The sequence below is a fragment of the Microbacterium sp. Z12_35 genome, assembly GCF_058310475.1.
Genome location: NZ_JBZEGJ010000001.1, coordinates 2,089,596 through 2,145,850, shown reverse-complemented (window position 1 = coordinate 2,145,850; position 56,255 = coordinate 2,089,596). Strand labels below are relative to the sequence as shown.

The window sequence follows — 56,255 nt, the reverse complement described above, 5'->3', positions numbered from 1 at the left end:
GAGGGTCGCCCAGGCCACGTCAAGTTGCCGCCGCCTTGTCCGTCTCGGTCGGCACCGTCTCAGGCCTCGAGGGCAAGGACCTCTCCTCGCAAGTCCAGCTCAACAAGGCCCTCGCGCTCTACGACGAGGCGCGCGTGGACTACACGAACAAGACCACAGCCTTCGCGCGAACGATGGGACGGGCCTTCCACGGGGCGCCCTGGATGGGGCGAAAGGTGCGCGACTTCAGCTTCGATCACACACGGATCCCGAACAAGCAGATCAGCAAGGCGTGTACCGAGGACGCTCGGCTCCTGCTGAAGTCGATCCTCGCCGCCGACCGGGTGTCGTGACGTCGCCGCGGCGAACGCTTCGCGTTGGCACCTTGCGGGGCAGTGTGTGGCTAGGAGACGGCGATCGCAAAAGCTGCGAGCGGTGCTAGCTACGAGTTCGACGCCGAAGGAGCCGCGATGACGCACCGCGGCGGCCGAAACTCTTGGGCAAGCGCGTGAGCAAGATTGAGACGGCTTCGAGCCGTGCGTCGTCGTGATACGAAATGTCGCTCACGAGGTGCTCCGCGACCGCCCCGGCCTAATGGGCCCCTGCCGCTCCAGGCGGCCGCGTGAAATCGGATCAGACGTGGCGCGCCTGTACCGTTCCCCGTCCGGCCGCCACCGCCCGCCGAATGACCTCCACGCATCTCTCGGGCCAGTCGCGAAGTCGCGCCTCGCCGCCGATGTAACTCGCGTAGTAGTACCCGAGCATCATGTTCAACAGCAGATCCACATCGGTGTCTGCGGGCAGCGATCCTGAGGAGATCGCCTGCTCGAACACCGTCCTGATTCGTCCGCGACGCAGTGCGACCACGTCCTCTCGATAGCGCGCGATCAGCTGCGGCTCCTGCTCCTCCAAGGCCAGCATGTTCCCGATGATGCTGATCCCATGGCCGCGCTCGAAGGCGGCGGCCACTAGCTCCATCTCGAAGACGAGCGCGCGCCACACGTCGGTCTCGGGGTTCGGCGGATCTTCCGACACCATCGTGGCAATACTTGAGGTGGCGAGATCCAGTTTGGTCGGCCAGCGGCGGTAGATGGTCGGCTTGCTGACGCCGGCGCGATCGGCCACCGCATCCATCGACATGCCCGCGTAGCCCGACACCGACATCTCGGTCAGCGCCGCGTGCAGGATGCGGGCATCGACCTGCTTGTCGCGGGGGCGTCCCCGTGACCGCTTGCCCCGAGTCGCAGAACCCTCTTCGTCGAATCCTGCGCTTGACGTCGTGTCGCGCATGGCCCTATCGTAGCGATAATCATTTCGATACCGTACTGTAAACAAATTGAGGTTCAGATGCTCAGAGTCGAGCACATCTCGCTCGCTTTTCGGGGCTTGAAAGCGCTTCGCGACGTCAGCATGGAGGCGCGCGGCGGCGAGGTGACGGCGCTGATCGGGCCCAACGGCGCGGGCAAGACAACGCTGTTCAACTGCATCAACCGCATCCTCGATCCCGACACCGGCTCGATCTGGCTGGGCGACGAGGATGTCACGAGACTGCGGCCCGCCGCGCTCGCCGCCCGTGGAGTGGCTCGGACATTCCAGCACGCAGCACTGTTCCCTTCCCTCTCCGTCCTAGACAACGTGCGGGTCGGATCCGACCTCGCGCACCAAGGGGGTCGCGCCGCGACCGCGAGCTCGGCCGAGGATGTGCTCGATCTGCTGGGCCTGGCCAGCATCGCCGCTTCTGATGTTGACAGTCTCCCGCTGGGGACGAAGAAGCGTGTCGAGATTGCACGGGCCATCGCATCCGCGCCCAGCGTCCTACTGCTTGATGAGCCGGCGGGCGGGCTGACGCACCAGGAGGTGGCGGAGATGCGCGACATGCTCCTCGAGGCCAAGCGCGAACTCGGACTGACCCTGCTTCTCGTGGAGCACCACGTGGACATGGTGATGTCCATGAGCGACGTCATCGTGGTCCTGTCGTCGGGCGAGGTCATCGCGAAGGGCGCACCTCGTGAGGTCCAGACGAACCCCGCCGTCATCGAGGCCTACCTCGGTGGTGCCGCATGACCCGGCGGGAGAGCGCCGCGTTGCTCGAAGTGGTCGGGCTCCGCGCGGGATACGGGCAGGCGCAGGTGCTGCACGACGTCGACTTAGAAGTGCGGGACGGTGAGACAGTCGTCCTCCTCGGCGCGAACGGCGCCGGCAAGAGCACGCTTCTGAAGGCCTTGAGCGGTATCACCGGGCGCACCGGCTTGATCGGTTTCGCCGGCGCTGACATCAGCCGACTCGCCTCGGCCGACATCGTGCGACGCGGACTCGGCCAGGTGCCCGAGGGGCGCGGCACGTTCTCCGATCTCACAGTGGAGGAGAATCTGCGACTCGGCGCCTACCCCACATCACTCGTGAAGGCGCAGGTGCATGCCGACATCGCCGAGATGGCGGCCCTGTTCCCGGTTCTCGGCGAGCGCTCGTTGCAGCGCGCCGGGCTGCTCAGCGGGGGCGAGCAGCAGATGCTCGCGATCGCTCGGGCCCTGATGGGCAGGCCACGCCTACTGCTCCTGGATGAACCGTCGCTCGGGTTGGCTCCAACGATCACCGCGCGGGTGTTCGACTCGTTGGCCGAACTCAACCGTTCTCGTGGGATCAGTCTTCTGATCGTCGAACAGAACGCTCAGATCAGCCTGGGCATCGCTGACTACGCCTATGTCCTCGAAGCCGGCTCGATCCGTGTACACGGACCCGCCGCCACCATCCGCGACGACGCCAGCCTGCGTCACGCCTATCTGGGCTATTGAGGTTTCGCATGCTCGTTCTGCAACTCATCGTCGACGGGCTCGGCAAAGGCGCGATCTATGCCGCCCTTGCCCTGGCCATCGTCATGTGCCATCGCAGCACCGGTCTCATTAACTTCGCGCAGGGCGAATTCGCCACGCTCTCGACCATGTTCACGGCGGTCCTCACCATGTCGGGCATCCCGGTGTGGGCGTCGCTGGGCATCGCGGTGGTCGTCTCCTTCATTGCGGCCGCCGGGGTGCAATGGCTCATCGTCCGCCCGACGATGGTGAAGGCTCACGTCCTGCAGGTGATGATCACGGTCGGCTTGTTCATCGTCGCCAACGCAGTCGGCCAGATCACGTTCGGCCCGACTCCCCGTCCACTCACGCCACTCTTCCCGACCGGTGGGCTGAACGTCGACGGCCTACGCATCTCGTGGGACCTCATTGGGGTCATCCTCCTCCAGGCGGTCGTGATCGTCGGCCTCACCCTGTTCTTCCGGGGGACGAAGGCGGGGCTCGGGTTCCGAGCCGTCGCGACGGCTCCCGCTCAGAGTCGCGTCGTGGGTATCCGCGTCGAGAGGATGCACATGGTCGGGTGGGGTATCGCGGGCGCCATCGGATGCGTCGCCGGCGTCAGCCTCACGAACCTCGGCGTCTACGTCGAACCGGCAATGATGACGCCGGTGCTCGTGTTCTCACTAGCCGCAGTCACCATCGGGGGCTTCGATTCGGCGGTCGGTGCCGTCGTCGGCGGAATGGTCATGGGTGTCGCCGAGACGCTGGTAACCAGCCTCATCCCGGGTCTGACGGGCGAGGTCGGCATGGTCGTGTCGCTCGTGGTCATCGTGGGGGTGCTGCTCGCGATGCCGGCAGGAATCTTTGGCAGGAGGCGAGCGATCCGTGTTTGAGCGCCGTGTGCGTCGAGGCCTCATTCGTTTGAGCCCCGCCACCTTCATCTGCAACGCGGTGGCAATTGTCGCGCTGCTCGCGATCCCCTTTGTCTTCGAGCCCTTCCGGGTGACGCAGATCACCCAGATCCTGGTGGTCACGATCGCGGTGATGGGCCTGAACCTGCTCACCGGCTTCACCGGCCAGATCTCGGTCGGCCACGCCGCATTCTTCGGCTTCGGCGCCTACACGACGGGCATCCTCCTGGCCCGCGCCGAACTTCCCCTGCCCGTCGCCGTCATGCTGGGGCCGGTCGTCGGCGCCCTCGTCGGAGCGGTGATCGGTCTGCCCTCGCTGCGGATCACCGGCACCGCGCTCGCCATCGTCACCCTTGTCTTCGGCGCAGCCTTCCCCGCGGTCGTCAACGTGCTCACCGATCTCACCGGCGGTACGCAGGGGCTGCGCGTGGAGAAGATCGTGGTGCCGCCGGAGTTCTTGCTGGCGCTCGACCAGGCCCGCTATCTAGTCGTCCTTATTGCGCTCCTGGTCACGGCTGCGGCCGTGCTGTGGCTCGATCGCAGCCGCACCGGCCGCCGGCTCCATGCCCTCGGCGACAACGAGATCGCCGCCGCAACGTTCGGGATCCGTGCTCCGCGCCTGCGTATCGGCGTCTTCACGGCCAGCGCAGCAATCACGGCTCTTGCCGGTTCGCTCTTTGCGGTGACTACCGGGTTCATCTCGTCGACGACGAGCTTCGTCACTGTGCCCGGCTCGATCATGCTGCTGACGGCGCTCGTGATTGGAGGACGCGCGATCCTCCTCGGCCCGCTCCTGGGCACCGGCCTCGCGGAGCTGCTGCCTTCGCAGATCGGCCAGTTCTCTCCGGAGTGGGCATACCTCGCCTACGGCGCCATCCTCATCGTGATCCTCCTGTTCGCCCCCGCCGGAATCACAGGCCTCCCATATCGACGGTGGGGGCGCACGCTCCTTCGCCGAAGCACCAGACCAGCAGTCACCAGAAAGGAACCGACATCATGACAACGAAAACCTCGCGCGCAGCCAAAGGCGGCCTCCGTGCCGGATCCGTCGTCCTCACCGTCGCAGCGCTCGTCCTCGCCGGTTGTTCCGCGCGCGGCGGAGGCGCGGAGGAATCCGGCGGCGATTCGGGCAGCGAACTCGCCGCGGAGTGCGCGGCCTACGAGCCCACCGTCGGAATCACCGAGGACACCATCAAGGTGGGTACCAGCCTCCCGGTCACGGGTGCGCTCGCGACAGGCGGCACGGTGCGCTACGGCGCGCAGGCCTACTTCGAGAAGCTGAACGCCGAGGGCGGTATCGACGGACGGGAGATCGAATACATCGTCCGGGACGACGTGTACGACCCGTCGAAGACCACGACGAACCTGAACGAGCTGCTGAATCAGGACGGCGTCTTCGGCACGCTCGGCCTGTTCGGAACCGCCAACATCATGGCCGTCGGGCCCGATCTACAGGAAGGCTGCGTGCCGAACTTCCTCCCCCTCTCCGGCGCACCGGCGATCGCGACGGCCGAGCAGACATGGACCGTGGGCTTCTTCCCGTCCTACACCTTGGAGGCGCGCTCACTAGCGCAGGCGGCCATCGCCTCAGGCGCGAACACGATCTCGGTCGTGTCGCAGAACGATGACTTCGGACGCGCCTACGTCGCGGGGCTGGAGGCGGGACTCGAGGGATCCGGCGTCGAGATCACCCGTGCGCTCACGTACGACGTTGGAGCGGCCACCGTCGACGCCCAGGTGACTCAGCTCGCCGCCGACGGCGCGGATGCCGTCTTCATCGCCGCGCTGGGAACCAAATGCCCGCAGATCTTGAACAGCATCAACAGTTCGGGCTGGACTCCGCAGCTCATCGTCGGTCCGCTGTGCACTAGCAAGGGCCTCATGTCGCTCCTGGAGCCAGGCGCCGGAGACGGGCTGATCACGACGGCTTGGTACAAGAGCCCGAGCGACCCCACGTGGGCTGATGACCCAGGCATGCAGGAGTATCGCGAAGCCGTCGAGCAGTACACTCCCGACGCCGACCCGAACGAAGACTTCGTGCTCAATGGCTGGCTGATGGCCCAGATATTCACCAACATGCTCGAGGCGTCTCCCGAGCTCACCCGGGCAGCCGTCATGGAGACGGCCCACAACAGCCGGATTGAGGTCGACTCCTTGATTCCCGGTATCGAGTTCGTCACCTCTGCGACGCAGACCGAGCCGATCTCACAGCTCCAGCTGCAGCGCTACGACGCCGCCGCGGCCGCGATGGTCTTCATTGACCCGGAGACCGTCGAAGCACTGCCGAAGGGCGAGGTCGCGCTCACCGAGGTGGCCGAATGACCGAGGCGCGCAAGCCGCTCGTGCTGAGCGGAGGACTGATCGTTGATCCCGGGATGCACGGTGAACCCGCGGTCGCGGACGTGGTCATCGGTGCGGATGGCGTCATCCTCGACATCGCTCTTGCTGCGCCCCGCCCGCCCGGGTGCGAGGTCATCGACGCAACGGGGTGCCTCGTGCTCCCCGGCTTCGTCGACGCGCATCGACATGCGTGGATGCCGGCAATCCGAGGGGTCAACGGCGACGACAGTCTCGCCGGCTATGTCCGCAAGACCCGCAACCTCGTCATGCCCCACTACACGCCCGACGACGTCTACGTCGGGACCCTCATCGGGTACTGGGACGCGCTGGATGCCGGGGTCACTAGCATCGTCGACTTCTCGCATTGCATGAACAGCGCGGAACACGTGACCGCCGGCCTCCAGGCTGTGTGCGACGCACCCGCGCGCGTACAGTTCGCCGCCGGGTTGAACGACGTCCCGACCAAGACCGGCGGGTTCTCGTCGTTGAAGGAGCGGATCTCCGACATCCGCGCTCGGATGCAAGGAACCGATCTTCCCGATCGAGCCAGGCTATGGGTGAGTCTGTCCGACACCACCCAGGCAGGCCCGCAACGGCTGATCGACGAGGTACGAGCGGTGCGCGAGCTAGGCCTGCCGATGACCCTGCACGGCCGCACCAAGATGTTGCAGCGACAGCGGTCCGAAGTGGCGGCGCTCGCCGACGAGGGCCTCCTCGGCGACGACCTGTTGTGGGCGCACCTGACCCAGGCCACCGCCGACGAGCTGCAGCAGATCGCCGACAGCGGCGGGCGGTTCGTGGCCGCGCCCGAGGACGAGTTGCAAATGGGGATGGGGTGGCCCAAGATCCGCGAGTGGGAGGCGCTCGGTGGCCATCCCGGTCTCGGGGTGTCGGTTGTCACGGCGTCGTCGGGAGACCTCTTCGGCGCGATGCGTCTGGCGTTGCAGTCGATGCGTGCGCTTGATCACGAGGAGGAGATGGCTCGCACGGGTTCGTGGCCGCAGTCGGTGCGCCTGCGGGCCGAGGATGCCGTGAGGTGGGCGACTGCCGACGGCGCTCACGCGGCACTTCTGGGGAACGTCGTCGGGTCACTTACACCGGGCAGGCGAGGCGACGTGGTCGTGTTGCAGCCGGGATTCTCGGCGCAGCCGGTGAACAACCCGTGGACCACCGTCGTCGTACAGAGTTCGCGCGGCGATGTGCGGGATGTGGTGGTGGACGGCGTCGTCGTCAAACGTGATGGCCGATTGCTCGCTGACACGGAGCAGATGCTGTCCCGTCTGCGCGAATCGCACGAGCGTATCCTCGCCGGAGTTGGGGCCGCCGGTGGATGGGATCGAGAAGTTGAGCTGCCGCGATGAGCCCTCCGATCGCCTACGGGTCCGTCCTCTGCCCCGACGGCGCGGCGTTGAGTGCGCTCGTTCCCGCATCTCCCGAAGTGGTGCTGGATCTGGGCGCGCTCGCGCGCGAACGGGCCGATGAACTCGTCGATCTGCTGGACAGACCTAACCTGGACGCGCTGCTTGCGGCTGGACCCGGGCGCTGGCGTCGTGTGCACGAGGTCGTCACCGGTTGGGCCGATGACCCCCGAACGCTGAGCCATTACGGGCGGCCCGCGGCGTCGGCGACCACGCAGATGCCGTTCACCGTCGCCGACTACGTCGACTTCTTCAGTTCGCGCGAACACGCGGAAAACCTCGGCCGCATTCTGCGCCCCGGCCAGCCGGCGCTTCAGCCGAACTGGCTGAGCCTTCCGGTGGGTTACCACGGGCGCGCGGGCACAGTCGTCGCCTCGGGCACCCCGGTAATTAGGCCTTCTGGGCAACTTCCCGCCGGCGACTCGTCGGTGTTCGGGCCGACTCGCAAGCTCGACGTCGAGGTGGAGGTGGGCTTCGTCGTGGGCGGCGAGCACGCTCCCGGCATCCCGTTGCCGACGTCTTCGTTCGAAGAGGCCGTGTTCGGAGTGGTTCTCATCAACGACTGGTCCGCCCGCGACATCCAGGCATTCGAGTACGTGCCGCTCGGGCCAATGTTAGCGAAGTCTTTCGCCACGTCGATTTCGGCGTGGGTGTACCCGCTGGCCGCTTTCGTCGCCGCGCGTGTCACGCCGCCGGCACGGGAGCGCCCCCTTCACGCGTATCTCGACTCGAGCGAGCCGTGGGGACTCGATATCGACCTGCAGCTCTCCCTTAACGGCACCGCCGTCTCGGAGCCGCGATTCCGCGACATGTACTGGACGCCGGACCAGCAACTCGCCCACATGACTGTGAATGGCGCGCGTGCCCGTGCCGGGGACCTCTTCGGCTCTGGCACGGTGTCGTCGTCCGACCCGGGCGGCTACGGATCTCTGATCGAGCTGACCCACAACGGCCAGGACCCCCTCGCCCTCGACGACGGATCGATTCGCACTTTCCTCGAGGACGGCGACGAGGTCGTCATCAGCGCTACCGCGCCCGCCGTGGGTGGCGGCCGCTTCACCCTGGGCGAAGTGCGCGGTGTCGTGCTGCCCGCTAGAGAGACCGTGGAGGAGCAGTCGTGAACGTCGAACCCGTCCGCGTGATCGTCACCGCAAATGATGACGGGGGGCGCTCGTTCGTCCTCCGCGATCAGGCGGCCGGTAGCCCGCACATCCAGCCCGGCCGGCCCACGGCGCTAACCGACATTTGGCACATGATCGATGTGCCAACCGATCCGACCGGTGAGGGCAAGAGGCCCGCGGACCGGCCCTTTACCCTCGCGCCTCCGGCCGGCGGCGTTTCCTTTCGCGTCGTCCAGTTCGATCCCATGACGAGCGAGCAGTATGCACAGCTCGACGGCGGCGAGGTGTTCGCCTCGATGAACGCAGGGACGGAACACGTGCGCAGCCAGGCGAGTCCGCTCATGCACCGCACGAGCACCGTCGACTTTGGCCTCGTATTGAGAGGCACCATCACCATGGTGCTGGACGACGGACCGGTCGACGTCTCGCAGGGGGACGTGATCGTGCAGCGCGCGACGAATCATGCTTGGGAGAACCGAGGCGACGGCCCGGCGATTGTTGCTTTCATCCTCGTCGACGCTCAGGACGGATCGAATGACTGAGCACCGCGACGACGGACTTACCTCCCTCATCACCGCGTGCGCGAATTGGGGGCGGTGGGGCCCGGATGACGAGGCCGGCGCCGTCAACCTCATCACCGCGGACGCCGTGCTCCGCGCCGCCGCCGAGGTGCGAAGCGGACGAATTGTCTCTCTCGCACTGCCTCTCGACGCGACGGGCCCACAATCGGGTGGCCGGCGTTACAACCCGCGGCTCACGATGACGGCGACCGGAACTGACCACCTCGCACAAGTGCAGCGCACGGGGAGGGGCGAACCGCTCACGTCATTCGGGTACGGCGACGACAACCTCGACATGCCGACCCAGGCTGGCACGCACATCGACGCACTCAGCCACGTGTTCTTCGACGGCCGGATGTACAACGGCTACTCGGCGCAGGAAGTCACCGCGTCCGGCGCCGCGCGCAACGGCATCACCTCCATCGCCTCGCGCCTGGTGACCCGCGGAATCCTGCTCGACGTTGCCCGACACCTAGGCGTCGCCGCGCTCGAGCCTGGCTTCGAGATCACCACCGCGCTCCTGGCTGAAGTCGGCGAGGCTCAGCAGAGCCCGATCGCGCCCGGCGACGCGCTACTGGTCCACACCGGGTTCCTCGCGCACAGGCGCGCGAACTGGGGCGATTACGCGGGAGGTGACGCGCCCGGCCTCGGCCTCGACGCAGCCCGATTCCTGCGCGCCCAGGAAGTTTCCCTGGTGGCATCCGACACGTGGGGCCTCGAGGTCCGACCGAACCGGGCGGATGCCTATCAGCCCCTGCACCTCGTCTCGTTGGTTCACTCCGGCATCCCCTTCGGCGAGAACTTCGTCCTCGACGAACTCGCCACCGTCTGCGCGCAGGAGAGCCGCTGGTCGTTCCTCCTCGTCGCCGCCTGCCTTCCAATCACGGGCGCGTCCGGCTCACCCGTGAACCCCCTCGCGATCCTCTAGGAGCACACATGTCCTCTGTCTTCCGCATGCCCCTCGGCTATGGCCCCGCACCCGGACCGCGTCAGACCGCCGACGGTGCTCCATATCGCTCTCCCGATGTGGAGACGTTGACCGCGGCGGTATGGGCCACCGTCCCCGAGCGTCGCCTGGCGGCGATCCTCCCCGACCCGTTCGTCCTCGCCGGCGACGAGATCATCGTCGAGGTGCACAGGCTGCGCAACATCGGATGGCTTGCGGGCCGCGGGTACAACATTGTCGACGTGAAAATCCCCGCCTGCATCCGCACGGCAGCCGACGGCGAGCTCGAAGGCGACTACATGTCGGTGCTGTGGGAGAACCTCGCCGACCCGATCATCACGGGGCGCGAGGAGCTCGGTTTCGCGAAAATCTTCGCCGACATCGACGCCCTCCCCGAGCCCGAAGACGGCAGCACGCGCGCCGCGGCCTCATGGGACGACTTCACCTTTTTTGATCTATCCGTGGCGAACCTGCAGGAGTCGACGGATTTGCGCGCCGGCCGACTGCGCTTCCACCACAAGTACGTCCCGGCAACCGGTGCTCGGGGGCAGTCAGATGCGTCGTACCCCGTGCTGACCCCGGCAGAGGACCCCTACCGCGCCCGCGTGTCTTCCTGGGTGGGGGAAGGGGAATTCGGGTTCCGCCAGGCGACCTTCGAGCAACTCCCGACCATGCAGCACATCGTCAACCGCCTGGCCGCGTTGGAACCCAGCTCGTTCGGTCACGCGCAGCTCGTTCTCACAAGCGGAGCGAAGAATCTCGACGACCAGACGCGGATCCACATATGACCCGCGTCGCGTCGCTGAACCCCGCGACAGAGGATGGCGTCAAATCGTTTCCGCTGCACGGGCCGGCCGAGATCGACGGGATCCTGGAAGCGGCAGCAGGCGCGCAACGCGTGTGGCGGCGGACCGAAATAGCGGAGCGCGCCGCTCTCTTGACGCGCATCGCGGTGGCGCTTCGAGCCGACGCGGAAACCTACGCGCGTCTGATCACGGCCGAGATGGGCAAGCCCATCACCGAGGCGCGTGCTGAGATCGAGAAATGCGCGGTGACACTCGACCACTACGCCGCAGATGGTGCACGGATCCTGGCCGACGAGATCGTCGGTTCGAATGCGACCGAGAGCAGGATCACCTACGAGCCGCTGGGGGTAGTGCTGGCGGTGATGCCTTGGAACTACCCGTTCTGGCAATTCTTCCGCTTCGCCGCCCCAGCGCTCGTCGCAGGCAACGGAACGATCTTGAAGCACGCCAACAACGTCCCGAGGTGCGCGCTTGCCGTCGCGGAAGTCATACGCCGTTCCGGAGCCCCGGAGGGACTCTGCGGCACCGTATTCGTAGAGACCCCCCAGGTGGCGGACCTGATCGGCGACGATCGAATCGCAGCAGTCACCTTCACAGGATCGACCGCCGTCGGCCGAGCCATCGCCGCCCAGGCCGGCGCGGCGCTCAAGAAGCACGTGCTCGAACTCGGAGGATCCGACCCCTTCATCGTGCTCGCCGACGCGGACGTCGCCGTAGCGGCGTCGACCGCCGTCCGAGCGCGTTTCATCAACGCGGGGCAGAGCTGCGTCAACGCCAAGAGGTTTATCGTCGAGGACGCCGTCGCCGAGGAGTTCGTAGAGGCCTTTCTCGAACACGTGCGGACCCTGCGCGTGGGCGACCCCGAGCTCGATGACACCGATCTCGGCCCCCTCGCCCGCGCCGACCTGCGCGACCACCTCCACTCCCAGGTCGTACGCACCTTGCGCGGCACCGGCGCCCAGCTGAGGCACGGGGGAGAGCCCTTGCCGGGCCGCGGCTTCTTCTATGCCCCCACGGTGATCGACCGCGTCAGCCCGGGCGACGCCGCGTTCGCGGAGGAGACCTTTGGCCCGCTCGCCGCGATCGCGCGCGCCCGCGACAGCGAGCACGCCATCACCCTCGCCAACAACACGCCTTTCGGACTCGGTGCCAGCGTGTGGACGGGAGATCCAGACCGTGCTGAGGAGATCGTGCGCCGACTCGACGCCGGCGCCGTATTCGTGAACGGAATGGTCGCCTCAGACGCACGCCTCCCCTTCGGTGGCATCAAGGCTTCGGGGTACGGCCGCGAGCTGGGAGATGTCGGCCTACGCGAGTTCGTGAACATCAAAACCGTTTGGATCGGGCCGGCCCTATGAGCCGCACGTGGAGAAACGACGATCGGGTGAGCGACGGCACCATCGCAGTGATCGCGGGTGACGGGATCGGCAAGGAGGTCATGCCTGCGGCCATCGCCTGCATCGATGCCGCTCTCGCGCCGTACGGCAGGGCCTTAATTTGGAATCATCTGCCGTGGGGATCAGACCACTACTTCGATACCGGTGCGATGATGCCTCCCGACGGGATGGCACAACTCGCCCTCTCCGACGCGATCTTCCTCGGCGCGGTGGGGCACCCCGACATCTCAGATGTCGAGACCCTGTGGGGACTGCTGATCCCGATTCGTCGTGAGTTCGAGCAATACGTGAACCTCCGGCCCATTCGCTCGCTGCCGGGCGTCGAGAGCCGGGTGCGCGGCGGCGACGACATCGACATCGTCATCGTCCGGGAGAACAGCGAGGGGGAGTACTCGGAGATCGGCGGTCGTATCTCGCGCGGTCTGCCCGAGGAGGCGGCCGTGCAGGAGAGCGTCTTCACACGCAAGGCGATCGCTCGCGTGGCGACGTACGCCGCGAACCTCGCCGCCGATCGAGCCGGCCTGCTGACCTCGGCGACGAAGTCGAACGGCATCATCCACACGATGCCGTTCTGGGACGAGATCGTGGACGAGGTACTCGTCGCGCATCCGCGAGTGCGCGGTGAGAAGGTGCTCATCGACGCTCTCGCCGCCAAGCTCGTTCTCGCCCCCGGCGCGTTCGATGTGATCGTCGCATCCAACCTGTTCGGCGATATCCTCTCAGACCTCGCCGGGGCCGTCGCGGGGTCGATCGGCGTGGCGCCGAGTGCCAACCTCAACCCCGAGCGCGAGCACCCCTCGCTCTTCGAACCGGTGCACGGGTCGGCCCCCGACATCGCGGGACTGAACATCGCGAACCCCATTGGTCAGATTTGGTCGGGCGCCTTGATGCTGGACCACCTCGGTCACGATCGGGCGGCGGCCGATCTCGTCAGCGCCTTCGAATCGGCCTTGCGCGACGGGGTAAAGACCCGCGACCTCGGCGGCACCGCGAGCACTCATGAGGTGCGCGACGCCGTCATCGAGCGCCTGAAGCGACCGAACGCCCGTGAACAGATCCGTGGGCAACACCAGTGAAGGATCGGAGGCGTTGAGGTGCGACGCCGAAAGCTCGCGGGCTGCGCAATGACAGCGGTTAGGCACAGAGGATATCCACGAAATTGAATCCGATAAGGGTTCAAGCCCGCCGTCACCGTCACCGTCACCGAATGTCCGAGTCGGCGAATCCCGCGGTCTCCGGGAGCGTGGTTCGAACGCCGCCTCTCCCTCCTCAGTCACTGGTGGTGAAGGTTGTGCACGAGCGTCCTGGAGACCCCGTGCCGACGGGCGACTTGCTCATAAGACAGCCTCTGAACGGTGACGGGCTTGGATGAAGCGCGAGCAACTACATCTGCACTTCTGGAAGATCCGGAAGTTTCTTGCGCTCGACGGACGCGCTTGGCGCTCTCGCGAGCGGCTCGTCTGAGCGTTTGAACGAGCTCGTGAGTGCCATTCAGTCCTTCGATTTCGGGCCGAGCAGCGCGCTCTCCGCGGAGCAGACCGAGGCGGTGCTAGCGGTTCTTCTCTCCGCGGACCCCCGACACCTTGCCTTTCGAATCTGACGGACTAGTTGCCTCGCATGTTGGCGGATTCAAGCCAGCCGACTGCCTCTACGAGGATGTCGTCGTCGCCCATGTTGCCGGGCACGATGACAACGGGCACCTCACGGCCGGCAGCTGCCGAGACACGCCACAGGCTCACCCCGGGGTGAAGCTGTCCAAGCACACGTGCGCGCTGCGCGCCCAGGCCGCGTGACATCACCTCGGCGGCAGTGATGCCCCCCTTCGTCACGACCGCATCGGTGTCACCAGCAAGCAGGCGCGTGGCCGTAGTGAGCGCGTTCATGACCGCGGCGCCATCGGAGAGGGTGGCGTGGGCATCGGAGCGGGTGCGCTCTGTCGCGACGAAGCGCACGCGCGACGGGCGCTGGCGTCGCACTTCTTCGGCCGCAACACGAGCTCCTTCGACCGCGGGATCAGCCAGGGCTGCGATCGTGGATACTTCAGTGGGCTCGCCCACGTCCTCCGCCAGTCGGGCAATCTGCGTGCGGGCGATGTCAGTGTGCGAGCCGCACACGACGAGCACCGAGTGGGCTCCGGCGAGGATACTAGGGTGCAGAAGACCCCCGCTCGGCACGCCCGCCAGCTCTGCCGCGAGGGGCGCGGCCGAACGCACGACGAGAGGGCGCCAGCCCCAGACCGACTGCGCGGCGCGGGCGATCGCAGCGATGTCGCTGGACTCGACGGCGTCGGGAAGTACGACGGCGCCGGCGGGTGCTTCTCGAAGTACGTCAGCGAGCCCGCCCGAGCGCACGGCGACGAGCGGAACGGTGATGGTCGGAGCATCCGTGCGTTCGGCCACGAAGTCCGCAAGAGCGCTCGAAGCGAACCCGAAGACAGGGTCGCGGGAGAACTCGGTTTCTCCAACGGGCAGCAACGAATTCCGTTGCCGCACGTAGTGGACACCATCGCGCGTCACGCGCCCACCCTCTGGGAACGCGGGGACGAAGATCATCACCGCGTCATCCTGGGCGAAGACGGCGGACTCGGCGAAGACGTGTCCGCGAAGAGTCGAGTCACCGCGGAGGACGAAACGGATATCGACGCCGAGCCGACGGCCTGCCTCCTCCGCCGACGCGCGGATGCTCCTCGCGAGACAGACCGCCTCGGACTCCACGAGCGCGCGGCTGTTCATCTGCACGTAGACGCTGCGGTCGGTCGAGAGCACATCCACCAGCGCCTGTACGTCGTGGTCGAGGAGCACGGTTACATCGGCCGCGGCCTGCGTGCCGGTTGGGTCGTCGTCGAGAACGACGACGCGCGTGGGACCGAGCATCACTGGAGGTTCGTGACCAGGCGGCGCGCGAGCCGGTAGGCGTTGCGGGTGGAGTCGAGACTCGCCTTCGCCTTCCCGACGATGTCGAACGCCGTGCCGTGGGCGGGCGTGCAGATGGGGATGCCGAGGCCGGCCTCGAGTGTCACTCCGCCGTCGAATGCTCTCGTCTTCAGCGCGATCTGACCCTGGTCGTGGTACATCGTAATGATGCCGTCGAAGGTGCCGTCGAAGCCGCGGCGGAAGAGCGTGTCGCAGGGGAACGGGCCGGATGCGTCGACCCCGCGGTCTCGTGCCAGTTCGACGCCGGGCGCGATCGCGGTGATCTCCTCGTCGCCGAAGAGCCCGTTCTCTCCCGCGTGTGGGTTGAGGGCGCAGACCGCGATGCGCGGAGCATTCAGGCCGGATGCGACGAGAAGGTTGTGGAGAAGCGCGGTAGTGTCGCGCACAGACGCGGGCGTGACGAGGTCGGCCACCTCGCGCAGCGCGACGTGCGACGTCACCCGGGCGGTCCAGAACGTCGTGCTGACGTTCACCTCCGAGACGGTGCGGTCTCCTCCGACCTGTCCTTCGAACCAGCGCATCTCGTCGGGTTCCGTCATCCCGGCCTGGTGCAGGGACGTCTTGTTGAGCGGTCCGAACTGGATGCCGGCGACCTCGCCGCTGGCATACAGCTCGAGGCTGCGCTCCAATGCCGCGAGAGCCCAGCGCCCCGCTTCGGCGCTGACGTCACCCGCGCCTGACGGCAGGGTGGAGTCGAGGTCGGCGAGGGTGAAGTGCGGGGTCGCGAGTAGCTGGTCGAGTCCCACGTCGATCCCGCTTCGGTCCAGCCCCCGCCACAGTTCCTCCCGTGACGACACGATCACCACCGGCTCGTCCGGCAGCGCCCGCAACTCGGCGAGCAGGCGCACGAGGAGTTCCGGACCGACGCCGGCCGGATCGCCGGCTGTGACCGCGATCGGACGCGCCGTGGACGCTCCAGCGACCGTCATCGCGCGATCGCCGGGGGCAGCTTCACACCGACGATGGGCACCACCGTGGGAAGCTCAGCGAGCCGGATGCGTGCACACCCGTACGGCACCAGATCGAAGGAATTGATCCACCGCGCCGGTGCAGGCCCATCTGGAGGGTTGCTCGCGTTACCGCCTTCCCGCATCCACTCCGGAAGCGCGCGACTACCGGCCGCATGAATACGCACGGGAACATCGACACGCCCGAACGGCACATCGCTCACGGGCTCCCTCGAGACGCCCCACTCTTCGAGGGGCACGGGCGCATCGGCGTAGAGCGACATGTTCCAGCTGCGTTCCGGGAATACCTCCCACTCGCCCAGGCCGCGGGCATCCGGGATCGGACGCCACCGCTCACCGGGTGTAGCGACCATGACGAGCGCTCCGAGTCGCACTCCCACGGCCTGCCGCTCGCGCTTGATGCGGCGCGGCGACATCGGGAGGTGCAGCACTACCTCGTCCCCCTCCGCCCATCGGCGGGCGACCGACAGATAGCGGCTCGCGTCGGCGACCGCGTCCGTCGATTCTCCGTTGACCGTGAGAGACGTCTCGGTCGCCCACTCGGGCACGCGCAGCAGTAGCGCGACCTCACGGGATGCGGTGGCCGATGCCACGCGGAAAGTGATCGTCTCGGTGAACGGGTAGTCGGTAACCTCGTCGATCACCAACTCGCCACCGCCCACCTCGGCGCGCACCCGACTCGGGCCGTACGCGGTCACGGCCAGCGCATCGTTCCCGGTCATCCAGAGCGACGCCACGAGCTTCGGCCAGCCCTGGTGGTAGTTGGCGGTGCAGCAGCCGAAGTGCGGCTCGAGACCGAACACGTTTGCACTGTTGGTGCTGTAGGACCAGTTCCGGTCGGCCGTGGACGCCTCGATCTGGTTCGCCTGTTGGTGGTACTGGTGCGCTCGCATGAGCGGGTCGGATGAGGCGGGCAGGAGGTTGTACGCGGCGTTCTCCAGCAGATCCGAGTAGATCCCGTCGCCGGTCACGCGCGCGGCGATCTCCATCGTGAACATGTACTCCACGACCTGGCACGTCTCGACACCCCGGTTGGCCTCGCGGCCGGCGAGCCACTCGTCGCCGGAGAACATGCCGTGAACCTGTCCGTGCCAGCGGTCGAGGTGCGCGAGAGCCCGCTGCGTCGCGGCGTGCGCGTCGCCCTCACCGACCATGAGCGAGCGCACGGCAGGGTTCTTCAGCGCCATCGCGACGTTCGGGCCGTGGGTGCGGTGGTCGAACGACATCGCCTTGCCGGTGATGAGCCCCTCGCCGAGTGCCTCGTCCCAGTCGAGACCCTGTTCAAAGAGCAGGTGAGCGAGCTCCCGCCACTCGTCTCGCGGTTTACGCTCGTGCACCCAGGCGAGGGCGAGCACGTTCTCCGCCGCCCGCGCGGCCGCCCAGCCCTCCAATGGGCGGTCGCGCAGCTCGCGTAGCTGGAACGCGAAGTACCGCTCGAGGAAAGGAAGCACTCGGTCGTCGCCGGTGGCCTCGGCATGCTGCTGCAGCACCTTGGCGGCCACCATGCGGGGCCACCAATCGTCGTTGGTAGCGGGACCGAACTGCCCGCTCTCGTCCTGGCTCGACAGCATCCATTCGATCCACTTGCCGGCGCGAGCGATGAGCGCCTCGTCCTGCAGGGCGTGCGCGAGCGGGACGAGACCGTCGAGGTAGTAGGGGCCGCGTTCCCAGCTTTCCCCGGTACCACCCAGCCATCCGGAGTTCGATCCGAGGTCGTCCCACAACTCCTCGATAGAGCCAGAAAGACCGTTGGCCTGGATCTCGAGTTGCCGGCGCAGCCAGCCTGACGGGGTGATCGCTCCGAGAGGAAGGGAGGAGAAGGCGGAATGCACAGACATAGGGAGGTTCCTCACTGGGATGGGGTCAGCCGCGCAGCGCGCCCTCGGTGAGGCCACCGATGTAGAAGCGCTGAAGGACGAGGTAGAGGACAAGACAGGGAAGGATGGCGATCGTCGTTCCCGCTTGAAGCAGGCCCCAGTCGATGGAGCCGTACGCGCCAGTGCGGATATTGACGAGCATGAGCGACAGCGTGAAGTTGCCACCATCGTTGAGCATGAGTAGGGGTACGAGGAACTCGTTCCACGACACCAGGAACGCGAACAGTGCGACTGTCACGATGCCGGGAAGCACGAGCGGCAGCGAGATACGCAGGAAGACCCCGAAGGATGAAGCACCGTCGACCTTGCCTGCCTCCTCGAGTTCGACGGGGATCGCCTCGAAGCTGTTTCGCATCAAGAAGATGCTGAAGGGCAGCTGGAACACGGTGAGCACGAGGCCCACCGAGACGAGACTGTCCTGCAATCCCGCGCGGGCGAACATGAAGTACAGCGGCAGCACGAGCGTCGCGTGAGGCACCATCAGAACGGCGATAACGGCGAGGAAAACAAGGTTCTTGCCGCGGAACTGGAAGCGCGCGAACCCGTAGCCGCCGAGCGTGGCGATCACGATCGTGAGAACGACCGAGACCCCGGCCACGACGAGTGAGTTACCGACGTATCGGCCGAGCCCTTCGCCGTTGGCCGCGAGCTCGGAGTAGTTCTCGATGCTCCACGGTTGTGGCCACAGCGTCGGTGGCGAAGCGCTCGCACCGGCCGGCGTCTTGAAGGAGTTCAGCGTCGACCAGACGAGCGGGAAGAGAAAGAGCACGGCGAGAACGATGCCGGTCACGTGATACGGGATGCCCCGGGCAGTGCGTGCGAACGATGGCCGGCGACGCACGCGCTTCGCGGTCGTGAGCGCCTGCGTCTGGGTCGACGAGGTGGGCGTGCGCGTGAGGACACTCACTTGTCGGACCCCTTCACGAATCGGAGTTGCAGCGCGTTGATGATGACGAGCGCGAACAGAAGGATGATCGAGAGCGCGGCGGCGGTACCCAGGTCGAACGAGGTGAAGGCGGTGTTGTAGACCGACATGACCATCGTCACTGTCGTGTTGTCCGGACCGCCCTGCGTCATGACCATGAACTGATCGAAGGCCAGGAGTGAGCCGGTGACGGAGAGCACGAGCAGGAGGGCGAGCGTCGGGCGCAGGAACGGGAGGGTGATGTAGCGGAACCGCTGCCACGAGTTCGCCCCGTCGATCATCGACGCCTCGTTGACGCTGGATGGTATCGACTGAAGCGCGACGAGAAGGATGATGACCTGGAACCCGACGAATTTCCACACGATCATGACGGTCACCGCCAGCGTCGCACTCAGAGGGGTGTCGAAGAAGCCCACGGGGCCGTCGGCGATACCGAACCATCGCAGCGCCGCGGCGAAGATTCCGACCTGGTCGTTGTAGTTGACGACCCACATCAGGCTCGCTGTGGACAGGCCCACCACATACGGAGCGAAGATGGCGAGGCGGTAGAACTTGGTCCCGCGGCGCGGGCTGTTGAGGAACGCAGCAAGGAAGAGGGCGAGCAGGAAGATCGCGGCGGTCGCCAGCACGGTGTAGCCGAGGGTGAACAGGATGGCGCCCACATAGCTGGAGTCACTGAAGATCGCGACGTAGTTGCCGACGCCGATGAATGTCGGCGAACCCAGCAACGGCCAGTCGCTGAGCGACATGTACACGACGATCGCCAGCGGCAGGACGAACAGCACGGCGATGGTCACCGCCGTCGGTGCGATGAACGCCCATCCGACGAGAGCCTGCCGCCGGTGACGGGTGGTGCCCCCGCGAGGCCGGCGCTCAAGCACCGGCCCCGCGGAGAGGGTGGGGGCGACCACGATCAGTAGGCTCCGTCCAGCAGTGCCTGGATGGCCTTCTGCCCTATGGACAGCGCGCTGTCGTCACCATTGAAGACGACACCTCGCACTGCCGTCAGCCACGGGCCATTCGGGGAGTTGATCGCCTCGCCGTACGGGATGGTCGATGGGGTGTAGCCGTTCTCCATTCCCGCGGTGATGGCGGCAAGACGGGGATCCGCGGACGTGTACTCATTGTCGGCCAGGTCGACGCGCACCGGGAGGTTGCCGTCCTTGGCGACGATCTCGACCTGCGCATCCTCGCCGAGGGTCCACTCGATGAAGTCCCACGCGGCATCTGGATGCTCGGAGGAACTCGTGATGCCGACGACGTCGCCGCCGACGAAGGTTCCGGTGCCGGAGCCGTCTTCGGTCATCAGTGGCATGTATCCCCACTCGAAGTCGACGGTCTCATTCACAACCGGGATTGAATACGAGCCGTTCGGCCAGATGCCCACCTTGCCCTGCAGGAACGGCTCCTGCTGGGTGGAGGTATCGCCCGTCGACGCGCCGGCGGGCACGAGCCCGTCGGCGTAGAGACGCTCGTAGAGCCCGAACCAGTCGGCGAGCGCATCACTGTCGATGCTCGCCGTCTTCCCGTCCAGGCTGATCGGCAGCTGTTCGGCGGCGCGGCCGACGCCGAAGGACGTGTAGGCGTTGCATCCGGCGCAGTTGCCCGGAAAGTAGAACCCGTAGGTGTCATCCCCAAGGGCCGTGATCGCGGCGGCCGCGTCGTAGATCTCGTCGTAGGTGGTCGGAGGATTCTCCGGATCCAGCCCCGCAGCGGCGAAGAGGTCCTTGTTGTAGAAGATGAACGACGAGTCCACCTTGTGCGGCACCGCGTAGCTCTTCGCGTCGAAGGTCGAGGCATCGATGTGCGCGCTGACGAGGTCGTCTCCGTAGGGGAGCTCTGCGATCCGGTCGGTGATGTCGGCGTAGACCGACTGCATCGCGTAGTTGGGTGCGTACACCACATCGGAGGCGAGGATGTCGGGCAGCGATCCTGCTCCCGCGGCGGCGCCGACCTTCTGCTGGAAGCTGTCGCTTGCGACGATCGTGAGCTTGATCTGGGTGTCGTGCGAATCGTTGTAGGCGTCGACGAGCGCCTGCGTGTAGTCCTGGGTGGACGAGCGGGCCCACATCGTCAGTTCGGCGGGTTGGTCAGATCCGGCACTCTCGCCCGGCGTGCCGCCGCCGCACGCGGTCAGCGTCAGCGCGCCGATCGCCGTGGCCGCGATGATGCCGAGCACCCTCTTTGCTGCGTCCATTCGTTTCCTCCTCGTTGAGACGAGCGCATGTGCGACCAGTTTCTTGACGAATGTGCGCAAGCAGCAAACTTTCTCATGAGTTTTCTCTCTTGACACTGCACATCGCCGGACTACGCTCTGAGAAACTGCTTGAGAAACAGGAGCATCCGACCCATGAGTGCCCTTCCCACGATCTCCGACGTGGCCCGCGAAGCCGGGGTGTCGATCAGCACGGTGTCGAAGGCGCTCAACGGCAACGGGCGCATGCGTGAGGAGACGCGTGAGCGGATCGCGGAGGTCGCTCGGCGCGTTGGCTATGAGCCGCGGCCGCCTCGTCGGCCCGTTCGCGAATCGCGTTCCTACACGATCGGCCTGCTCACCACCGATAGCTTCTCGCGATTCGCCAGCCCGATCATGCTCGGCGTCGAAGACGCTCTCGGAGCTGGGCGCATTTCCGTGCTTCTCGCGGATGGTCGGGGCGACCCGATCCGGGAGAACCACCATCTGCAGACCTTCGTGGCGCGCCGGGTGGACGCCATTATCGTCACCGGAAGACGCTCCGAGCCGCGCCCGCCGATCGGCGTCTCGACCAAAGTGCCCGTCTGCTACGTGCTCTCCCGCTCACAGCGTCCAGAAGATCTGTCGATCGTCATCGACGACGAACAGGGCGCCCGCCTCGCCATCTCGCACCTGCTCGCCCTCGGGCGCAAGCGGATCGCGTACATCGGCGGACCCCAGAAACACCTTTCGGCGCGCCTGCGCCATGCCGGAATGCTGGACGAGCTGCGCAGCGCAGGGCAGGAGCAGGTCCCGCACTCCGCGGTGTGGGGGGAATGGAGCGAATCGTGGGGCCGTCAAGCCGCCAGCATCCTGGTCCACTCCGGGTCACCGATCGACGGCATCTTCTGTGCCAGCGATCAGATCGCGCGGGGTGTCGTCGAGCAGCTGCAGGCGCTCGGGCGACGAGTCCCCGACGACGTGTCCGTAGTCGGCTTCGACAACTGGGACGTCATCGCCCTCGCGGCCCGACCGCAGCTGACGACAATCGACCCCCAGCTGAGCGACCTCGGCCGCATGGCGGCCGAATCCATCCTCGCAGTGATGGGCGGCGAGCCGCGGCGTGGCGTCATCGCGCACGAGTGCGTGCTGGTTGCGCGCGAGTCGACAGCGGTGTTGCTCACCTGAGACGTTGCCTGCGTGATTCGCACGCGGCTCGCATGGCGTATCTAGGGGGACGACTAGTGAGCAAACCGTGGGCAAAAGCAGACGACAGTTCAGCATGGCGAAGTCGAGCCCCGAAAGGGTCCGCGCCCGTGTAAAGACAGGGAGGTTCCTCCGAGGTGCATCCCCAAATCGGATCCCCTATGAGTTCAAATCCCACCGTCACCGCCATTTTTCCCAGATCAGCGCGTCTTTCTGTGGGCGCTGATCTGCGTTTGGGCAAGACTGGCTTACTCAGCCGTTACTCGCGGCGCTCTGCTGATCGGTGGGCCACCAGTCGATTTCCGCGGAATCACGCTGATCTCGCCACAGGATGAAAGCGAAAAGCCCTCCCCTACGGTGGGAATCGCGCTCTCGTGAAGCGGTTCTCGCCGGCGGCGCAGCTTCGTCCGACAGTTGCCAGCTCGTGACTGGTGCAGATTGGCGCCGTTCGCATAGCGGGGCTCGGTCGCGTGTTGCCGGGTCAGGTGTAGCTCGCTGGAGGATCCATCGACATCAGCGGCACCCATCGGCGAACGCCGACGTGGATATAGAAGAAGATCGTTTGCCCGAAAGCGGGGAGTCGAGGACGGGGTTCGTTTCGCAAGTGACTCTCCCGGCCGGGGTCAGAATGCAAGTCGGCGAGGCAGCGCCGGCCTTCGGCAATACCGGTGGATGGCCGCAAGCACAGTTGCTGCAACGTATACGCCTTGTCGGCGTTCGGTCCCGGGGAGCGTCTACCATGAGCATCATGCCGGCGTATGCGCTCGTTGACGGCTGGATCGAGATCGTAGGGCCGGATTCGGCTCGTGTGCGCGTTCAGCCGGACGGCCTCGAAGTCCTCAACATCAGTTCATGGGGTTCCGACGGTGTCCTGGCGCTTCTGAGCTCACCGCCAACGGGTGCCAATCGGATTCAGAATCTCGTGTTCGTCGACGGCGACGGCGAAGTGAGATGGAGGGCGAAGCTGCCGTCGAACGTTGCCGTGGACAGTTACGTGGCGGTGACGTTGGATGGCTCTGCCCAGCTGCTCGCCTCAACATGGAGCGGCCACCAAGTGATTCTGGATGGCGACACGGGCGAGATCGTCGACTCTCGTTTCTCGAAATGAGTGAGGTTCGAGCCGCCGTGGCCGTGTCGCTGCCGGTCGGCCGAGCCTCAGTGATTCAGCGTCCCGTCGCCATGCCACCGGTACGCCGTCAAGGGGCCGCCTTTGGCCAACAACAGGCGGAAACCTTGGTATGGAACACGGCAAGAGACGTTCAGACATTCTCGCTGCTGAGTAACGACTTATCGAACCCGCGGCAGGCGACGCAGACGTCCGCGCCATCATCAAGACCGCTTAGTTTGAGTAGCTTCTTCCATGTAGCAAGGCGGCGGGTTCAGGTGACGGCTCGCTCTGAGCATCAACCGCTCTTGGCCTCCGTGGACCGTGGCGCGGGACACCAGGGCGAACTTCGTGAGCAAAATCGTGGGCAAGATCGCAGACAGTACGCGGTAGTCGCAGCCCGCTGCTGCAAAGTTGAGATCCGCTGGAGGGCAGGGAAATACCAGCGAAGTGCACCCTCGAAACCAGATCCGATAAGAGTTCAAATCCCACCGTCACCGCCATTTTTCCCAGATCAGCGCCCGTTTTCTCGGGCGCTGATCTGCGTTTGAGCCGTCGCGCGGGTTAGGCGTGAACGCGTCGACCTGAATGTCGCCGCGACCGGGACCGGTGCTCCTAGTGCCCCAGCTCGGAGCGCCGTGACGGTCGCGGGACGCTCTCGCATCGAGGTCATTACCCGAAGCATTCCGCGGCCGCGCCCTTACTGTGGGCGGCGCACGGCCCCCGGGGCAGATAGCGGCAGTAGTCTCGGTGCATGGGCTTCGCGCTTCAGTCGACTATCCCTCTGGAGAGCCGATTCGCCCGCGACATGGCCGAGATGGCGCTCCCTTGGCAGGCTGAGGAGTTTCCCGACCCGCAACTGCTGGTACTGAACGAGCCGCTGGCAACCGAACTCGGCCTGGACCCAGCTGCGCTGCTGGGGCTGGACGGCGTGAAGATGTTGAGCGGCAATCTTGTTCCCCGTGGAGCCGTTCCGGTGGCGCAGGTTTACGCCGGGCACCAGTTCGGCGCGTACTCCCCTCGTCTGGGCGACGGTCGCGCGCTTCTGCTTGGTGAGGTACTCGACGTCGACGGGCGCCTTCGCGACATCCATCTGAAAGGCTCAGGGCGAACACCGTTCGCCCGAGGCGGCGATGGCCTGGCGGCGGTGGGCCCGATGCTGCGCGAGTACATCATCAGTGAGGCGATGAATGCCCTAGGGGTCCCCACGACACGTTCGCTCGCGGTGATAGCGACGGGGCGCTGGGTGCGCCGCGAAACGCTGCTGCCGGGAGCCGTACTCACTCGAGTCGCAACTAGCCATCTGCGCGTGGGTAGCTTCCAGTACGCACAAGCGACGGGCGACGTACTCCTTCTGCGCCGCCTCGCTGATCACGCGATCAGCCGCCACTACCCCGCTCTGGCGGACGCCGACAATCCCTACCTCTCCCTATTGCAGAGAGTGATCGCGGCACAGGCGTCGCTCATCGCGCAGTGGATGCTCGTCGGTTTCGTGCACGGGGTGATGAACACCGACAACATGACGATCTCCGGGGAGACGATCGACTATGGTCCATGCGCGTTCATGGACGCCTTCGATCCCCGCGCCGTTTACAGCTCCATCGACGTGGGCGGACGCTACGCCTACAGCAGCCAGCCAGCCATCGCCGAATGGAATCTGGCACGGCTAGCAGAATCTCTTCTTCCCATCCTCCACGAGGACCCCGCGAAATCGGTCGCACTAGCGCAGGAGTCGCTCGGGGCGTTCCGCCAGCACTACAGCACCACATGGTCGGCTGGCCTTCTAGCCAAGCTGGGCTTGCGGGACGATTTGGAGGAGAAGGTCACCACCCCCCTGGTGAGCGACCTGCTTGCCCTGCTGCAAGCGACCCGCGTCGACTACACATCGTTTTTCCGAAACCTCACCGACGCCGCCCGAGGCGACTCCGATTCCGTGCGCGCACTGTTCCTCGACCAGTCGGCCTTCGACGCCTGGGCACAACGCTGGGTCGCTCTCCGACCGGACGCCGCGGCGATGGCCCAGGTGAATCCCGTCTACATTCCCCGCAACCACCTCGTTGAAGAAGCGCTTGCCGCCGCGACCGCAGGCGACCTGGCACCCTTTGAGCGGCTCCTGAGCGCGGTAACCACGCCATACACCAACGCCCCCGGCTTCGAACGCTACGCCGCCCCCGCACCAGATACTTTCGGCACTTACCGGACCTTCTGCGGCACCTGACCCTCGCGCCGGAAAAGACGTGGCGCGATTCGCCAACGGCGATGTCGACGTCGACGCGATCCTGGTCATCGGCTACCGGGAGGCGCTCGGCGACAGCAATGAGACCGACAGCCTCACACCGGTCGCCGACTCCCTTCTAAGCGTCACAAAGATCCAGGAAGTGCTCGATGCGCGCATCATCCCGCCTGTCGCCGGCCTGGTCGTCGAGACCTCCCGACCATGCCTGGTCAAAGCGTGCTCGCTATCAATATTGCCTCGTCAGCCTGCGGAGATGCAGCCCTACCTCGTCTACGGTGCGAGCAACATCGTGGGCAAGATCGCAGACAGTACGCGGTAGTCGCAGCCCGCTGCTGAAAAGTTGAGATCCGCTGGCGGGCAGGGAAGTACCAGCGAAGTGCACCCTCGAAACCAGATCCGATAAGAGTTTAAATCCCACCGTCACCGCCATTTATCCCAGATCAGCGCCCCTTTTTTCGGGCGCTTTTCTGCGTTGCGGGAAAGAATTGGGAAAGAACATGAGAGCACTTGGGGCGCTCGAGCCGCGTGATTTTGCGGTTTCTCAGGCGTTGGTGACTCGGGAGCGGCACCTACCCTCATAACGTCCCACGGTAAGTGCGGGCTGGCGAAGGCGACGGGCAGAACCACTATGCCGACGGGAGACTTCAATGCCACTCCAGGTTCTTTCCGCCGCAGCGCTCGCGGAGCACGAGTTACCGGCGAGGGAGGAACTCTGCGTGGTGGACGAGCCCGTCGAGCATGGCTGCGGCGATGATGTCGTCGCCGACGCACCCCAGCGCCCGAACGGCATGTTCGAGGTAAAGAGGATCGAGCCTTCCTCGTAGCGTGACGCCGTGAGCTGGAAGAACGGGCGTCGGCGTCCGCGTCGAGTTAGGTGGACGACCTCGTCCACGATGAGGAGCCGGTTGCGGCGGAGACCTTTCAGTTCGCGCTCAAGACGGGTACCCGGCGTGGGTGACCTTTCTGCCATGGCGATCCAACTAATTTTGGATCGATCGGAATAAAACTATCCCGGTGTGCAGTTCCCATCCACTGTGCCGATCTCAGTCGGCGATCACGGAAGTGCGGGGCCCCGGGGGTATGTGTCCGGTGACGGAGGGATGAGAGATGGCGAGAACAGATGCGTTCGGGAGACCTGTGGGTGGCGAGCGGTCGGAAGCGGGCGAGAGCCCCGCTATCGGTGTGGGCGTCGTTGGCTTGAGTGCGAGCGGAGGTTGGGGGGCAGGCGGACATCTGCCCGCTCTCACCGCAGCGGGGGGCTTCGAGCTGCGCGCCTTGGTAGCAGGGTCGGCTGACTCGTCCCGGGCAGCGAGCGAGCGGTACGGCGTGCCGGCATATGGGTCAGCCGGGGAGTTGGCACACGCGTCAGATGTGGACTTGATCGTGGTCGCAGTCAAGACACCCGCGCACCGGGACCTGCTGTTTCCGACGCTTTCGTCGGGCAAGGCGGTCTTCGTCGAGTGGCCATTCGCGACCAACTTCGCGCAAGCACAAGAGATGGAGTCCGCGGCACGCGGCGTCACGAGCTTCGTCGGTTTGCAGGGTCGCTCCGCTCCCGCTCTGCAGTTTGCCGCCGATCTCATCCGCGAGGGGTACGTCGGGGAGGTCCTGTCGGCGACCGTCTCTTCGTCGCTGGTGGAGTGGGGTTCTCCGGTCAGCGAGCGAATGTTGTACACGCTGGATGCTCGTCTCGGCGCGACCATGCTCGGCATCGGGTTCGGGCACATGATCGACGCCGTCGCAATGATCGTGGGCGAGTTGCGGGATCTTGTCGCGACAACCGCGGTCCGTCGCCCACGAGTTCCGCTGGGCCGCACCGGGCGGTTGGTCGATACGACCGCAGAAGACCAGATCGCCATTTCGGGCACGCTCGAAAGTGGCGCAGTGCTCTCCGTTCATCAGCGAAGCGGGACCGCCGCAGGCGCGTCCTTCTCTATGCGAATCGACGGATCAGCAGGAACGCTTGAGGTGACCGCTCCAAACCATCCCCACCTCTTTCCGGTGCGAATGCGCGGTTCAGAACGACCCGGCGGAGCCCTGTCCGAGCTGTCCGTGCCCGCGGACTATGACCGTGTTCCTCGACTAGCCGGTTCTCCCATCAATTCGCTGGCGAACGCTTACGTCGGAATGAGAGAAGGCATCCGCGGGCGCTCGACGTGGGTTCCTGCCTTCAGCGACGGCACGAAACGCCACGGGCTCCTCGACGCCATCTCGCGCTCTGCGAAGACGGGAACCCGCGTCACTCTTTGACCACTTGAAGACGGCCCCGATCGAGTCGTCCTCGTTCCGACCAAACCCACAAGATGAAAGAACACTGATGACAACTGTTAGTACCCCAACCCCCACGTTGCAGGGATCCAAGTCGAAAGCATGGGCGGGCGTGGTGTCGCTGAGCGCCGGCATTTTCGCCATCGTCATGGCGGAATTCTTGCCGGCGAGTCTCCTTCCACGCATCGCCGAGGGCATCGGCGTCTCGGAGGGCACGGCCGGTCAGACCGTCACAGTCACCGCGCTTGCTGCAGCGGTGGCGGCACTGCTGATCTCCGTCGCGCTCCCGCACGCGGACCGACGTCGGGTGATGATCGGTCTGACGGCTCTTGCCATCGCGTCCAACATCTTGGTCGCGGTCGCGCCGAACGTCTACGTCCTTCTCGGTGCCCGTCTGCTGCTCGGTATCGCGCTGGGCGGATTCTGGGCGATGGCGACTGCCATGGCTGCGCACCTTGTTCATGCCGATCACGTCGGGCGAGCCCTCACTGTGATCAACTCCGGTGTGGCGGTCGCGACGGTCGTCGCCGTTCCGCTCGGCTCGTGGCTGGGAGAGCTGTGGGGATGGCGGGGGGTCTTTGTCCTCGCTGCCGGCGTCGGGCTCGCGGCCCTGGGCATGCAGGCCGCGACTCTTCCGAAGGTGGCGCCAGGTGCAGGCAGTGGCCTGCGCGCCCTGGGCGCCGTGCTCGGCTCAGGAATCGTGCTGCTCGGCCTCCTGGCGATTCTGCTTCAGTTCGCCGGCCACTTCACCGGATTCACTTACATCCGACCGATCGTGGAGGGTATATCGGACATCGATGGTGGCGGTTTCTCCATCCTCCTGTTCGCCTTCGGGATCGCATCGGTCATCGGAACTGCCGTCAGTGGTCCCATGGCCGACCGTGCGACTCGCAGCGGCATCGCGCTGTTCCCCGGGCTTATCGCGCTCGGCACCCTCGTCATCCTTCTCGCCGGAACAACAACTCTCGGTCTGTTCGCCGGTGCCGTTCTCTGGGGATTCGGTTTTGGTGGGATGCCGACCACCGTGCTCAGCTGGGGAGCGCGCACCGAACCTGACCGTCTGGAGCAAATCGGTGGGGTTACGGTCACGGTGGTGAACCTCGCCATCGCGGCCGGTGCGGTGGTTGGCGGGTTCCTGATCGACTCTGTGTCTACCACCAGCGCCCTCACTGTCGCGATCGTCTCCGTTGCTGTCGGAGGACTGCTTCTGCTCCTCCTACGGCGTAGGAGCGGAGCACGCGCATCATGAACGAACCCGTTCAGATCGATACGTGGGGCGACATCGCCTGCCCCTGGTGCTATATCGCCACCCGCCGGATGGACGAGGCGATCGGTATCTTCGTCGGGGCAGGGAACGGTCGACGAACGCGGACACGTTTCCACAGCTTCGAGCTTGCCCCGCACCTTCCAGTGGGAACCACCCGATCGGTGATGGAGTACAACACGATCGAACTGGGCATGGCGGAAGCCGAAGCCGCGGCGGTGCTCGACAGGGTCACACGCCGAGCACGCGCGGTGGACCTTGAGTTGAACTTCGACACCACCCGTGTGACCAACACGATGCTCGCTCATCAGCTGATCCACCTCGCGCGCCGTCAGGGCGTAGAACGAGAAGCGAAGGACGCGTTGTTCGCCGCGTACTTCGAACATGGCCGTAACGTCGGTGATGCCGACGTTCTCGTCGACATCTCACGCGAGATCGGGCTGGCCGCCACCGAAACACGACGCGTCTTGCTCGCTAACGAATACGAGAGCGCCGTCCGGGCGGATGAACGCACCGCCCGCGAAAGGGGATTCACGAGCGTCCCCACGATTGTGATCGATCAGCAGATCTACCTCAGCGGTGCACAGCCCACCGGCACGATCGCTGCGGCGTTGGAATCGGCCTGGCAGCAAAGACAGAACGGGGCGCTCACAGCTTCCAGCTGAGCATCGCGACATCGACAATCTCGTCCAAGTCATCGCGGTCCAGGCCACTCGCCGCCTGGACCGCGATGCCGAACCCAAGCGTTATCACCAACCGAGCCAGCGCAACCGCGTCGGCATCGGCAGGAAGATCCCCCTCCGCAACGGCTCGCGCGAAGCGCACCTCGAGGTTCATCCGCGCCGCGGCCCGCCACTCCACAAGCACATCATGCACGGGGAGGGCGCTTTCACTCGTTGCAAGCGCGCCCTGCACCCCAAGACACCCACGCGGCCACTGAGGCAGAGTGGTCGCCCGTACTGCACCCCGCAAGAACGCCTCTGCCACCTCACGCGCAGTGGGCTTGAGAAGCGAGGCCGCACCGTACGACGCGGGACCCGCCGTGTACCGCTCGAGAACCCTCTCGAACAGCTCTTCCTTGCCCCCGAACGTCCCGTACAGACTTGACCGGCTGATGCCCATCGCGTTCGTCAGATCCCCGAGCGTCGTCCCCTCATAACCTCTCCGCCAGAAGACCTCCAGAGCTTTCTCGACCGCTTCGTCAGGGTCGAACTCACGTGGTCGGCCGACCGGAGCGATAGGCGAAGAGTCCACTCGAAAATCGTACGCCGCCAACGGCTTTCCTCGTCCCGCTTCGCGTGACAAAGGCGAGGTCCGTGAGCCCCGGGCCCCGATGAGCACACCTGACACGCACGTTGCAATCCGCGGCTTGGATCGACCCCACCGCCGGCGTACCCGGCGGCGGCGAACTCGGTGCGCACGCGGCCTCCAGGATTCGAGCACGCGTGGGGGGTGGGGGGGCATCGCGCGCCCGGGGCACGGATGAGGGACTCGTCACGGCAAGCCTCCGATCCTTTCGTCGTGGGGTTGACATGGGCTGCGATAAAGTAAATGATTACTTACCGGAGATGGTTGTGGACGATGCAGTGAGGCGGGCGATCGATCCGACGACCTGCGCTGGATGACCGCCGAACGCATCGAAGTCTCCGGCGGCGCCTTCATCTGACCATCTCCCCGCACCGCAACCCCTACATAGAAAGCAGAAACACCATGTCGCGATTCGCTGGCAAGACCGTCTTCATCACCGGTGCCGCGCGGGGCCAGGGCGCCTCCCACGCGCGCGCGTTCGCTGCCGAAGGAGCAAACGTCGTCCTCGCCGACTTCCGCACAGAGCAAGGCAACGCCATCGCCCAGCAGCTCGACAACGCGCTGTTTGTCGAGCTCGATGTCCGCGACCCCGATGCCTGGCAGGCCGCCGTCGACGCGGCGGAGGCGCGGTTCGGACCGATCTCGATCCTGATCAACAACGCAGGTATCGTCCACACCGCCCACACCATTGCCGACTCCGACCCCGACGAGTGGGACCGTGTCCTGGATACGAACTTGAAAGGCCTGTTCCTCGGCATCCGCGCCGTTGGGCCGTCGATCGTCCGCGCCGGTGGCGGCGCGATCGTGAACGTCGCCTCCAACCAAGGCCACGTCGGAACACCAATGTTCGCCCCCTACGTCAGCAGCAAGTGGGGTGTCCGTGGGCTGACCATGACAGCCGCGATGGAGCTCGCGCGCGACAACATCCGTGTGAACTCCATCAGCCCCGGAGTGGTGGACACCCCGTTGATCACCGAGCCCGTCGCGCCCGGCGAGCGGCCCGCCATCCAGAACGTGTCGCTGGACCAGTTCGCCACAACCCGCACCGCGCAGCCTGAGGAGATCAGCAAGCTCGTGCTGTTCCTGGCGTCCGACGACGCCGCATTCATCACCGGCGCGGACTACCTCGTCGACGGAGGCATGCTCCTCGGCCCGGTCCTTCAAGCCGACAACTGAACTGAGCGGTCTCTACACAGATAGAGCGCCCTGCCGAATCGGATCGGCCGGGCGCTCGTCGCTCATGCGACTAGCCCCAGCGCACTCTCTCGCGGTTGTGAGCCCCGCGAACTGCCGAGCTGCTGGTAGCGCAGGGCTTGTGTCTCAGATCGGAACCGCTCCTGAGCACGACCGTCACAGAAGCCGCAATCTAGCGGCGGCCGCGCCGCCCCCATGAAGTCTGCCCGGCGTCGCGCGAGCGTTGCCTCATCACCGCTCAGATCGGAGTGGCCGAAGCGGTCGCCCGGTTAGGACTCTCCCACTGAGGGTATGCGAGGAGGGCCCGCGCCTGCCGCAGCACCGGCTCGTCGACCATTGACCTCGGAACCGGAAGACTCCGGGGCCGCGTCGCGGCCGCGGCCAGCACCGCCTCCGCCCATGCCCTCTGCCCGGCGGTCGCCGAATGGCGTCGCGAATCGTCTCCACCTGGGAAGGGTGGATGCACGCAGTCGCCGCAAATCCCGAAGCGGCCGCATCCTCGGCCTCGTGCCGCGGCCCCTCCAGGGTCGACGATCTCGAGGTGTGCGGCGTCGATCGCGTTGATACCGTGCGCGCGTGCCGCGAGGATCTCCGATCGCGCCGCCGGGCGACATCCCGGTACGTGCGGTCGGCCAGACGGCTCGACCGTCCGCCCAGGCTCACCACGAGGTCCACAGCGCCCCAGACGAGGGCGAGCGTCGACGAATGAGCTGCGATCGCGCGGGCGTGGACGACTCCGCGCGCGGTCTCGCAGAGCGCGACGACGCGGTACTCCGCGATCGCATCGATCTGCTCCGCGGCCTCGGCCTTGGCCAGCATCACGGGGTCGTAACGCGTGCCGGCGAGCGCCTCCAGGTCGAGCGATATCTCCGGTGATCCGGACGGGTTGTCCGCACGATGGTGCGAGCAGGACCGAGCGGATGCGCTCGGACCGCGGAGCGCGCCGCAGCCTTGTCGGCCGGCGCGACCGCGTCCTCGAGTGCAGGCGGTGCGTGTAAGAGTTCAAATCCCACCGTCACCGCCATCTTTCCCAGATCAGCGCCTCTTTTCAGGGCGCTTTTCTGCGATCGTGAGCAAGAAGTGCGCCCTTCGGCGTTCGCGAGGCTCAGACGCGGGAAGCGATTCGGCGCATGCCGGCGGCCACGGTAAGCGACGCAACGTTTAGACAGAGCGCTGGACTGTGTGGTGGCCACACGGAGTCTCATTGCCATCAGCTTCCGGCATCGGGCTGGTTTGCGCAGGAAAGGGCAAGATCATGGGACGCATCACCGTCGGCTACGAGAACAGCACCCCCGTCGAGCTGTACTACGAGGACCAGGGGGCGGGGCAGCCGGTCGTCCTCATCCACGGCTACCCGCTGGACGGCCACAGCTGGGAGCGTCAGACGCGCGCGCTCCTTGCCGCCGGCTACCGGGTGATCACGTACGACCGACGCGGCTTCGGGCAGTCGTCGAAGGTCGGCGCCGGCTACGACTACGACACCTTCGCCGCCGACCTGAACACGGTGCTGGAGGCGCTGGGCCTGCGCAATGTCGTCCTGGTCGGCTTCTCGATGGGTACCGGAGAGCTCGCCCGGTACGTGGCACGGCATGGACACGAGCGGGTGGCGAAACTCGCCTTCCTCGCCTCGATCGAGCCGTTCCTCGTCGTCCGCGACGACAACCCGGACGGTGTGCCGCAGACGGTCTTCGACGGCATCGCCGCGGCTGCGGCGGGCGACCGGTACGCCTGGTTCACCCAGTTCTACAAAGACTTCTACAACCTGGACGAGAACCTCGGATCCCGGATCAGTCAGGAGGTCGTCACGGGCAGCTGGAACGTCGCGATCACCAGCGCCCCCGTCGCCGCCTACGCGGTGGTGCCGTCCTGGATCGAAGACTTCCGCGCTGACATCGAGGCTGTGCGCGCCAGCGGTACCCCGGCTCTGATCCTGCACGGAACCAAGGACAACATCCTCCCCATCGACGCCACCGGACGCCGCTTCCACGCGGCGTTCCCGGAGGCCGACTATGTCGAAATCGAGGGAGCACCGCACGGCCTGCTGTGGACGCACGCCGAGGAGGTCAACGCCGCGCTGCGCCACTTCCTCGAGAAATAGGACGGCCATCCGGGGCACGGTGCCGGCGCGGACACCGGCGCGCCCGGGTCGCACACCGGTGCGCGTCATCTGACGAGTTTTCCTTCGAGATCCCGAGGACGGACCGGATGCTCGCTGAGGATGGAGATCCGGTTGAACGCATTAATCGCGATCGCCACCCATTCGGTCGCCACGAATGTCGACTCGCCGAGAACAGCGATGGCACCCGACAGCTCGGCGGCCGACTGCTCGGACAGGGGAAGCTCCGTGGTTGCCTCGGCTACCGCGAGTACCGCTCTCTCCCGTTCGTCGAAGAGACCGCTGTCCCGCCAGGCCGGCAGTAGGTCCAGCTTCTGCTGAGATACCCCGGCCTGTCTCGCCTCACGCGAATGCAGGTCGAGGCAGAACGCACAGCCGTTGATCTGTGAGGCGCGCACCTTGATGAGCTCAGACTCCTGCGCGGAGACTCCTCGCCGCACCGCGTCCTCGCGGATCACCGACGAGAACGCGACAACCGCCTTCCAAGCGGCCGGCATCACCTTGTCCACGAACGGACGCATGTGACTCCTCCTATGCTCGTACTCCTCGATATCGGTTCCCGGTCGCTATCCCGTGTGGGAGAGAGAACCGACCCGTGGTCGCAAGCAGACACCGTGTTCTCAGAACGGAGTCAACCGATGACCGCACGGCGCATGCGTCCGCGTCAGGTCAGCTGCAGATCCTTGAGCTGCCTGCGGGACGTGATGTCGAGTTTCCGGAAGATGTTGCGCAGGTGGGATTCGATCGTGCGCGGGCTCAAATACAGCTGCGCGCCGACCTCCCGCGACGTCGCGCCGGTGGCCACCAACCGTGCGATCTGAAGTTCCTGAGCCGTGAGCCCGTCGGTCTGCCGGGCAGTCCGCTTTCGCGGATACTCGCCGGTGGCATGCAGCTCGCGCGCGGCTCGCGCGGCGAACGCCTCGATCCCCATATCTGACAGCAGATCATGGGCGGTGCGGAGTTGCTCGCGAGCCTCGTGGCGGCGCCCTTCGCGGCGCAACCATTCGCCGTAGACCAGGTAAGCACGGGCGGCCTCGCTGGCAATCCTCGACGCGCTGAGCTGGCTGATCGCTTCAAGATAGGACTCTTCGGCGGCGGCGCCGCTGATCGTCAGTGCGCGGGAACGTGCCTCCAGACCGGCAGCCCACGCCGTACCGCTGGCTCGGGTGCGGGCGCTGAGACGCTCGAGTGATTGCGCCGCGGTCTCCGTGTCGCCCGCCCTGACGGACGCCTCGATCAACTCGGGCAGGCCGACGGTGCTGAGGGAGAGTTCGGCAGACTCACACGTCGCGGCCGCCGCCTCCTGCGCGGTCGAGTACTCGCCGAGACCGTTGTGAAGCACCGCGCTCGCGTAGCTGGCGAACGCCGCCTGTGCGCTCCGGATGGGACTCTTGTCCGTCTGGAGAGTGAGGCTGTTCGAACGTTCGACAGCGGCCCGGTCGCCACGCCACGCCGACAGCATGGCCGCGGCATGGCGCAGTGGTGGCACGCCCATCGACTCGGTGATCGCCTCCGCTTCCATGGCGAGCTCTCCCGCTCGGGTGAGCTCGCCGCTGATGGCCAGGATGTTGGCGTGAAGGGTGAGCGCTCTGGGGAGCCCCGCCAGCGCCCCCGTGGAGCGAGACGAGGCGACATTCCGCTCGGCGATCTGGTGCGCGCGCTCATCATCGAGGATGCCGACGGCGACTCGGCCAGCCAGCCAGAGCCACGGCTCGCTCCCCGTCTCCCGTTCGGCGTCTGGGCGCGTCTCGACACTTAGCGCGTCGAGCGCCGAACGCACGACCGGGACGCCCGCCGAGTATCCGTCGACCATCGTCACCGCGAGTCCTTCGAGAAAGAGATCAACGGGCCGAGGGGTCTGGTCCGGTACCGCGGCCAGTGCGGTGCGGGCGATGCTCATCGCGTCGGGGGCGCCACTGACGATCGCCGCATCCAGCGCGTGCAGGTAGGTCTCACGAGACAGCGCAGGGTCGAACGGGGCAAGCGTCGCGGCAGCATGCACCAGCATCTGCGGCACTTCCACGCCGCGAGTGCGATGAAACGCGATCTGAGCGCGCAGCAGTGCGACGCGAGCGACGTGCAACGGGTCGGGCGACCCGTCCTCTGCGGTTGCGAGCAGGTCCAACGCCGCCTCGGATGCCCCGGCGTTGTGCATCGCGTGCGCCGCTTCCAGCGCGCGCCGTGTCCGGTCTGCGACGCCAGGGGTGAGTTCTGTCGACCGCCGCAGGAATGCGCCGGCCGCGGCGTGACCCCCGCGAGACCGCGCCCGCCCTGCCGAGCGTTCCAACTCTGCGGCGACCTCTTCGTCGACCCCCTGGACTGCGTGGGCCCGGTGCCACGCGCGTCGATCGGGATCGAGCGCTGCGTCGGTGGCGGCGGCCAACGCACCGTGGACGCGGCGGCGACTCGCTGCGTCTGCGGACCGGTACACCGCCGAGCGCACAAGAGGGTGGCGAAATCGCACCTTCGAATCGATCTCGATCAGCCCGGCTGCTTCGGCGGGTGCGGATGTATCCGCAGCCGCACCGAGTTCCGCGGACGCCCGGCCGAGCAAGGTGGGGTCGCCGGTGGGATCGGCCGCGGCAGCGAGCAGCAGCAGCTGCGTCGTTTCCGGCAGGTCGCGCGAGCGGCGCAGGAATCCGCGCTCGACACGCTCCGGGACATCCGACAGATCCGGTAGTTCGAAGCCGCCCGCAAGCCTCGCCGCCGGGACGTTCGCCGGCAGCTCCAGCAGGGCGAGGGGGTTTCCTCGCGCTTCCGCGATGATCCGTTCGCGCACCGTCTCGTCCACGGGCGCCCGGAATGCCGTGTCCAACAGCATCCGCGCCGCCGTTCGATCGAGTCCCGTCAACGGCAGCTCGAGCAGGCCGGAGAAGACGCTCATGCAGTCGATGTCGCCGTCGCGGACATCGCGCACGCCGAATGCCATCACCAGCCCCTCGGCATCGATGCGCCGGGCCACGAACGCGAGAACCTCGGCCGAAGCCTGGTCCAGCCACTGCGCGTCATCGATGACACACAGCAACGGCCCGTGCTCGGCGACTTCGGCGACGAGGTTGAGCGTCGCGAGTCCGATCAGGAACTTGTCCGGCGCGGGGCCGCTTCGAGTCCCCAGGGCGACGCCCAGGGCCAACTGCTGCGGCTCGGGCAGGGCGTCCAGGTGATCGAGGAACCGGGCACAGAACTGATGAAGTCCTGCGAAAGCAAACTGCGTCTCGGCCTCGACCCCCGTCGAGGACTCGACGCGGAATCGGGAGACGATCGCCGCATCGCGCAGATGCTCCAGCAGCGCCGTCTTGCCTATTCCCGCAACGCCGCGCACCACCAGCGCCCTGCTGTGCCCGGCTTGCGCCGCGACCAGCAGCTGCTCGACGGTGTGGCGCTCCCGGTCTCTACCCAGAAGCTGCGACACGGTCGCTCCCGATACGCGGCACTCGCCCCCTGCAACCGAAGCATGTGGTCACCACATCATTATGCGGAAGCAGACACACAGACGGCTACGAAGGGCAACGCCGCGTGCACGGGCGCGCTCGCGGGGCGATCATTTATCGGAGAGGGATGCCTCGCGGAAAAGCCCTGCCGGGGCTCGCTCGGCCCTGGGTGAACGGGCCCCTTCGAAGGTCTCGGGATTCCCCTGTCCCGTCCGCAACGCGTCGTGCGCCATCGCGCCCGCACGCGAGAAGACGTCGAGTTGGGCGGAGTTGTACAGCTCTGCCACCGCCTCGATGATCGTCCTCTGCGCGACGCGCTTATTCGTGCACAGGTGGCGGCCCGGGTCTCGCAGCCAGGGATAGGTGATGAGGTTCCTGGCGAGCGTCGGCGCGAGGCGTTCGGCCAGGGCCTGCCGGGTCTCCTCACCCGCATCCGGAGGGAGCGCGTTGATCAACTCCCCGACCGCGCCCTCGTCGGCGTCGACTTCCACCATGCGCCGCATATCCGCCATGGCATCCGCGTCGTAGAGCTGCGTGTAGATGTGGATGATCGACGTGTCCGATTCGGACATTCGCGACGCGACGGAGGCGAAGCCCGCCGGCGAATCGGCCGGCGCGTCCTCGCGAAGGATCGTGGCGATGTCCTCCCGCGCTCGCTGCAGGCGCTCGATCTTCGCCTCGAGCTCCGAGTCCACCTTCGATAGGTCGTCCGGAGTGCTTTCGTCCCCGGCGGTCAACCGCTTGATGTGAGACAGCGGCACGCTCAACTCCGCCAGACGTCGGATCCGCAAGAGCCGCACGAGGTCCTGCACCCCGTACTGCTTGTAACCGTTGTACCGGCGTCGGGGCTCGTCGAGCAGGCCGAGTCGATGGTAATGGCGAACGGTATTGACGGTCGTGCCCGCCAGTTCCGCCACTTCACGCGTACTCCAGGTCATCTCAACTTCTTCCGGACCGAGCTTTCTCGCGGCGCCATCAGACAGATCTCTGTGCGCAGTTCACGCCCAGGAGCGTGCCGCCCAGCACTGCAGCCAGGCTGACACCGGCAACGTACCGGGTGTCTTGCTCGCTTGACGTGGCCCGGGCGCGGGCCAGAGGCGACACACTCGGTGCGGGATGCGCCGGCGCTGTGCTGCCGGACTGGGCAGGGATTGATTGTCCGCTCATGGTGGTGTCCGTTCTTGTTGCTCTCCTGGTTGTTCAGTCAGCATCACGGCGGAGGCGAATCTCTCGCGTCGGTGGAAAGCACGTAAGTGTCCCTGGCGGACTAGGTTGCGCATACCGGGCGCCGAGGGGTGGGCGGATTGGTTGACCTGGTCCCCAGCACAGGGTCTGTGCTTGGCAGACCATCAACCACAAGAACGAGGTCCTACCGTGACACTGTCCCGTCAGCGTGTTGTCATCATTACCGGCGCCGGCAGCGAGCACGGCATCGGCTTCGCCGCGGCCCGTCTTCTCGGCGTCGCAGGGATGCGCGTGGTCCTGACGTCGACGACCGACCGCATCTTCAACCGAATCGACGAGCTGCGAGCCTCTGGCGTCGAGGCGCAGGGAGTGGTCGCCGATCTCCGGCAGCAGGGCGGCGTCGATGCCGTGGTCGCGTGCGCGGAGAGTGCCTACGGCAGCGTCGAGGTGCTCATCAACAACGCCGGCATGACGTCGGTGTCCGGCTCAGAGGCACCCGGAGGGATCGACCGACTGTCCGCGCTGCACTGGCACGCGTCGTTGGAGCGCAACCTGACCACCTCGTTCCTGATGATCCGGGCAGTCGTCAAGGGGATGCGGTCGGCCGGCTACGGCCGGATCGTCAACGTTTCGTCGGTGTCCGGACCGGTCGCGGCGTATCCGGGAGACATCGCGTACCACGCGGCGAAGGCGGGAATCGTCGGGCTGACTCGCGCGGTGGCGATCGAGACGGCCTCCATCGGCATCACGGTGAATGCCGTCGCACCGGGATGGATCGACACGGCGTTAGCGTCCGATCACGAGCGCGCCATGGGCGCGGCGACGCCCGTCGGCCGCTCCGGCACTCCGGAGGAAGTCGCGCACGTGATCGCCTTCCTCGCGGGGGATGGAGCGTCCTACGTCACCGGCCAGTTGATCACTGTCGACGGCGCCAATTCCATCAGTGAAGAGCACGGTCGTTGAGACCACGACACGAGTCGCCACCGGTCAAGAACCCGCCTGACCGAGCGGATGGTCGTTCGCGGCCTTGTCGCTCGGGACCCCACCGCGTGCCGCGGAGGCAGCCGTCGGGACGTTGAGCCCCTTCGTTGCGTCGAATTGAGCCATGACCAGCGCTGCCGTGCTCGCAAACCCGCACGCGAGAATGACGAGCAAGGACGGTGCGAACTCGGCGGGTTCCGGCATCCAGCCGCCGAGCGCCCAAGGCAGGATGATGGCGACGAGAACTGCTGCTGTGGTCATCCACTCATTGACGACGAGTGTCCGCGACCTCCCGGACCCGTCGCGGACCACGAGGCGACGTCCGGTGTCGATGGTCATGAGTGTCAGGACGGCGCTGAGAACAGCGAATGCCATCGCCCCCCAGAGCGGCTCCATCGCCACCAGTATCAGAGGGACCAGCAAGGGGATCGAGTACGCGGCGAAGACCCACCGCATAGCCGATCGTTGGTAGATGTCTGCTGCTTCCGAACCGGCCAGCCGTCGATGCATGTCGGAGTCGATGTAGAAGAACACTCCGACGATGAACGTCCCCAGGAGGGTGGCGGATACTCCGGCCAAGCCCAGGAGGAATCCCTCGCCCACTCTGTTCAGGTCAGTCATCGCCGCCTCCGTCGGTTTCATCGCCACACGACCGTGAGCTAACACGGTGTTGTCACCACACGGTCAAGAGTGGGCCGCGAAGGATCAGCTGCTGCCCCGAAGTTCGCCGTGAGCCGTGACGACCTTGACTCTGTGGCGACGACAGGGTCTTTACTCCGAGCGCGAGGTGCGCTTTCGGGCGGGTCCCCTCGTGCGCCTCACCTCGTGCCTCGTCCTACGACGAAAGGAATGTCCGATGACCGTCCGCCTCATTCACCCCGAAGGGTTGCTGCAGCAAGAGGATTACGCTCCTGTCGCTGTCGCGACCGGAACCCGCATCGTGCTTCTCGCCGGACAGGCATCGGTGACGGCGTCTGGGGAGGTCACCTTCGCAGACCTCGCCGGGCAGATCCACGTTGCCCTGCAGAACGTCGTCACCGGCGTGAAAGGTGCGGGAGGAGACGCCAGCGACATCGCGCGACTCACGATCTACGTCGTCGGCTGGTCGCAGGAGATGGCGACAGGCCTTCTAGAGGGCACCGCCCGAGCCCAGACCTCGGATGGGCTCAGCACTCCCCTGCCACCGATCACGGTGATCGGCGTGCAGGCGCTGTGGACTCCGGAGCTGCTGGTCGAGATCGAAGCCACGGCCGTCCTAGCCTGAGCCGACGCGGCCGTGCCGCTGGGCTCTCGCCGTTCGCCGTGGCTGCAGAGAGAAGCCGGCGAGCGCCGCGCGGTCGGGGGATCCGGATGGTGCGTCCACCGGCGCGGCGGGCACACATCCCGATGACAGAACCGCGGCGGCTGCGCCGGCTGCAACCATCGAGACGGCGCTCGCCCCACGTCCTGGCCGCCGCGGCTCCCTTACCGTCATCGTCTTGGCCCTCGGGTGGTCGTCGTCATCGTGCATGACGCTCCGTGCACACCGTGTGGCACCCACCGGGTCAAGGCCGCACTCACCGAAGCCGGCTCACTGAGACAGCGTCACTGAGACAGCGTCACTGAGACAGCGTCACTGAGACAGCGTCACTGAGACAGCCTCCAGTGCACAGCGCGCTCCCTCTTCCGGCAGCTCGAGGTCGATGAGGTAGCCGGCCACAACCCCGTCAACGCACTCGTTGCGCGAGGCGAACGATCCGTGCTGGTTTCCGTCGACCGTCAGTAACCGCGCGCCGAGGGTCTCGGCCAGGCTGATGCCGCCCTCGTGAGGCGTCACGGGATCGCCCGTCACCGAGGTCACGAGCACCTCAGGAAGCCCCTCGATGCCGGTGGCATAGGGGAAACCAAGTGTCGGCTCGGACGGCCAGAACTCGCACCCGTCCTGCGTAGGAGGCTCGGTGCCTGGATCGAGGAACGGCACCGCGTCGTTGAGATCATTGCCCAGAGCGGCCATCTCCTCCGCCGTGAGCCGTTCCTCGTCGATGCAATTGATGGCGAAGGTAGCTTCGTAATCGTTGGCGTACTCTCCGGTCTCGGACCGGCCGTAGTAGGCGTCACGAAGCGCAAGAATCGTGTCGGGTCGCCCCGCTTGCAGCTCCGACAGCCCGGCGATGATGGCGGGCCAGGTGGCTTCCGCGTACAGGCCGGAGATGATGCCTTCGCCCGCGGCGAGGAAGCCGACATTCCGGCCGTCAGCGGCCACCAGCGGCTCGTCCGCGAGCGGTTGGAGAAGCTCCTGCGCTGCGGAGGTCGCATGTGCGGGGTCGCTTCCCAGGGGGCACGACCCCTGCATCGCGCAGAAGTCGGCGAAGCGCTGGAACGAGGCCTGTAGTCCCTCACTGAGCTGGATCCGGCGATCCCGGGTGTTCTTGCGCGGGTCTACCGCGCCGTCGAGGACGAGGGCGCGAACGTTGTCGGGGAACATCTCGGCATACACCGATCCGAGCCGCGTGCCGTAGCTTGCACCCGCGTAGGTGAGCTTGTCGTCGCCGAGCGCTGAGCGGAGCACGTCCATATCGCGTGCGACATCACGGGTGCCAAGGTGCGCGAGCATCTCTTCTCCACCAGATCCCGCAGCACACTTCTCGACGATGGCGCGCGCCGACTGCTCGCTCCACGCACCGAGAGCCGCGAGAGGTTCGTCGGCGTCGCGTTCTTCGTCCGTATAACAGTCGACCGCGGGGTCGGTCAGCCCGACTCCGCGCGGGTCGAATCCGACGATGTCGAAACGTTCCGGGATGGGGCCACCCGTCCACAGGGCGGCGATAAGCGGTGCGAACGTCGTCGCCTGGACGCCCGGGCCGCCCGGATTCAGCACGACAGACCCGATACGGTCGTCGCCGGTGGCGGCGTTGCGGGTTACCGCGATGTCGATGGTTTCGCCGTCAGGCTTCTCATAATCGATCGGCACCTCAAGCGTGGCGCACTCGGTTTCCTCTGCCACCGCGATGATCTCGGGAACAGGCGGTTGCGAGCTCACGATGGTCGGGTCGCACGCCCCGAATTCGAGATCCTGATCCATGAATTGTTCCAGCCCGACGGTGCTCGCGCTCTCCCCGTCGTCTGGTGACGCACCACTGCAGCCCGCGACCAGCAGCAGGGACGCGGCGGCGACGGTCGCCACCCCCGCCCCTATCCATCGCGTTTTCCCGTGATCTTTCCATCGCGTAAGCATGTGGTTCTCCTCGCCGATCGTTCGCGCTCTGCTTCTGCGAGCGCATTGACCTCGATCACAACCCATGTGCCCGGAACAGGGTCAACCGGCGTCCGGCGGGACGTCGGCACGCTGTTGGAGTCGTTCGGTGTGGTCAGTCGGTACGAGAAGTCGATGATCTGCCGAGCCGCGACCAGGCCTGGACGCCCATCAGAACGATGCATCCGATGAGCGCGCCCAATACGACCGCCTGGGTGAGCCGGCTCGGTTCCAGAATTCGTGCGACCGTGAGAAGCGCGACAACGAACGCCCCGACGCTCAGCACGATGTAGAGGCGATTCTGCACCCGCACAGAGCGAGATGGATTCACCTTCGCGGTGCGCGAGTCTACGAACAAAGCGATCATGAGAACCGGAACGATCTGCACGGTTGCCTCGTATAAGCCCATGGTTCTTCTTCGTCCTGTCATCCCGAACGTCGACGGGGCTGAGGTCAGCCGGCCGACCCGAGCCCGAGGATCAGCACGAACAGGGGGAGGGCGAGGTTGTTCACAACGTGGACGACGACAGCCGGCCAGATCGATCCGGAACGTCGGGCGATCTCCGCCGCGATGATGCCGACCACCAGCGCGGTGGGGAGCGCCAGGTTGATCCCGTGGAACAGGGCGAAGATGACAGAGCTTCCCAGCACGGCCACCACCGCCCCATACCGCAGGAGACCTCGCATGACGACACCGCGGAACAGCAGTTCCTCTCCGAAGGGCACGAGGAACGCGAGGCACGCAAAGGTCACGATCAGTGCGAGGGTCCCTCCGTTGCCGGCCACCTGGAAGGGAGCCTGCGCGTCCTCATCGAAGCCGGTGAGCGCGATGATCGCCGCGTTGACGACACCTTTCAGGAGTAATGCCACGACTCCGGCGCCCAACCCGATGAGGAGCCATCGCCAGGTGGTGCGTCGTACTCCGAACGCAGACAGCGAACGGATGCGGATCGCGAGCGCTGCACCGAAGCCCACGAAGCCGACGCCCGCCGACCACGCAGCCAAGGTCAGCCCGTAGGCGACCGGTTCAGTGGGAAGGACCGGGGCCAATAGCACGAGCGCTGCTATCGCCGCGGCCGCGGCGCCGAGACCCGCGAGGATCTCCGGCCAGCCGGGCAGCCGGTCCACTTCGGCCTTCACGGTCGGTGGGGTCGGTGGCATCTGATGCGGAAGGTTCGTCACTATGGTCTCCTCGAATCTGAGTGCTGTCAGTGGAACCCTTGTGCCCGGGACAGGGTCAAATTGGCCCCGCGACCCGTTCAAGGCGTGGCAGGACCGTCGCCGCGATCACCGCGTTCATGACGACTGCGTTCATCGTGCGAGTCACCGCACTCGAGGCAGCGAAGGCCCCCCAGTCGCCGCGGGAGAGTGCCGAGCCATTGCGGTCGAATCCTCTCGTCGCTGCGCTGAATTCTCTGGGACTCGCCCATTCAAGACCGTGTCTTCGGAACAGGGTCAAGCGAGGAGGCGCTCGAATGCGATTCGCCGGCCCTCGCTTGACCCTGTCGCCGGAACACGGCCTTCACTGAGGTGATCACGCGGCGAATCCCTGCCGCACGCCGCCATCCAGATCAGAAGAGACGAGTTATGGACCATCCGTACCCCTGGCTGCAGGACTTCATCAACCAGGTTCCCGACGTCCTCCAGCCCCTGATGGTCGCGGCCGTTGCCGCCATCCCCTACATCGAGGGTGAGGGAGCGGCCGCGTTCGGAATCATCGCGGGCATCAACCCGATCGTCGCCGCCCTTGCTGCCATCGTGGGAAACGTCCTGTGCGTCGTCGCCGTGGTTCTCCTGGGTTCGCGCATCCGCGGCGGTGTCATTGCCCGTCGCTCCGTGAGAGCAGAGTCGCTTACGCCCGCCGCCGTAGGTGACGGATCGGGTCTAGCGACCTCCTCGACGGGGGGCGGGTCGAGCGGTGATGCGAACTCGGATCGCCCATCGAAAGGCCGAGCGAAGCTGGGGCGGTGGCTGGTCAGGTTCGGCGTACCGGGTGCCAGTCTTCTCGCACCTCTCGCGTTGCCGACCATGCTGACCGCCGCATTCTTCATCGCGTCAGGTGTCCGTAAGGAGTGGGTGATTCTCTGGCAGATCGTGGCGATCGTCCTATGGACGGGATCCGTCGCGGTCGTTGCCTCGGGGATCCTTGCCCTGCTCGGTTGGTGAGGGGCGGACAGGCATCGTGAGGTCGCCTGAAACCCGCATCCCCGTCCGGTCGCTTCCTGCAGCCACTCCTTGCGCCTCGACCGAGGAGGGCTTGCCCGGCGGGCGTGTCCCTGGCGCAGTTCTCGAATCCATGGGGGTGCCCGCTCGACAACCTCGGTCGTCACCGGGATGCCCCCAGCCGGAGGGCCTCGGCGTAGGTGCGGTCTTCCTGGGCGAACAGCTCGATGTCAACCCACGTGATGAATGCCGAAGAGCAGGCCACCGCCGTGGACCCACAGAGGGCTCGCGCCGCTGCGCTCGCCTTGCCTCGTTCGGCCGCGTGGGAAGCTGGGAAAAACCGCTCGAGCATATCCGCCTCGCCTTCCGAGAGATGCTCGGCGGAAGATCGCATCCGCCACGCCCGTCCTCGGTCGGGCTTCGAGCGGCCGGTAAGTTCCGCGCTTGAATCGGTGAGGGCTAGCGCTCCCGTGCCGGCGCATCACTCCTGGGAAGCGGGACCGAGAGCGGCGCGGATGAGGACCTCCGCGGCGGCTCGCGCCTCTCCTGCGGCGGCGGGATCGCCTGCAATGGCGGCCGTGGTCTGCGCCCCTTCGGCGAGGATCGCCAATTGCGCTCCGAGGGCAGGGGAGCCGCCGGCTTCCTTGACGAGTTCGGCGACGCGGCGCTGGAAGGAAGCCTTGTGTTCGCGGACGGCGGCGGCGACGTTCTCGTCCTGCCCGCCGAGTTCGCCGAACGCGTTGATGAAGCCACACCCGCGGAAGTCGCCGGTGTGAAACCACGTGAGGAGGTAGTCGTAGATCGCGAGAAGACGCGCGACGGCATCCGCCTCGCGCGCGAGGTGCTCATCGAGCTCTCGCTCCCAGCGCTCATGCTTGCGCGCGAGCACCGCGAGCACGATGTCACTCTTGGAGGGGAACAGGCTGTACAGCCGGCGCAGGGACACCCCCGCGTTCTGACGCAACTCGTCCATCCCGACCGCCGCGAAACCTTTGGCGTAATACAGGCGTTCGGCGGTGTCGATGATCTTCTCCGCGATGTCGTCCGTCATATCTGCCAGTGTACTTGACGCGAGAACGATCGTTCTCTACGGTGGATCCACGAGCTGAGAACGATCGTTCTCGCAGTCGAAGGAGAGAGAACACCATGGCAACCATCACTGTCGGCACCGAGAACAGTGCCCCCATCGAGATCGCCTACACCGACCGCGGTGCCGGCCAGCCCGTGGTCCTCATTCACGGCTACCCGCTGGACGGATCCAGCTGGGAGCGCCAGGAGCGCGAGATCCTCGCCGCGGGCTACCGGGTCATTACGTACGACCGTCGCGGTTTCGGTGACTCGAGCAAGGTCGGAAGCGGCTACGACTACGACACGTTCGCCAGTGACCTGAACGCCCTGCTGACCACTCTCGATCTTCACGACGTGATCCTGGTCGGATTCTCGATGGGTACCGGTGAGCTCGCGCGCTACGTCGGTCGGTACGGGCACGAGCGCGTGGCGAAGCTCGCGTTCCTCGCCTCGCTCGAGCCGTTCCTCGTGCAGACCGACGACAACCCCACGGGTGTGCCGCGGGAGGTGTTCGACGGCATCATTGCAACCGCCAAAGCTGACCGCTTCGCGTGGTACACGCAGTTCTACAGCGACTTCTACAACCTCGATGAGAACCTCGGCTCGCGGATCAGCTCTGAGGTCGTGACCGCCAGCTGGAACACTGCCACCCGCTCGGCCCCCGTCGCAGCCTATGCGGTCGTGCCCAGCTGGATCGAGGACTTCCGCGCCGACGTCGCCGCCGTGCGGGCCTCGGGAAAGCCGGTGCTGATCATGCACGGCACGGCAGATCGCACGCTTCCCATCGACGCCACCGCTCGCCCCTTCCACGAGCTTCTTCCCGACGCGGAGTATGTCGAGATCGACGGCGCGCCGCACGGGATGCTGTGGACCCACGCCGACGAGGTCAACGCCACGCTCCTGCCCTTCATTCGGACCTGAGGTCGCTGCGAGGCGGCAAATTCCCCCGTCGCCCGCCAGAGGAAACCCCCGTTGTTGCGGGGGTTTTCTGTATCTGTGGCGTCGCTCGGGTTCGTCATCGGGCAGGTGTGTGGGCGCCTTACTGCACAGGGACGAAATCTGCGATGGCACGGCCATGCGCTCCCCCGCCCGTTGCGGTCGTCGACGGCGAGTCGACGGAGCCGCCCGCGGTCGTCTGACACTCCTTCTGCTGCCGGAGACCGCGTCGCGTTCGTTGTGCAACCGAGCCCGTGACACGCGGACGAAACCTACGTATGGTGTAGTGGTGCGCAACGTAGCGCAATAAGAGCGCAATCCTCACCCTCACCCCAGGAGGTCGTATGCGCATCGCCATCGCGGGCTTCGGCACCGAGTCCAGCATGTTCTCCCAGCACGTGACGGATCTCGACTACTTCGAGATCCAGCGCGATGAGGAACTGCTAGCGCGCTACGACCTCGCCCGCATCCTGGGCGACGTAGATGACGAGATCGAGTGGATTCCGACGGTGCGCTCGCAAGGCGCCGCGGGCGGCCCCGTCGTCCCAGAAGCCTTCGACACGCTCGTCGAGGAGATCGTCGAGCGTCTGACAGAAGCCGGACCGATCGACGGCCTTTACATCGATCTGCATGGCGCCGCCTACGTGGACGGACGCCTGCGCGCCGAAGAGTATCTGCTGCGACGCATCCGTGCCGTCGTCGGCGACGACACCGTCATCTCGATGTCGATGGACCCCCACGGCAACTTCAGCGAAGAGCTCGCGTCCCTGGTCGATCTCGCGACGGCGCACCGTCACTCGCCGCACATCGACAACCAGATCACGCGGGAGCGCGCGATCATCAATCTCGTCCGTGTCCTCCAGGACGGCCGCAAGCCCCTCAAGGCGTGGGTGCGCGTGCCCCTGCTCCTTCCTGGTGAGCGCACGAGCACGACGGTGGAACCGGGGGCATCCGTTTACGGTGCGGCGCAGCCTGCTAGCGAACGCCCCGGAATCGTCGACACATCGATGTGGGTCGGTTTCGCGTGGGCGGATGAAGACCGCAACGCCGCCGCCGTCATGGTGACGGGATACGACGAAGATGCGGTTGTCGCCACGGCTCGCGAACTCGCCGATATCTACTGGGCCGCGCGCGACGATTTCCGCATCGTGATCGAGGACTCCGGCACGTGGGATCAGGCGCTGGACTTCGTACGCGGCGGCGCGCCGAGCCAGATCTGGATCTCGGATGCCGGCGACAACGTGACCGCTGGCGGTTCGGGCGACATCACCTACGCGCTGACGCAGACGCTCGCCGACGAGGACATTCTGGCGAGCGGCAAGAAGTTCCTCTTCGCCGGGATCGTCGACCCCGAGGCGGTCGCAGAGGCCGTCGAGGTCGGTGTCGGCGGCATCCTGAACCGCAGGATCGGCGCGCGCACCGACGACCGCTTCGCGCCTGCCGCGCCGGGTCCGTGGACCGTCGTCGAGCTCGTCGACGGCATCTTCGGCGAGGGCGTCGTCGCCGCGGTCGTCGACAACGGGAAGGTCCACGTCGCGCTGCACATCAGCCGCATCAAATTCACGTCGCTTGAGGACCCCACGAACATCCATCGCCGCGGACAGGTGTGGCACGACTTGAGCGCGTACGACGTGGTCGTCGTCAAGAACGGCTACATGTTCCCCGGCCAGGCGGCGCTCGCGGCGAGCACCTTCATGGCCTTCACCCCCGGCGGAACCGAGCTCGACTTCTCGCAGCTCGAGTTCACGCGGGTGTGGCGTCCGATCTATCCGCTCGACACGGGATTCCACCCCGACCTCGAGCCTGTGCTCGTGCCGGTCGTCGGCTCGATCGAGAACTGAGGAGCGCGCAGTGCGCATCGCCATCGCCGGATCGGGATACCTCTTCGCGGGGCAGATCGACGAGGCCGGTAGCGCCTTCATGGGGATGACACCGGGCGACACCGACGTCAACTTCGCACGCCTCGACGACACCAGGAGATGGCGTCCGATCTTCCGACTCGACGACGGTCTCACCCCACTCCCGTTGCCCCACCGCGACACCATGGCCATGGCCTGGTGATCCTTCGCGGCACGGGACGCGCGGCAGTTGTCCTCGGTGCGGGTACGACGATCGCGGGCGGACTCCCCGTCTTCCTCATCGGCGCGCTGTTCGTGCAGTTGCAGTCCGACATCCACGCGCCTGCATGGGCGTTGGGCGTCGCGGTCGCAGCGTTCTGGGCGGTCGCGGCTGCCGTCTCGATGGCGTCGGGTCGCATCATCTCGGCGATCGGAACGCGCGCAGCGACACTCGTGACACTCGGTGGCGCCACCGCGAGCCTCCTCGGCAGCGCGCTGCTCGTGGCCGACTGGCACTGGCTCGTCGCCTGGGCGATGCTCGGCGGCGCGGCGAACGGCTTGGGGCACCCCGCGAGCAACGCGCTCATCGGGTCGTACGTCGCGCCGGGCCGCATGGCCACAGCGCTCGGCGTCAAACAGGCCGCCGTGCCGTTCGCGGCGTTCCTCGCTGGCCTCACGGTTCCACTCATCGCGCTCGCCGCCGGCTGGCCCTGGGCGTACGTGGCGGCGGCGCTCGTCGTCGTCCTGCTCATAGTGGTCTTCCTCGCGTGGGCGCCGTCGCGACAGGCGCCCGGAATGCGTCGCCGCGCGCACGAGCGGCTCCCTGCATCCCTCCTGCGCACCCTCCTTTTCTTGGCGTCCGCGACGACTCTGGGCGCCGCGGCCGCCGGCGCCGTCTCTGCGTACTCGGTCACGGCCGCGATCGATCGCGGGATCACGGATGCCGCGGCTGGCGTCCTGCTGAGTGTCGGGTCGCTCCTCGGAGCGGCCTGCCGCATCGTCGTGGGAATCCTCGCGGATCGGGTCGGGGGGCGCATCGCTCTGCCGGTCGCGTCGGCGCTGCTCGGCGCCGGTGCTGTCGGCGCGATCCTGCTCGTCTTCCCGAACCCCGTCGTCTTCGCGATCGGCATCGTCCTCGCGCTGGGGCCCGGATGGGGCTGGACGGGACTCACACATTATGTCGTCGCCCGCATCGCGGGGCCGGCGACGCCGAGCGCGACCGGAATCGTCCAGACGGGATCGTATCTCGGCAGCGGCGGGGGTCCGCTCGTCTTCGGCATCGTCTACGCCAGTCTCGACGGCGCTCCTCTCGCGTGGCTCGCCATCGCGGTCATCGCGGTCATCGCGGCAGCGATCGCCTGGACACTCTCGCGTCGCCTTGCCGACGTGTGATCCCCGTCAGAGCGGTCGAGGAGTCCGCGCCCGAGTACCGTTCACGGGGGTCGTCGGGCTACCGGTGTCGGGACGACCCTCGTCATGTACTGGCGCGTGCCCGGGGAGACGACCGCGCGCAGGCCGGGGCCGCGGTACTTCTTCTTATATGCGGGGTCGACGGCATTCAGCGTGGCCTTGCCATCGATGAACACGGCCCGGTGAGTGCGCTGGGCACGCCGGTACAATTTCGACGCTTCGCCTAGTCCGTTGCGGGTGTATCCGATCCCGTCGACGACGACCGCCCACGACGGACGAGCATGGGTGGCCCGCTGAGTCCTATGCAGTCCGTCCGGCGAGGGGCCGGGTGGCTCACCTGGTCCGCGGCGTCCTCGGTTGGCGCGTGCTAGGTCGAACTGGGCTCGTTATGGCCCGTGCCGGCGCCCTTCCGGCTGTTGGACTTGCGCCGTGAGTTCAACACAACCGGAAGGATGAGCGATGGTTACTCAAATGCAGTCTGTGGTGGTCGCCGAGGTCGATGCGCCCTGGGAGCTACAGGATAGGGACCGGCCGGAGGCAGGTCCGAACCAGGTGCTCGTGCGCGTTCACGCCTGTGCGATCTGTGGCACCGACGTGTGGATGGCGAACGGCACTCTGTCGTTCCGTGAGTTCCCCCTGGTGCTCGGACACGAAGGCGTCGGTGAAGTCGTTGCCGTCGGTGCGGGCGTCACGCAGCGCAAGATCGGCGATCGTGTCGGCATGCCGATGATCCAGAAGCGGTGTGGCAAGTGCGAGTTCTGCAAGGAGCAGCACCCGAACAGCTTCGTCACGGCAGCGAACTGCGCCAACCCCATCCTCACGGGTGTCAACGTGGACGGCGCCCACGCCGAGTACATCGCGGCCGATGTCGACGGAACGGTCCTCCTTCCCGACGGCGTGTCCTACGAACTCGCCGCGCCGACGCTCTGCGCCGGATTCACGGTCTGGGCGGCTATCCGCCGCGCCGAAACGAAGCCTTCCGGCCGGATTGCGGTTGTCGGCATCGGTGGTCTCGGCCACCTCGCGATCCAGTACGCCAAGGCCGCGGGCTATCACGTGACGGCCGTGACGCACAGCCCGGACAAGGCCGATCTCGCCCGCGAGCTCGGTGCCGACGAGGTCGTCTCCGACGGCGCTGGGCTGAAGGCGGCCGGTGGCGCCGACCTGATCATGCACACCAGCAGCAACCACGCCTCCGTCGCGAGCGCGATCGAGGGACTGCGCCCCTGGGGCAAGGTCGTCATGATGGGGATCGCCACCGACGAGTTCAGCCTCCCGGCATTGCCGCTGGTCTCCAACAGCTACCAGATCATCGGCTCAGCCCACAACGGCTACGAGTACCTCGTCGAGGCGCTCGACTTCGTCGCCCGCGGCGAAGTGACCCCGATGATCGAGCTGTTCCCCAAGGAGCGCGTCGCGGAAGCGTACGACAAGGTCGTCAGCGGCGACATCCGGTTCAAGGCCGTGGTCACCTACTAGATCGCCATTCGTCAGGATGGATGGCCCGCCCTTCCTGGCCCCGCACTCCGCCATTTCAAAGGCTCGAACGGCTGCATCCCTGGAATCGGCGATCGGAGCGTTGCCGCCGCAGCTCGGCCTCGACCTCGCTCTCGCCACGGGCGCTCGGTCCATCAATCTGGACGGCGGACTGCCCATCATCGTCCGGGAAACCTCATCGGCGCCGTCGGTGTGAGCTCCGGTACTCCCGATCAGGACGTCGTGGTCGCCGATGCTGCCCGCGATGTCCTGCTCGACGTATTGCACTAGCCCGGGATGCACCCTGCGTCTCGGCACCCGAGAAAGGAAACCCCATCATGTCAAAGCTCCAGGTCGGTCGTCAGAACTCCACTGACATCGAGATCCACTACGAAGACCAAGGCGACGGTCAGCCGGTCGTCCTCATCCACGGGTACCCGCTGGACGGCACGAGCTGGGAGAAGCAGACTGCCGTCCTCCTCGACCGCGGCTACCGCGTGATCACGTACGATCGCCGCGGCTTCGGCGACTCCTCCAAGCCTGCCGGCGGCTACAACTACGACACGTTCGCGGCGGACTTGGATGTGCTGCTCACCCACCTCGACCTGCAGGACGTCATCCTGGTGGGGTTCTCCATGGGTACCGGCGAGCTCGCACGATACGTCTCGAAATACGGGGCCGGGCGCGTGTCCAAGCTGGCGTTCCTCGCATCACTGCAACCGTTCCTGGTTCAGGCCGACGGCAACCCGACTGGCGTTCCCCAGGAGGTGTTCGACGGCATCATTGCGACGGCGCGTGCAGATCGCTACGCATGGTTCACCCAGTTCTTGGCCAACTTCTACAACCTCGATGAGACGCCCCCGATCTCCGAGGAAGTCGTGCGCGCCAACTGGAACACCGCCACCCGGAGCGCGCCCGTCGCGGCCCACGCGGTCGTTCCCGCCTGGATCGAGGACTTCCGTGGCGACATCCGGGCAGTTCGGGAGACCGGCAAGCCCATCCTCATCCTCCACGGAACCGGGGACCGGATTCTGCCGATCGACGCGACCGGGCGTCCGTTCGCGGCTCTGGTCCCCGAGGCGCGATACGTGGAGCTGGATGGTGCTCCGCACGGCCTGCTCTGGACGCACGCCGACCAGGTGAACGCCGCCCTGCTGGAGTTCGTGTCCGCATGACCACCGGTGGCGCTCCGCGGACCGCGGGGCGCCACCGGTTCTGCTTTCCCGCGCTCGATGGAGGCGGATGGCTCCCGCCCCGCAAGAAGTGCGCGACGACCTCGGAGATCAACTCCCGTACGTGTGGCCGCCACGCCCACTCACCCAGTACCGACCCGACGCGATGACGATGCCAGAGGCCGGGACTGGCTCCGCGGCGCCTCTCGTACGACCAATCGACACCAATGCCGGGCAACGGATGCTTTGACAACCTCCGTTCTGGCGCTACCATGTAGCCAATCCGGACCATGTAAATTATTGGGTGCAATTGGTGTAGTGGAGGATTCCTCGGCGTGTGGGGACGGCGCAGATGTCGGAGCTGAACACAGAACTCGCGGATTTCCTGCGGCGCGCGCGGAACAGTGCGGATCGCGGACGTGCCGGCCTCCCCACGGACGGCCGGATCAGGCGCGTACCGGGGTTGCGCCGCGAGGAAGTCGCCATGCTGGCCGGCCTGTCGACGGACTACTACACCCGGCTGGAACAGGGACGCCGCATTAGTCCGTCCGGGGCTGTGCTCGATGCGATTGCTCGTGCTCTGGACTTCAGCGAAGCCCAGAGAGCCCATCTCGGGCATCTCGTGAGTGCGTCAACACGGGTCCGTCCTTCCGCCCCTCCCACCCGTGCGCAGCGGGTCAGGCCGGGGCTTCATCAGTTGCTCGAGGCGCTGACGGGCGAGCCGGCGCTCATCCTCGGCCGCCACACCGACATCCTGGCGACCAACCGCCTCGCGCGACTGCTGTTCGCCGACTTCGACCGGCTGCGGCCGCGAGACAGGAACTTCGCCCGGTGGGTCTTCCTCGCCGACCAAGCGCGAGACCTTTTCCTCGACTGGGAGGTGCAGGCCCGAGTCACTGCGGAGACGCTGCGGCTCGACTTCGGCCGGTACCCCGACGACCCCAGGGCGCACGAGCTGATACGAGAACTGAAAGACCACAGCGTGGACTTCCCCCGATGGTGGACCGAGCATCGAGTGACCCGGCCGACCTTCGGGTCGCTGCGCCTCCAGCATCCGATGGTCGGTGAACTCTCCATCAACTACGAAACGCTCTTGCCACCGGGCGATGCCGAGCAGATGCTCTTCATCTTCACCGCCGAGGCCGGTACGCCGTCGCGCGACGCCCTATCCGCTCTCGCGAGATCGGCCTACTACCCGGCCTCCGAGCGGTCGGCAGCGTCCGTGCATCGCGAGTAACCCTCTGCCGAGGCCCCGGCCCACGGAGAGGAAGCCTCCACCTCCGGGAAACCGCCCCGTGGCCTCGACACGCACGAGCGTGCGGCGGTGTCGGGCGTGCGGCCTGTCGGTCAGAGGTCCGAGGGTGACGTGATGGCCTTGTCAGCCGTCAGCGACCAGCTGTCGAGCATCCTCAATGCGCGCTCGGACGGCGAATTCGGTTCGGGGGAGTACATGTACAGCGTGGTGCGCGGGTCGCCCGGGAGAGTCAGGGTCTCGTAGTCGACGGTGAGGTCGCCGACGACCGGGTGACGCAGGCGCTTGCTGCCGTACGTGCGCTGGTAGACGCGATGCTCGTCCCACCATCGAAGGAACTCCGGGCTGTGTTCGCGTAGCTCAGCGATCAGCTCGGCCGTGGCGCGGTCGTCGGGATCGGTGCCGGCCTCGAAGCGAAGGCTCTCCACGGCCGGACGCGCCTGCTCCTCCCAGTCCACGAACAAGCGTCGCGCTTCCTCATCGAGGAGCATCCATCGCGCGTAGTTGCGTTGGCGCGCGGGAAAGCGCTCGAAGTCGGCGAAAAGGGCCTTCCCCATTCGGTTCTGAGCGAGAACGTCGGCGCGGCGTCCGAGCACGAGGATCGGAACATCCTCGACCGTTTCGATCAGCTGATGAACACCCGGGCGAACGCGTTGTACAGGGTGCGCACGTGGCTGCGGGGGTACCACTCCCAGGTCGACGAGATCGGCGAGATGCGCCCGTCCTGCCGCGTCGAGTTCCAATGCCCTGCCGATGGCGTCCAGGACGGATTCCGACGGGACGATGGGCCTGCCTTGCTCGAGCCGTGCGTAATAATCCGTCGACACCCCCGCAAGGAAGGCGACTTCTTCCCGGCGTAGCCCCGGCACCCGGCGCACTCGACCGTCTGCCGGTAGTCCCGCTCGCGAGGCATCACAAACGCTCCGGGCACGGCGAAGGAAGTCGGCCAGCTCGGTGTTCTTCTCGGACATCCTTCATTCTCACTCTCCGCCCGCCCTAGAGGCGGCCGAAGGGTGGACCTCCGAGTCCTAGGCGGCCGCCGGCCAGGATCATCCGGACGTCTTATGGACCGTTTCGGCGTGGGCCGAGTAGCCAAGCTGGACACGTCGGCGATCGAGCCGACACGTCGACTTCGAAGGAGACAACGTCATGGCTTACCCCACCGATCGTCCGGCCACGTGGTTCGTCACCGGCACGTCCCGAGGCCTGGGCCTCGAGCTCGTCAAGCAGCTTCTGCAGCGCGGCGACAACGTGGCGGCCGCCAGTCGCTCGGCCGGCGACGTGCTCAAGGCTCTCGACGGAACGGACACGTCCCGCCTGCTCGCCCTCACTGTGAACCTGGCCGACCAGGCGCAGGTCCAGCACGCCGTGGACCGGACCAAGGAGCGTTTCGGCGGTCTGGACGTCGTCGTGAACAACGCCGGCTACGGCTACCTCGCGGCCGTCGAAGAGGTCACCGACGCCGACGCGCGCACCATGTTCGACGTGCAGATCTTCGGTGTCTGGAACGTGCTGCGCTCCGTGCTGCCCGACTTCCGCGCTAACCGCAGCGGACACGTCATCAATGTGTCCTCCATCCTCGGCCTGCTGTCGTTCCCGGGCTGGAGCCTTTACACCGCGGGCAAGTTCGCGCTGACCGCGATCACGGAGTCGCTGGCAGCCGAGGTCGCCGATTTCGACATCAAGGTCAACCTGGTCGAGCCCGGCTACATGCGCACCGACTTCCTGAACCCGGTGTCCCTGGCCCAGCCGCTGGACACGACCGACGCCTACCCCGCCATTCGGAGCATGGTGGACCAGCACCTCAACGAGGTCGCCGGCTCGCAGCCCGGTGACCCCGCGAAGGTCGCTGCCGCCATCATCGCCGTGGCGACCGCCGGCACGGCGCCGCTGCACCAGATGCTCGGCAGCGACTCTATCGGTCTCGCCGAGGGACGCCTGGAGGCTTTGACGGCGGACCTCGAAGCATCGCGCGAGCTCGGAGTCACCACCGACTTCGCCCCCTGATCAACGCGGCGGATTCAGGAGGTTGGTCCTCACCGACTCCAGATGTGTGAGCATCGCCTGCCGCGCAGCCGCCGGGTCCCGATCCACGAGAGCCGTGAGCAGCTCGTCGTGCTGGGCTTCATAGGCTTTGCGTCGATCGGCAGTCGCGGCGCGGCGCTTGCTGGTCCCCCACAGCGGAAGGTCGCGTGCGGTGTTCATGGCATCGAAGCTGTGCAGGAGCAGCCCGTTATGCACGGAGGCGGCGATCGCGCGGTGGAAGGCCGA

56 protein-coding genes (1 of these 56 only partly in view) are annotated in these 56,255 nt (G+C 66.4%); 35 read left to right on the top strand and 21 right to left on the bottom strand.

All coding sequences use genetic code 11. From position 1 onward, the window contains the following. The first annotated feature begins 35 nt into the window (after positions 1-35). Positions 36-332 carry a hypothetical protein gene (locus AC4FS1_RS10305; protein ID WP_491154751.1) on the top strand — a complete coding sequence of 99 codons (297 nt, stop codon included), beginning with the start codon at positions 36-38 and terminating at the stop codon, positions 330-332. Positions 333-612: 280 nt separating this feature from the next. On the opposite strand, the gene AC4FS1_RS10300 is transcribed toward AC4FS1_RS10305, so the two are convergent. Beyond that, positions 613-1,269 carry a TetR/AcrR family transcriptional regulator gene (locus AC4FS1_RS10300; protein ID WP_491154750.1) on the bottom strand — a complete coding sequence of 219 codons (657 nt, stop codon included), beginning with the start codon at positions 1,267-1,269 and terminating at the stop codon, positions 613-615. Between the two features lie 57 nt (positions 1,270-1,326). On the opposite strand from AC4FS1_RS10300, the gene AC4FS1_RS10295 reads away from it, so the two are divergent. From AC4FS1_RS10295 to AC4FS1_RS10240, 12 genes are read left to right on the top strand one after another with little or no spacing between them, the layout of a single operon-like run. Continuing rightward, positions 1,327-2,043, top strand: a complete 717-nt coding sequence (locus AC4FS1_RS10295; protein ID WP_491154748.1) for an ABC transporter ATP-binding protein — start codon at positions 1,327-1,329, stop codon at positions 2,041-2,043. Then, complete coding sequence (locus tag AC4FS1_RS10290) at positions 2,040-2,771, top strand: ABC transporter ATP-binding protein (RefSeq protein WP_491154746.1); 732 nt, start codon at positions 2,040-2,042, stop codon at positions 2,769-2,771. Before AC4FS1_RS10295 ends, AC4FS1_RS10290 begins: the two co-directional genes overlap by 4 nt. Positions 2,772-2,779: 8 nt before the next feature. Beyond that, the gene (locus AC4FS1_RS10285) at positions 2,780-3,661 is read left to right on the top strand and encodes a branched-chain amino acid ABC transporter permease (protein ID WP_491154744.1); all 882 of its coding nucleotides are present in this window, start codon (positions 2,780-2,782) and stop codon (positions 3,659-3,661) included. Positions 3,662-3,689: 28 nt separating this feature from the next. After that, entirely contained in the window at positions 3,690-4,679 is a 990-nt protein-coding gene (locus tag AC4FS1_RS10280) for a branched-chain amino acid ABC transporter permease (RefSeq protein ID WP_491154742.1), read from the top strand. Next, positions 4,676-6,001 carry an ABC transporter substrate-binding protein gene (locus AC4FS1_RS10275; RefSeq protein WP_491154741.1) on the top strand — a complete coding sequence of 442 codons (1,326 nt, stop codon included), beginning with the start codon at positions 4,676-4,678 and terminating at the stop codon, positions 5,999-6,001. The genes AC4FS1_RS10280 and AC4FS1_RS10275 overlap by 4 nt, the downstream gene beginning before the upstream one ends. Further along, positions 5,998-7,380, top strand: a complete 1,383-nt coding sequence (locus tag AC4FS1_RS10270) for an amidohydrolase family protein (protein WP_491154740.1) — start codon at positions 5,998-6,000, stop codon at positions 7,378-7,380. The genes AC4FS1_RS10275 and AC4FS1_RS10270 overlap by 4 nt, the downstream gene beginning before the upstream one ends. Further along, positions 7,377-8,558: a fumarylacetoacetate hydrolase family protein gene (locus tag AC4FS1_RS10265; RefSeq protein ID WP_491154738.1), complete on the top strand. Its 1,182-nt coding sequence runs from the start codon at positions 7,377-7,379 to the stop codon at positions 8,556-8,558. The genes AC4FS1_RS10270 and AC4FS1_RS10265 overlap by 4 nt, the downstream gene beginning before the upstream one ends. Further along, positions 8,555-9,100 (top strand): cupin domain-containing protein, encoded by a 546-nt coding sequence (locus AC4FS1_RS10260; protein ID WP_491154737.1) that lies wholly within the window; start codon positions 8,555-8,557, stop codon positions 9,098-9,100. Before AC4FS1_RS10265 ends, AC4FS1_RS10260 begins: the two co-directional genes overlap by 4 nt. After that, positions 9,093-10,046 (top strand): cyclase family protein, encoded by a 954-nt coding sequence (locus AC4FS1_RS10255; RefSeq protein ID WP_491154735.1) that lies wholly within the window; start codon positions 9,093-9,095, stop codon positions 10,044-10,046. Before AC4FS1_RS10260 ends, AC4FS1_RS10255 begins: the two co-directional genes overlap by 8 nt. A gap of 8 nt (positions 10,047-10,054) precedes the next feature. Next, entirely contained in the window at positions 10,055-10,852 is a 798-nt protein-coding gene (locus AC4FS1_RS10250) for an acetoacetate decarboxylase family protein (RefSeq protein WP_491154733.1), read from the top strand. After that, positions 10,849-12,228 carry an NAD-dependent succinate-semialdehyde dehydrogenase gene (locus AC4FS1_RS10245; RefSeq protein ID WP_491154731.1) on the top strand — a complete coding sequence of 460 codons (1,380 nt, stop codon included), beginning with the start codon at positions 10,849-10,851 and terminating at the stop codon, positions 12,226-12,228. Before AC4FS1_RS10250 ends, AC4FS1_RS10245 begins: the two co-directional genes overlap by 4 nt. A 26-nt stretch (positions 12,229-12,254) precedes the next feature. Beyond that, positions 12,255-13,343 (top strand): tartrate dehydrogenase, encoded by a 1,089-nt coding sequence (locus tag AC4FS1_RS10240; protein WP_491154729.1) that lies wholly within the window; start codon positions 12,255-12,257, stop codon positions 13,341-13,343. A 528-nt stretch (positions 13,344-13,871) separates the two neighbouring features. On the opposite strand, the gene AC4FS1_RS10235 is transcribed toward AC4FS1_RS10240, so the two are convergent. From AC4FS1_RS10235 to AC4FS1_RS10210, 6 genes are read right to left on the bottom strand one after another with little or no spacing between them, the layout of a single operon-like run. After that, the gene (locus AC4FS1_RS10235) at positions 13,872-15,140 is read right to left on the bottom strand and encodes a four-carbon acid sugar kinase family protein (protein WP_491154728.1); all 1,269 of its coding nucleotides are present in this window, start codon (positions 15,138-15,140) and stop codon (positions 13,872-13,874) included. After that, positions 15,140-16,129, bottom strand: coding sequence for a PdxA family dehydrogenase (locus tag AC4FS1_RS10230; RefSeq protein WP_491154726.1), 990 nt, complete (start codon positions 16,127-16,129; stop codon positions 15,140-15,142). The genes AC4FS1_RS10235 and AC4FS1_RS10230 overlap by 1 nt, the downstream gene beginning before the upstream one ends. Next, positions 16,126-18,006 (bottom strand): beta-L-arabinofuranosidase domain-containing protein, encoded by a 1,881-nt coding sequence (locus tag AC4FS1_RS10225; RefSeq protein WP_491154725.1) that lies wholly within the window; start codon positions 18,004-18,006, stop codon positions 16,126-16,128. The genes AC4FS1_RS10230 and AC4FS1_RS10225 overlap by 4 nt, the downstream gene beginning before the upstream one ends. Positions 18,007-18,031: 25 nt before the next feature. Then, positions 18,032-18,952: a carbohydrate ABC transporter permease gene (locus AC4FS1_RS10220; protein ID WP_491154723.1), complete on the bottom strand. Its 921-nt coding sequence runs from the start codon at positions 18,950-18,952 to the stop codon at positions 18,032-18,034. Continuing rightward, positions 18,949-19,881 (bottom strand): carbohydrate ABC transporter permease, encoded by a 933-nt coding sequence (locus tag AC4FS1_RS10215; protein ID WP_491154721.1) that lies wholly within the window; start codon positions 19,879-19,881, stop codon positions 18,949-18,951. The genes AC4FS1_RS10220 and AC4FS1_RS10215 overlap by 4 nt, the downstream gene beginning before the upstream one ends. Before the next feature lie 2 nt (positions 19,882-19,883). Continuing rightward, positions 19,884-21,167, bottom strand: coding sequence for an ABC transporter substrate-binding protein (locus AC4FS1_RS10210; protein WP_491154719.1), 1,284 nt, complete (start codon positions 21,165-21,167; stop codon positions 19,884-19,886). Positions 21,168-21,320: 153 nt separating this feature from the next. Between AC4FS1_RS10210 and AC4FS1_RS10205 the strand changes: the two genes are divergently transcribed. From AC4FS1_RS10205 to AC4FS1_RS10190, 4 genes are all read left to right on the top strand, one after another. Continuing rightward, positions 21,321-22,331 carry a LacI family DNA-binding transcriptional regulator gene (locus tag AC4FS1_RS10205; protein ID WP_491154717.1) on the top strand — a complete coding sequence of 337 codons (1,011 nt, stop codon included), beginning with the start codon at positions 21,321-21,323 and terminating at the stop codon, positions 22,329-22,331. A gap of 757 nt (positions 22,332-23,088) precedes the next feature. Beyond that, entirely contained in the window at positions 23,089-23,457 is a 369-nt protein-coding gene (locus tag AC4FS1_RS10200) for a DUF7957 family protein (RefSeq protein ID WP_491154715.1), read from the top strand. A 751-nt stretch (positions 23,458-24,208) separates the two neighbouring features. Next, a complete protein-coding gene (locus AC4FS1_RS10195; protein WP_491154713.1) occupies positions 24,209-25,672 on the top strand; it encodes a protein adenylyltransferase SelO in 1,464 nt (487 codons plus the stop codon). A 19-nt stretch (positions 25,673-25,691) separates the two neighbouring features. After that, positions 25,692-26,009 (top strand): hypothetical protein, encoded by a 318-nt coding sequence (locus tag AC4FS1_RS10190; protein WP_491154711.1) that lies wholly within the window; start codon positions 25,692-25,694, stop codon positions 26,007-26,009. A 222-nt stretch (positions 26,010-26,231) separates the two neighbouring features. On the opposite strand, the gene AC4FS1_RS10185 is transcribed toward AC4FS1_RS10190, so the two are convergent. Then, positions 26,232-26,660, bottom strand: coding sequence for an ATP-binding protein (locus AC4FS1_RS10185; protein ID WP_491154709.1), 429 nt, complete (start codon positions 26,658-26,660; stop codon positions 26,232-26,234). Between the two features lie 137 nt (positions 26,661-26,797). Between AC4FS1_RS10185 and AC4FS1_RS10180 the strand changes: the two genes are divergently transcribed. The 3 genes from AC4FS1_RS10180 (at position 26,798) to AC4FS1_RS10170 (ending at position 29,887) form a co-directional block, all read left to right on the top strand. After that, positions 26,798-27,940: a Gfo/Idh/MocA family protein gene (locus AC4FS1_RS10180; protein WP_491154708.1), complete on the top strand. Its 1,143-nt coding sequence runs from the start codon at positions 26,798-26,800 to the stop codon at positions 27,938-27,940. 130 nt (positions 27,941-28,070) lie between these two features. Then, positions 28,071-29,207, top strand: a complete 1,137-nt coding sequence (locus AC4FS1_RS10175) for an MFS transporter (RefSeq protein ID WP_491154706.1) — start codon at positions 28,071-28,073, stop codon at positions 29,205-29,207. Beyond that, positions 29,204-29,887: a DsbA family oxidoreductase gene (locus tag AC4FS1_RS10170; RefSeq protein ID WP_491154705.1), complete on the top strand. Its 684-nt coding sequence runs from the start codon at positions 29,204-29,206 to the stop codon at positions 29,885-29,887. The genes AC4FS1_RS10175 and AC4FS1_RS10170 overlap by 4 nt, the downstream gene beginning before the upstream one ends. On the opposite strand, the gene AC4FS1_RS10165 is transcribed toward AC4FS1_RS10170, so the two are convergent. Next, a complete protein-coding gene (locus tag AC4FS1_RS10165; RefSeq protein ID WP_491154703.1) occupies positions 29,871-30,476 on the bottom strand; it encodes a TetR/AcrR family transcriptional regulator in 606 nt (201 codons plus the stop codon). The two genes, AC4FS1_RS10170 and AC4FS1_RS10165, sit on opposite strands and share 17 nt — an antisense overlap. 456 nt (positions 30,477-30,932) lie before the next feature. Between AC4FS1_RS10165 and AC4FS1_RS10160 the strand changes: the two genes are divergently transcribed. Further along, complete coding sequence (locus tag AC4FS1_RS10160) at positions 30,933-31,706, top strand: SDR family NAD(P)-dependent oxidoreductase (RefSeq protein WP_491154701.1); 774 nt, start codon at positions 30,933-30,935, stop codon at positions 31,704-31,706. Positions 31,707-31,955: 249 nt separating this feature from the next. Here AC4FS1_RS10160 and AC4FS1_RS10155 read toward each other — a convergent pair whose 3' ends face one another. After that, positions 31,956-32,504 (bottom strand): aldolase/citrate lyase family protein, encoded by a 549-nt coding sequence (locus AC4FS1_RS10155; RefSeq protein WP_491155699.1) that lies wholly within the window; start codon positions 32,502-32,504, stop codon positions 31,956-31,958. Between AC4FS1_RS10155 and AC4FS1_RS10150 the strand changes: the two genes are divergently transcribed. Both AC4FS1_RS10150 and AC4FS1_RS10145 read left to right on the top strand, forming a co-directional pair. Continuing rightward, on the top strand, positions 32,430-32,600 hold the full coding sequence (locus AC4FS1_RS10150; RefSeq protein WP_491155738.1) for a hypothetical protein: 171 nt from the start codon (positions 32,430-32,432) through the stop codon (positions 32,598-32,600). The two genes, AC4FS1_RS10155 and AC4FS1_RS10150, sit on opposite strands and share 75 nt — an antisense overlap. A gap of 379 nt (positions 32,601-32,979) precedes the next feature. After that, entirely contained in the window at positions 32,980-33,822 is an 843-nt protein-coding gene (locus AC4FS1_RS10145) for an alpha/beta fold hydrolase (protein ID WP_491154700.1), read from the top strand. A 65-nt stretch (positions 33,823-33,887) separates the two neighbouring features. On the opposite strand, the gene AC4FS1_RS10140 is transcribed toward AC4FS1_RS10145, so the two are convergent. The 3 genes from AC4FS1_RS10140 to AC4FS1_RS10130 all read right to left on the bottom strand — a co-directional run bounded on the left by AC4FS1_RS10140 (position 33,888) and on the right by AC4FS1_RS10130 (position 38,209). Beyond that, a complete protein-coding gene (locus AC4FS1_RS10140; protein WP_491154698.1) occupies positions 33,888-34,361 on the bottom strand; it encodes a carboxymuconolactone decarboxylase family protein in 474 nt (157 codons plus the stop codon). A 143-nt stretch (positions 34,362-34,504) separates the two neighbouring features. Beyond that, the gene (locus AC4FS1_RS10135) at positions 34,505-37,252 is read right to left on the bottom strand and encodes an ATP-binding protein (protein ID WP_491154696.1); all 2,748 of its coding nucleotides are present in this window, start codon (positions 37,250-37,252) and stop codon (positions 34,505-34,507) included. A gap of 129 nt (positions 37,253-37,381) precedes the next feature. After that, positions 37,382-38,209, bottom strand: coding sequence for a MerR family transcriptional regulator (locus tag AC4FS1_RS10130; RefSeq protein ID WP_491154695.1), 828 nt, complete (start codon positions 38,207-38,209; stop codon positions 37,382-37,384). 436 nt (positions 38,210-38,645) lie between these two features. Between AC4FS1_RS10130 and AC4FS1_RS10125 the strand changes: the two genes are divergently transcribed. Then, positions 38,646-39,419 carry an SDR family NAD(P)-dependent oxidoreductase gene (locus AC4FS1_RS10125; protein ID WP_491154693.1) on the top strand — a complete coding sequence of 258 codons (774 nt, stop codon included), beginning with the start codon at positions 38,646-38,648 and terminating at the stop codon, positions 39,417-39,419. A gap of 24 nt (positions 39,420-39,443) precedes the next feature. On the opposite strand, the gene AC4FS1_RS10120 is transcribed toward AC4FS1_RS10125, so the two are convergent. Then, on the bottom strand, positions 39,444-40,058 hold the full coding sequence (locus AC4FS1_RS10120) for a hypothetical protein (protein WP_491154691.1): 615 nt from the start codon (positions 40,056-40,058) through the stop codon (positions 39,444-39,446). Between the two features lie 235 nt (positions 40,059-40,293). Here AC4FS1_RS10120 and AC4FS1_RS10115 point away from each other — a divergent pair, with 235 nt between their 5' ends. Continuing rightward, a complete protein-coding gene (locus AC4FS1_RS10115) occupies positions 40,294-40,701 on the top strand; it encodes a RidA family protein (protein WP_491154689.1) in 408 nt (135 codons plus the stop codon). Positions 40,702-41,049: 348 nt separating this feature from the next. Here the strand turns inward: AC4FS1_RS10115 and AC4FS1_RS10110 are convergent, their stop codons facing one another. The 3 genes from AC4FS1_RS10110 to AC4FS1_RS10100 all read right to left on the bottom strand — a co-directional run bounded on the left by AC4FS1_RS10110 (position 41,050) and on the right by AC4FS1_RS10100 (position 43,851). Then, entirely contained in the window at positions 41,050-42,600 is a 1,551-nt protein-coding gene (locus tag AC4FS1_RS10110; RefSeq protein ID WP_491154688.1) for an alpha/beta hydrolase, read from the bottom strand. A gap of 184 nt (positions 42,601-42,784) precedes the next feature. Beyond that, the gene (locus tag AC4FS1_RS10105; protein ID WP_491154686.1) at positions 42,785-43,057 is read right to left on the bottom strand and encodes a hypothetical protein; all 273 of its coding nucleotides are present in this window, start codon (positions 43,055-43,057) and stop codon (positions 42,785-42,787) included. A 65-nt stretch (positions 43,058-43,122) separates the two neighbouring features. After that, the gene (locus AC4FS1_RS10100; RefSeq protein WP_491154684.1) at positions 43,123-43,851 is read right to left on the bottom strand and encodes a CPBP family intramembrane glutamic endopeptidase; all 729 of its coding nucleotides are present in this window, start codon (positions 43,849-43,851) and stop codon (positions 43,123-43,125) included. A gap of 405 nt (positions 43,852-44,256) precedes the next feature. Between AC4FS1_RS10100 and AC4FS1_RS10095 the strand changes: the two genes are divergently transcribed. Next, positions 44,257-44,835, top strand: a complete 579-nt coding sequence (locus tag AC4FS1_RS10095) for a small multidrug efflux protein (protein ID WP_491154682.1) — start codon at positions 44,257-44,259, stop codon at positions 44,833-44,835. Positions 44,836-45,313: 478 nt separating this feature from the next. Here AC4FS1_RS10095 and AC4FS1_RS10090 read toward each other — a convergent pair whose 3' ends face one another. Further along, a complete protein-coding gene (locus tag AC4FS1_RS10090; RefSeq protein WP_491154680.1) occupies positions 45,314-45,883 on the bottom strand; it encodes a TetR/AcrR family transcriptional regulator in 570 nt (189 codons plus the stop codon). Between the two features lie 95 nt (positions 45,884-45,978). Between AC4FS1_RS10090 and AC4FS1_RS10085 the strand changes: the two genes are divergently transcribed. The 4 genes from AC4FS1_RS10085 (at position 45,979) to AC4FS1_RS10070 (ending at position 50,066) form a co-directional block, all read left to right on the top strand. Further along, entirely contained in the window at positions 45,979-46,821 is an 843-nt protein-coding gene (locus AC4FS1_RS10085; RefSeq protein WP_491154678.1) for an alpha/beta fold hydrolase, read from the top strand. 359 nt (positions 46,822-47,180) lie between these two features. Beyond that, positions 47,181-48,677, top strand: coding sequence for a M81 family metallopeptidase (locus tag AC4FS1_RS10080; protein ID WP_491154676.1), 1,497 nt, complete (start codon positions 47,181-47,183; stop codon positions 48,675-48,677). Positions 48,678-48,687: 10 nt separating this feature from the next. Then, on the top strand, positions 48,688-48,897 hold the full coding sequence (locus AC4FS1_RS10075) for a hypothetical protein (protein WP_491154674.1): 210 nt from the start codon (positions 48,688-48,690) through the stop codon (positions 48,895-48,897). Beyond that, on the top strand, positions 48,894-50,066 hold the full coding sequence (locus AC4FS1_RS10070; RefSeq protein ID WP_491154672.1) for an MFS transporter: 1,173 nt from the start codon (positions 48,894-48,896) through the stop codon (positions 50,064-50,066). The genes AC4FS1_RS10075 and AC4FS1_RS10070 overlap by 4 nt, the downstream gene beginning before the upstream one ends. Before the next feature lie 41 nt (positions 50,067-50,107). Here the strand turns inward: AC4FS1_RS10070 and AC4FS1_RS10065 are convergent, their stop codons facing one another. Next, positions 50,108-50,260 (bottom strand): hypothetical protein, encoded by a 153-nt coding sequence (locus AC4FS1_RS10065; RefSeq protein WP_491154671.1) that lies wholly within the window; start codon positions 50,258-50,260, stop codon positions 50,108-50,110. 283 nt (positions 50,261-50,543) lie between these two features. Here AC4FS1_RS10065 and AC4FS1_RS10060 point away from each other — a divergent pair, with 283 nt between their 5' ends. The 4 genes from AC4FS1_RS10060 to AC4FS1_RS10045 all read left to right on the top strand — a co-directional run bounded on the left by AC4FS1_RS10060 (position 50,544) and on the right by AC4FS1_RS10045 (position 53,969). Further along, positions 50,544-51,563 (top strand): alcohol dehydrogenase catalytic domain-containing protein, encoded by a 1,020-nt coding sequence (locus AC4FS1_RS10060; protein WP_491154669.1) that lies wholly within the window; start codon positions 50,544-50,546, stop codon positions 51,561-51,563. Between the two features lie 16 nt (positions 51,564-51,579). Beyond that, positions 51,580-51,777, top strand: a complete 198-nt coding sequence (locus AC4FS1_RS10055; RefSeq protein ID WP_491154668.1) for a hypothetical protein — start codon at positions 51,580-51,582, stop codon at positions 51,775-51,777. 121 nt (positions 51,778-51,898) lie between these two features. Next, positions 51,899-52,735, top strand: a complete 837-nt coding sequence (locus tag AC4FS1_RS10050) for an alpha/beta fold hydrolase (RefSeq protein WP_491154666.1) — start codon at positions 51,899-51,901, stop codon at positions 52,733-52,735. A 349-nt stretch (positions 52,736-53,084) separates the two neighbouring features. Further along, positions 53,085-53,969 (top strand): helix-turn-helix transcriptional regulator, encoded by an 885-nt coding sequence (locus AC4FS1_RS10045; protein ID WP_491154664.1) that lies wholly within the window; start codon positions 53,085-53,087, stop codon positions 53,967-53,969. A 110-nt stretch (positions 53,970-54,079) separates the two neighbouring features. On the opposite strand, the gene AC4FS1_RS10040 is transcribed toward AC4FS1_RS10045, so the two are convergent. After that, positions 54,080-54,955, bottom strand: a complete 876-nt coding sequence (locus AC4FS1_RS10040) for a helix-turn-helix transcriptional regulator (protein WP_491154662.1) — start codon at positions 54,953-54,955, stop codon at positions 54,080-54,082. Positions 54,956-55,133: 178 nt separating this feature from the next. Here AC4FS1_RS10040 and AC4FS1_RS10035 point away from each other — a divergent pair, with 178 nt between their 5' ends. Next, entirely contained in the window at positions 55,134-55,991 is an 858-nt protein-coding gene (locus tag AC4FS1_RS10035; protein WP_491154661.1) for an SDR family NAD(P)-dependent oxidoreductase, read from the top strand. Here AC4FS1_RS10035 and AC4FS1_RS10030 read toward each other — a convergent pair whose 3' ends face one another. Beyond that, positions 55,992-56,255: the 3' portion of a FadR/GntR family transcriptional regulator gene (locus tag AC4FS1_RS10030; protein ID WP_491154659.1), read on the bottom strand. 390 nt of this gene lie beyond the right edge of the window; only the last 264 of its 654 coding nucleotides appear in the window; the start codon falls outside the window, past its right edge; it ends in the stop codon at positions 55,992-55,994.

Excerpts from the sequence above, each read along its gene's own strand:
- AC4FS1_RS10250 (WP_491154733.1), top strand. The coding sequence starts at position 10,055 with ATGTCCTCTGTCTTCCGCATGCCCCTCGGCTATGGCCCCGCACCCGGA.
- AC4FS1_RS10140 (WP_491154698.1), bottom strand. The coding sequence starts at position 34,361 with ATGCGTCCGTTCGTGGACAAGGTGATGCCGGCCGCTTGGAAGGCGGTT.
- AC4FS1_RS10150 (WP_491155738.1), top strand. The coding sequence starts at position 32,430 with ATGAGCTGCGATCGCGCGGGCGTGGACGACTCCGCGCGCGGTCTCGCA.
- AC4FS1_RS10285 (WP_491154744.1), top strand. The coding sequence starts at position 2,780 with ATGCTCGTTCTGCAACTCATCGTCGACGGGCTCGGCAAAGGCGCGATC.
- AC4FS1_RS10270 (WP_491154740.1), top strand. The coding sequence starts at position 5,998 with ATGACCGAGGCGCGCAAGCCGCTCGTGCTGAGCGGAGGACTGATCGTT.
- AC4FS1_RS10170 (WP_491154705.1), top strand. The coding sequence starts at position 29,204 with ATGAACGAACCCGTTCAGATCGATACGTGGGGCGACATCGCCTGCCCC.
- AC4FS1_RS10115 (WP_491154689.1), top strand. The coding sequence starts at position 40,294 with ATGACCGTCCGCCTCATTCACCCCGAAGGGTTGCTGCAGCAAGAGGAT.
- AC4FS1_RS10045 (WP_491154664.1), top strand. The coding sequence starts at position 53,085 with ATGTCGGAGCTGAACACAGAACTCGCGGATTTCCTGCGGCGCGCGCGG.
- AC4FS1_RS10235 (WP_491154728.1), bottom strand. The coding sequence starts at position 15,140 with ATGCTCGGTCCCACGCGCGTCGTCGTTCTCGACGACGACCCAACCGGC.
- AC4FS1_RS10145 (WP_491154700.1), top strand. The coding sequence starts at position 32,980 with ATGGGACGCATCACCGTCGGCTACGAGAACAGCACCCCCGTCGAGCTG.
- AC4FS1_RS10205 (WP_491154717.1), top strand. The coding sequence starts at position 21,321 with ATGAGTGCCCTTCCCACGATCTCCGACGTGGCCCGCGAAGCCGGGGTG.
- AC4FS1_RS10225 (WP_491154725.1), bottom strand. The coding sequence starts at position 18,006 with ATGTCTGTGCATTCCGCCTTCTCCTCCCTTCCTCTCGGAGCGATCACC.
- AC4FS1_RS10180 (WP_491154708.1), top strand. The coding sequence starts at position 26,798 with ATGGCGAGAACAGATGCGTTCGGGAGACCTGTGGGTGGCGAGCGGTCG.
- AC4FS1_RS10080 (WP_491154676.1), top strand. The coding sequence starts at position 47,181 with ATGCGCATCGCCATCGCGGGCTTCGGCACCGAGTCCAGCATGTTCTCC.
- AC4FS1_RS10050 (WP_491154666.1), top strand. The coding sequence starts at position 51,899 with ATGTCAAAGCTCCAGGTCGGTCGTCAGAACTCCACTGACATCGAGATC.
- AC4FS1_RS10040 (WP_491154662.1), bottom strand. The coding sequence starts at position 54,955 with ATGTCCGAGAAGAACACCGAGCTGGCCGACTTCCTTCGCCGTGCCCGG.
- AC4FS1_RS10230 (WP_491154726.1), bottom strand. The coding sequence starts at position 16,129 with ATGACGGTCGCTGGAGCGTCCACGGCGCGTCCGATCGCGGTCACAGCC.
- AC4FS1_RS10060 (WP_491154669.1), top strand. The coding sequence starts at position 50,544 with ATGGTTACTCAAATGCAGTCTGTGGTGGTCGCCGAGGTCGATGCGCCC.
- AC4FS1_RS10035 (WP_491154661.1), top strand. The coding sequence starts at position 55,134 with ATGGCTTACCCCACCGATCGTCCGGCCACGTGGTTCGTCACCGGCACG.
- AC4FS1_RS10085 (WP_491154678.1), top strand. The coding sequence starts at position 45,979 with ATGGCAACCATCACTGTCGGCACCGAGAACAGTGCCCCCATCGAGATC.
- AC4FS1_RS10130 (WP_491154695.1), bottom strand. The coding sequence starts at position 38,209 with ATGACCTGGAGTACGCGTGAAGTGGCGGAACTGGCGGGCACGACCGTC.
- AC4FS1_RS10210 (WP_491154719.1), bottom strand. The coding sequence starts at position 21,167 with ATGGACGCAGCAAAGAGGGTGCTCGGCATCATCGCGGCCACGGCGATC.
- AC4FS1_RS10090 (WP_491154680.1), bottom strand. The coding sequence starts at position 45,883 with ATGACGGACGACATCGCGGAGAAGATCATCGACACCGCCGAACGCCTG.
- AC4FS1_RS10160 (WP_491154701.1), top strand. The coding sequence starts at position 30,933 with ATGTCGCGATTCGCTGGCAAGACCGTCTTCATCACCGGTGCCGCGCGG.
- AC4FS1_RS10185 (WP_491154709.1), bottom strand. The coding sequence starts at position 26,660 with ATGGCAGAAAGGTCACCCACGCCGGGTACCCGTCTTGAGCGCGAACTG.
- AC4FS1_RS10255 (WP_491154735.1), top strand. The coding sequence starts at position 9,093 with ATGACTGAGCACCGCGACGACGGACTTACCTCCCTCATCACCGCGTGC.
- AC4FS1_RS10195 (WP_491154713.1), top strand. The coding sequence starts at position 24,209 with ATGGGCTTCGCGCTTCAGTCGACTATCCCTCTGGAGAGCCGATTCGCC.
- AC4FS1_RS10295 (WP_491154748.1), top strand. The coding sequence starts at position 1,327 with ATGCTCAGAGTCGAGCACATCTCGCTCGCTTTTCGGGGCTTGAAAGCG.
- AC4FS1_RS10275 (WP_491154741.1), top strand. The coding sequence starts at position 4,676 with ATGACAACGAAAACCTCGCGCGCAGCCAAAGGCGGCCTCCGTGCCGGA.
- AC4FS1_RS10120 (WP_491154691.1), bottom strand. The coding sequence starts at position 40,058 with ATGACTGACCTGAACAGAGTGGGCGAGGGATTCCTCCTGGGCTTGGCC.
- AC4FS1_RS10290 (WP_491154746.1), top strand. The coding sequence starts at position 2,040 with ATGACCCGGCGGGAGAGCGCCGCGTTGCTCGAAGTGGTCGGGCTCCGC.
- AC4FS1_RS10245 (WP_491154731.1), top strand. The coding sequence starts at position 10,849 with ATGACCCGCGTCGCGTCGCTGAACCCCGCGACAGAGGATGGCGTCAAA.
- AC4FS1_RS10265 (WP_491154738.1), top strand. The coding sequence starts at position 7,377 with ATGAGCCCTCCGATCGCCTACGGGTCCGTCCTCTGCCCCGACGGCGCG.
- AC4FS1_RS10300 (WP_491154750.1), bottom strand. The coding sequence starts at position 1,269 with ATGCGCGACACGACGTCAAGCGCAGGATTCGACGAAGAGGGTTCTGCG.
- AC4FS1_RS10200 (WP_491154715.1), top strand. The coding sequence starts at position 23,089 with ATGAGCATCATGCCGGCGTATGCGCTCGTTGACGGCTGGATCGAGATC.
- AC4FS1_RS10095 (WP_491154682.1), top strand. The coding sequence starts at position 44,257 with ATGGACCATCCGTACCCCTGGCTGCAGGACTTCATCAACCAGGTTCCC.
- AC4FS1_RS10055 (WP_491154668.1), top strand. The coding sequence starts at position 51,580 with ATGGATGGCCCGCCCTTCCTGGCCCCGCACTCCGCCATTTCAAAGGCT.